57 protein-coding genes (2 of these 57 cut by a window edge) are annotated in these 55,761 nt (G+C 67.6%); 19 read left to right on the top strand and 38 right to left on the bottom strand.

Annotated elements, in window-relative coordinates; all coding sequences use genetic code 11:
- From AC5Y4C_RS05470 to mspA, 6 genes are all read left to right on the top strand, one after another.
- Positions 1 to 614 carry the 3' portion of an acyl-CoA dehydrogenase family protein gene (locus AC5Y4C_RS05470; protein WP_499963142.1) on the top strand. It extends 436 nt beyond the left edge of the window, so the window shows 614 of its 1,050 coding nt (coding positions 437–1,050); its start codon lies off the left edge, out of view; its stop codon occupies positions 612 to 614.
- Positions 590 to 1,318 (top strand): ABC transporter ATP-binding protein, encoded by a 729-nt coding sequence (locus AC5Y4C_RS05465; RefSeq protein WP_499963144.1) that lies wholly within the window; start codon positions 590 to 592, stop codon positions 1,316 to 1,318. Before AC5Y4C_RS05470 ends, AC5Y4C_RS05465 begins: the two co-directional genes overlap by 25 nt.
- Positions 1,318 to 2,487, top strand: a complete 1,170-nt coding sequence (locus AC5Y4C_RS05460) for an ABC transporter substrate-binding protein (protein WP_499963247.1) — start codon at positions 1,318 to 1,320, stop codon at positions 2,485 to 2,487. The genes AC5Y4C_RS05465 and AC5Y4C_RS05460 overlap by 1 nt, the downstream gene beginning before the upstream one ends.
- Positions 2,484 to 3,356, top strand: coding sequence for an ABC transporter permease (locus tag AC5Y4C_RS05455; protein ID WP_499963146.1), 873 nt, complete (start codon positions 2,484 to 2,486; stop codon positions 3,354 to 3,356). The genes AC5Y4C_RS05460 and AC5Y4C_RS05455 overlap by 4 nt, the downstream gene beginning before the upstream one ends.
- Before the next feature lie 18 nt (positions 3,357 to 3,374).
- A complete protein-coding gene (locus AC5Y4C_RS05450) occupies positions 3,375 to 3,794 on the top strand; it encodes an MmcQ/YjbR family DNA-binding protein (protein ID WP_499914294.1) in 420 nt (139 codons plus the stop codon).
- 367 nt (positions 3,795 to 4,161) lie between these two features.
- Positions 4,162 to 4,794, top strand: a complete 633-nt coding sequence (gene mspA, locus AC5Y4C_RS05445) for a porin MspA (RefSeq protein WP_499963148.1) — start codon at positions 4,162 to 4,164, stop codon at positions 4,792 to 4,794.
- A gap of 12 nt (positions 4,795 to 4,806) precedes the next feature.
- On the opposite strand, the gene AC5Y4C_RS05440 is transcribed toward mspA, so the two are convergent.
- From AC5Y4C_RS05440 to rplS, 4 genes are all read right to left on the bottom strand, one after another.
- Positions 4,807 to 5,112 (bottom strand): DUF2469 domain-containing protein, encoded by a 306-nt coding sequence (locus AC5Y4C_RS05440; RefSeq protein ID WP_499910185.1) that lies wholly within the window; start codon positions 5,110 to 5,112, stop codon positions 4,807 to 4,809.
- Positions 5,113 to 5,152: 40 nt separating this feature from the next.
- On the bottom strand, positions 5,153 to 5,842 hold the full coding sequence (locus tag AC5Y4C_RS05435) for a ribonuclease HII (protein WP_499910183.1): 690 nt from the start codon (positions 5,840 to 5,842) through the stop codon (positions 5,153 to 5,155).
- Positions 5,843 to 5,851: 9 nt separating this feature from the next.
- Positions 5,852 to 6,646 (bottom strand): signal peptidase I, encoded by a 795-nt coding sequence (gene lepB, locus AC5Y4C_RS05430; RefSeq protein ID WP_499948466.1) that lies wholly within the window; start codon positions 6,644 to 6,646, stop codon positions 5,852 to 5,854.
- 93 nt (positions 6,647 to 6,739) lie between these two features.
- Positions 6,740 to 7,081 (bottom strand): 50S ribosomal protein L19, encoded by a 342-nt coding sequence (gene rplS / locus AC5Y4C_RS05425; protein WP_499910181.1) that lies wholly within the window; start codon positions 7,079 to 7,081, stop codon positions 6,740 to 6,742.
- 278 nt (positions 7,082 to 7,359) lie between these two features.
- Between rplS and AC5Y4C_RS05420 the strand changes: the two genes are divergently transcribed.
- Positions 7,360 to 8,280: a serine hydrolase gene (locus tag AC5Y4C_RS05420; protein WP_499948284.1), complete on the top strand. Its 921-nt coding sequence runs from the start codon at positions 7,360 to 7,362 to the stop codon at positions 8,278 to 8,280.
- A 103-nt stretch (positions 8,281 to 8,383) separates the two neighbouring features.
- Here AC5Y4C_RS05420 and trmD read toward each other — a convergent pair whose 3' ends face one another.
- The 4 genes from trmD to rpsP are packed head-to-tail and all read right to left on the bottom strand — an operon-like array spanning position 8,384 to position 10,349.
- Complete coding sequence (gene trmD / locus AC5Y4C_RS05415; protein WP_499910177.1) at positions 8,384 to 9,061, bottom strand: tRNA (guanosine(37)-N1)-methyltransferase TrmD; 678 nt, start codon at positions 9,059 to 9,061, stop codon at positions 8,384 to 8,386.
- A gap of 2 nt (positions 9,062 to 9,063) precedes the next feature.
- Positions 9,064 to 9,585, bottom strand: a complete 522-nt coding sequence (gene rimM / locus AC5Y4C_RS05410; protein WP_499910175.1) for a ribosome maturation factor RimM — start codon at positions 9,583 to 9,585, stop codon at positions 9,064 to 9,066.
- 2 nt (positions 9,586 to 9,587) lie between these two features.
- On the bottom strand, positions 9,588 to 9,830 hold the full coding sequence (locus AC5Y4C_RS05405) for an RNA-binding protein (RefSeq protein WP_098004435.1): 243 nt from the start codon (positions 9,828 to 9,830) through the stop codon (positions 9,588 to 9,590).
- A 3-nt stretch (positions 9,831 to 9,833) separates the two neighbouring features.
- Positions 9,834 to 10,349, bottom strand: coding sequence for a 30S ribosomal protein S16 (gene rpsP, locus AC5Y4C_RS05400; RefSeq protein ID WP_499910171.1), 516 nt, complete (start codon positions 10,347 to 10,349; stop codon positions 9,834 to 9,836).
- Positions 10,350 to 10,616: 267 nt separating this feature from the next.
- On the opposite strand from rpsP, the gene AC5Y4C_RS05395 reads away from it, so the two are divergent.
- Entirely contained in the window at positions 10,617 to 11,024 is a 408-nt protein-coding gene (locus AC5Y4C_RS05395) for a hypothetical protein (RefSeq protein ID WP_499910168.1), read from the top strand.
- Between the two features lie 17 nt (positions 11,025 to 11,041).
- Here AC5Y4C_RS05395 and AC5Y4C_RS05390 read toward each other — a convergent pair whose 3' ends face one another.
- Positions 11,042 to 11,461 carry a nuclear transport factor 2 family protein gene (locus tag AC5Y4C_RS05390; RefSeq protein ID WP_499910166.1) on the bottom strand — a complete coding sequence of 140 codons (420 nt, stop codon included), beginning with the start codon at positions 11,459 to 11,461 and terminating at the stop codon, positions 11,042 to 11,044.
- 33 nt (positions 11,462 to 11,494) lie between these two features.
- Here AC5Y4C_RS05390 and AC5Y4C_RS05385 point away from each other — a divergent pair, with 33 nt between their 5' ends.
- Positions 11,495 to 12,391: a D-alanyl-D-alanine carboxypeptidase family protein gene (locus AC5Y4C_RS05385; RefSeq protein ID WP_499963150.1), complete on the top strand. Its 897-nt coding sequence runs from the start codon at positions 11,495 to 11,497 to the stop codon at positions 12,389 to 12,391.
- Here AC5Y4C_RS05385 and AC5Y4C_RS05380 read toward each other — a convergent pair.
- From AC5Y4C_RS05380 to ftsY, 6 genes are all read right to left on the bottom strand, one after another.
- Positions 12,388 to 13,467: an amidohydrolase family protein gene (locus AC5Y4C_RS05380; RefSeq protein WP_499963152.1), complete on the bottom strand. Its 1,080-nt coding sequence runs from the start codon at positions 13,465 to 13,467 to the stop codon at positions 12,388 to 12,390. The two genes, AC5Y4C_RS05385 and AC5Y4C_RS05380, sit on opposite strands and share 4 nt — an antisense overlap.
- Positions 13,464 to 15,011 (bottom strand): signal recognition particle protein, encoded by a 1,548-nt coding sequence (gene ffh / locus AC5Y4C_RS05375; protein ID WP_499910156.1) that lies wholly within the window; start codon positions 15,009 to 15,011, stop codon positions 13,464 to 13,466. The genes AC5Y4C_RS05380 and ffh overlap by 4 nt, the downstream gene beginning before the upstream one ends.
- Before the next feature lie 10 nt (positions 15,012 to 15,021).
- Complete coding sequence (locus tag AC5Y4C_RS05370; protein WP_499940488.1) at positions 15,022 to 17,505, bottom strand: [protein-PII] uridylyltransferase; 2,484 nt, start codon at positions 17,503 to 17,505, stop codon at positions 15,022 to 15,024.
- Positions 17,506 to 17,509: 4 nt separating this feature from the next.
- Positions 17,510 to 17,848, bottom strand: a complete 339-nt coding sequence (locus tag AC5Y4C_RS05365) for a P-II family nitrogen regulator (RefSeq protein ID WP_499908049.1) — start codon at positions 17,846 to 17,848, stop codon at positions 17,510 to 17,512.
- A 5-nt stretch (positions 17,849 to 17,853) separates the two neighbouring features.
- On the bottom strand, positions 17,854 to 19,272 hold the full coding sequence (locus AC5Y4C_RS05360; protein WP_499908048.1) for an ammonium transporter: 1,419 nt from the start codon (positions 19,270 to 19,272) through the stop codon (positions 17,854 to 17,856).
- Between the two features lie 252 nt (positions 19,273 to 19,524).
- Complete coding sequence (gene ftsY / locus AC5Y4C_RS05355) at positions 19,525 to 20,811, bottom strand: signal recognition particle-docking protein FtsY (RefSeq protein WP_499963154.1); 1,287 nt, start codon at positions 20,809 to 20,811, stop codon at positions 19,525 to 19,527.
- 28 nt (positions 20,812 to 20,839) lie between these two features.
- Between ftsY and fni the strand changes: the two genes are divergently transcribed.
- Positions 20,840 to 21,877, top strand: a complete 1,038-nt coding sequence (fni, locus tag AC5Y4C_RS05350; protein WP_499908046.1) for a type 2 isopentenyl-diphosphate Delta-isomerase — start codon at positions 20,840 to 20,842, stop codon at positions 21,875 to 21,877.
- A 45-nt stretch (positions 21,878 to 21,922) separates the two neighbouring features.
- Here the strand turns inward: fni and smc are convergent, their stop codons facing one another.
- The 6 genes from smc to AC5Y4C_RS05320 form a co-directional block, all read right to left on the bottom strand.
- Positions 21,923 to 25,549 carry a chromosome segregation protein SMC gene (gene smc / locus AC5Y4C_RS05345; protein WP_499963155.1) on the bottom strand — a complete coding sequence of 1,209 codons (3,627 nt, stop codon included), beginning with the start codon at positions 25,547 to 25,549 and terminating at the stop codon, positions 21,923 to 21,925.
- Positions 25,550 to 25,560: 11 nt separating this feature from the next.
- The gene (locus AC5Y4C_RS05340; RefSeq protein WP_499908044.1) at positions 25,561 to 25,836 is read right to left on the bottom strand and encodes an acylphosphatase; all 276 of its coding nucleotides are present in this window, start codon (positions 25,834 to 25,836) and stop codon (positions 25,561 to 25,563) included.
- The gene (locus AC5Y4C_RS05335) at positions 25,829 to 26,239 is read right to left on the bottom strand and encodes an OsmC family protein (RefSeq protein WP_499963157.1); all 411 of its coding nucleotides are present in this window, start codon (positions 26,237 to 26,239) and stop codon (positions 25,829 to 25,831) included. The genes AC5Y4C_RS05340 and AC5Y4C_RS05335 overlap by 8 nt, the downstream gene beginning before the upstream one ends.
- 75 nt (positions 26,240 to 26,314) lie before the next feature.
- Positions 26,315 to 27,154 (bottom strand): DNA-formamidopyrimidine glycosylase, encoded by an 840-nt coding sequence (gene mutM, locus AC5Y4C_RS05330; protein ID WP_499908042.1) that lies wholly within the window; start codon positions 27,152 to 27,154, stop codon positions 26,315 to 26,317.
- Entirely contained in the window at positions 27,147 to 27,899 is a 753-nt protein-coding gene (gene rnc / locus AC5Y4C_RS05325) for a ribonuclease III (protein ID WP_499908041.1), read from the bottom strand. Before rnc ends, mutM begins: the two co-directional genes overlap by 8 nt.
- Positions 27,848 to 28,429, bottom strand: coding sequence for a YceD family protein (locus AC5Y4C_RS05320; protein ID WP_499908040.1), 582 nt, complete (start codon positions 28,427 to 28,429; stop codon positions 27,848 to 27,850). The genes rnc and AC5Y4C_RS05320 overlap by 52 nt, the downstream gene beginning before the upstream one ends.
- 127 nt (positions 28,430 to 28,556) lie before the next feature.
- Here AC5Y4C_RS05320 and AC5Y4C_RS05315 point away from each other — a divergent pair, with 127 nt between their 5' ends.
- Positions 28,557 to 29,537, top strand: a complete 981-nt coding sequence (locus AC5Y4C_RS05315) for a YihY/virulence factor BrkB family protein (protein ID WP_499963159.1) — start codon at positions 28,557 to 28,559, stop codon at positions 29,535 to 29,537.
- Here AC5Y4C_RS05315 and AC5Y4C_RS05310 read toward each other — a convergent pair.
- The gene (locus tag AC5Y4C_RS05310; RefSeq protein WP_499963161.1) at positions 29,534 to 30,097 is read right to left on the bottom strand and encodes a hypothetical protein; all 564 of its coding nucleotides are present in this window, start codon (positions 30,095 to 30,097) and stop codon (positions 29,534 to 29,536) included. The two genes, AC5Y4C_RS05315 and AC5Y4C_RS05310, sit on opposite strands and share 4 nt — an antisense overlap.
- 211 nt (positions 30,098 to 30,308) lie before the next feature.
- On the opposite strand from AC5Y4C_RS05310, the gene AC5Y4C_RS05305 reads away from it, so the two are divergent.
- From AC5Y4C_RS05305 to AC5Y4C_RS05290, 4 genes are all read left to right on the top strand, one after another.
- A complete protein-coding gene (locus tag AC5Y4C_RS05305; protein ID WP_499908086.1) occupies positions 30,309 to 31,013 on the top strand; it encodes a response regulator transcription factor in 705 nt (234 codons plus the stop codon).
- The gene (locus AC5Y4C_RS05300) at positions 30,991 to 32,544 is read left to right on the top strand and encodes a sensor histidine kinase (RefSeq protein ID WP_499963163.1); all 1,554 of its coding nucleotides are present in this window, start codon (positions 30,991 to 30,993) and stop codon (positions 32,542 to 32,544) included. Before AC5Y4C_RS05305 ends, AC5Y4C_RS05300 begins: the two co-directional genes overlap by 23 nt.
- A 22-nt stretch (positions 32,545 to 32,566) precedes the next feature.
- A complete protein-coding gene (locus tag AC5Y4C_RS05295) occupies positions 32,567 to 34,390 on the top strand; it encodes a glycosyltransferase family 39 protein (protein ID WP_499963165.1) in 1,824 nt (607 codons plus the stop codon).
- Positions 34,391 to 34,491: 101 nt separating this feature from the next.
- Entirely contained in the window at positions 34,492 to 36,327 is a 1,836-nt protein-coding gene (locus AC5Y4C_RS05290) for a glycosyltransferase family 39 protein (RefSeq protein WP_499963167.1), read from the top strand.
- Between the two features lie 11 nt (positions 36,328 to 36,338).
- On the opposite strand, the gene sepIVA is transcribed toward AC5Y4C_RS05290, so the two are convergent.
- The 8 genes from sepIVA to AC5Y4C_RS05250 form a co-directional block, all read right to left on the bottom strand.
- Positions 36,339 to 37,079: a cell division protein SepIVA gene (gene sepIVA / locus AC5Y4C_RS05285; RefSeq protein WP_499908035.1), complete on the bottom strand. Its 741-nt coding sequence runs from the start codon at positions 37,077 to 37,079 to the stop codon at positions 36,339 to 36,341.
- Between the two features lie 109 nt (positions 37,080 to 37,188).
- Positions 37,189 to 37,755: a hemerythrin domain-containing protein gene (locus AC5Y4C_RS05280; protein ID WP_499908034.1), complete on the bottom strand. Its 567-nt coding sequence runs from the start codon at positions 37,753 to 37,755 to the stop codon at positions 37,189 to 37,191.
- Between the two features lie 92 nt (positions 37,756 to 37,847).
- Positions 37,848 to 38,327 carry a pantetheine-phosphate adenylyltransferase gene (gene coaD / locus AC5Y4C_RS05275; RefSeq protein WP_499948249.1) on the bottom strand — a complete coding sequence of 160 codons (480 nt, stop codon included), beginning with the start codon at positions 38,325 to 38,327 and terminating at the stop codon, positions 37,848 to 37,850.
- Positions 38,328 to 38,473: 146 nt separating this feature from the next.
- The gene (rsmD, locus tag AC5Y4C_RS05270) at positions 38,474 to 39,031 is read right to left on the bottom strand and encodes a 16S rRNA (guanine(966)-N(2))-methyltransferase RsmD (protein ID WP_499963249.1); all 558 of its coding nucleotides are present in this window, start codon (positions 39,029 to 39,031) and stop codon (positions 38,474 to 38,476) included.
- Positions 39,028 to 42,420, bottom strand: coding sequence for a pyruvate carboxylase (locus tag AC5Y4C_RS05265; protein WP_499963169.1), 3,393 nt, complete (start codon positions 42,418 to 42,420; stop codon positions 39,028 to 39,030). Before AC5Y4C_RS05265 ends, rsmD begins: the two co-directional genes overlap by 4 nt.
- The gene (locus AC5Y4C_RS05260) at positions 42,417 to 43,061 is read right to left on the bottom strand and encodes a vitamin K epoxide reductase family protein (RefSeq protein ID WP_499908031.1); all 645 of its coding nucleotides are present in this window, start codon (positions 43,059 to 43,061) and stop codon (positions 42,417 to 42,419) included. The genes AC5Y4C_RS05265 and AC5Y4C_RS05260 overlap by 4 nt, the downstream gene beginning before the upstream one ends.
- Complete coding sequence (locus AC5Y4C_RS05255) at positions 43,058 to 43,831, bottom strand: DsbA family protein (RefSeq protein ID WP_499914323.1); 774 nt, start codon at positions 43,829 to 43,831, stop codon at positions 43,058 to 43,060. The genes AC5Y4C_RS05260 and AC5Y4C_RS05255 overlap by 4 nt, the downstream gene beginning before the upstream one ends.
- Before the next feature lie 37 nt (positions 43,832 to 43,868).
- Entirely contained in the window at positions 43,869 to 44,996 is a 1,128-nt protein-coding gene (locus tag AC5Y4C_RS05250; protein ID WP_499963171.1) for an alpha/beta hydrolase, read from the bottom strand.
- 42 nt (positions 44,997 to 45,038) lie between these two features.
- Here AC5Y4C_RS05250 and AC5Y4C_RS05245 point away from each other — a divergent pair, with 42 nt between their 5' ends.
- The gene (locus AC5Y4C_RS05245) at positions 45,039 to 45,878 is read left to right on the top strand and encodes an aldo/keto reductase (protein WP_499908028.1); all 840 of its coding nucleotides are present in this window, start codon (positions 45,039 to 45,041) and stop codon (positions 45,876 to 45,878) included.
- A 1-nt stretch (position 45,879) separates the two neighbouring features.
- Positions 45,880 to 46,704 carry an aldo/keto reductase gene (locus tag AC5Y4C_RS05240; RefSeq protein WP_499908027.1) on the top strand — a complete coding sequence of 275 codons (825 nt, stop codon included), beginning with the start codon at positions 45,880 to 45,882 and terminating at the stop codon, positions 46,702 to 46,704.
- 9 nt (positions 46,705 to 46,713) lie between these two features.
- On the opposite strand, the gene AC5Y4C_RS05235 is transcribed toward AC5Y4C_RS05240, so the two are convergent.
- From AC5Y4C_RS05235 to AC5Y4C_RS05225, 3 genes are read right to left on the bottom strand one after another with little or no spacing between them, the layout of a single operon-like run.
- Positions 46,714 to 47,427, bottom strand: a complete 714-nt coding sequence (locus tag AC5Y4C_RS05235) for an HNH endonuclease family protein (protein WP_499948239.1) — start codon at positions 47,425 to 47,427, stop codon at positions 46,714 to 46,716.
- Positions 47,424 to 49,646, bottom strand: a complete 2,223-nt coding sequence (gene recG / locus AC5Y4C_RS05230) for an ATP-dependent DNA helicase RecG (protein WP_499963173.1) — start codon at positions 49,644 to 49,646, stop codon at positions 47,424 to 47,426. Before recG ends, AC5Y4C_RS05235 begins: the two co-directional genes overlap by 4 nt.
- Before the next feature lie 2 nt (positions 49,647 to 49,648).
- A complete protein-coding gene (locus tag AC5Y4C_RS05225; RefSeq protein WP_499963174.1) occupies positions 49,649 to 51,292 on the bottom strand; it encodes a DAK2 domain-containing protein in 1,644 nt (547 codons plus the stop codon).
- Between the two features lie 193 nt (positions 51,293 to 51,485).
- Here AC5Y4C_RS05225 and rpmB point away from each other — a divergent pair, with 193 nt between their 5' ends.
- Positions 51,486 to 51,680, top strand: coding sequence for a 50S ribosomal protein L28 (gene rpmB / locus AC5Y4C_RS05220; protein ID WP_499963175.1), 195 nt, complete (start codon positions 51,486 to 51,488; stop codon positions 51,678 to 51,680).
- A 29-nt stretch (positions 51,681 to 51,709) separates the two neighbouring features.
- On the opposite strand, the gene AC5Y4C_RS05215 is transcribed toward rpmB, so the two are convergent.
- Genes AC5Y4C_RS05215 through AC5Y4C_RS05205 form a run of 3 tightly spaced genes read right to left on the bottom strand, consistent with a single transcriptional unit; the run spans position 51,710 to position 53,687 of the window.
- Positions 51,710 to 52,399, bottom strand: coding sequence for a uracil-DNA glycosylase (locus tag AC5Y4C_RS05215; RefSeq protein ID WP_499963177.1), 690 nt, complete (start codon positions 52,397 to 52,399; stop codon positions 51,710 to 51,712).
- Positions 52,400 to 52,410: 11 nt separating this feature from the next.
- Positions 52,411 to 52,701, bottom strand: a complete 291-nt coding sequence (locus AC5Y4C_RS05210) for a DUF1330 domain-containing protein (protein WP_499908021.1) — start codon at positions 52,699 to 52,701, stop codon at positions 52,411 to 52,413.
- 35 nt (positions 52,702 to 52,736) lie between these two features.
- Positions 52,737 to 53,687, bottom strand: coding sequence for a thiamine-phosphate kinase (locus tag AC5Y4C_RS05205; protein ID WP_499963179.1), 951 nt, complete (start codon positions 53,685 to 53,687; stop codon positions 52,737 to 52,739).
- 140 nt (positions 53,688 to 53,827) lie between these two features.
- Here AC5Y4C_RS05205 and AC5Y4C_RS05200 point away from each other — a divergent pair, with 140 nt between their 5' ends.
- Complete coding sequence (locus AC5Y4C_RS05200) at positions 53,828 to 54,370, top strand: DUF3515 domain-containing protein (protein WP_499963181.1); 543 nt, start codon at positions 53,828 to 53,830, stop codon at positions 54,368 to 54,370.
- A gap of 17 nt (positions 54,371 to 54,387) precedes the next feature.
- Here AC5Y4C_RS05200 and AC5Y4C_RS05195 read toward each other — a convergent pair whose 3' ends face one another.
- Together AC5Y4C_RS05195 and AC5Y4C_RS05190 are read right to left on the bottom strand one after the other, a co-directional pair.
- Positions 54,388 to 55,452 carry a D-alanine--D-alanine ligase family protein gene (locus AC5Y4C_RS05195; protein WP_499963182.1) on the bottom strand — a complete coding sequence of 355 codons (1,065 nt, stop codon included), beginning with the start codon at positions 55,450 to 55,452 and terminating at the stop codon, positions 54,388 to 54,390.
- Positions 55,453 to 55,490: 38 nt separating this feature from the next.
- On the bottom strand, positions 55,491 to 55,761 hold the final stretch of the coding sequence (locus AC5Y4C_RS05190; RefSeq protein WP_499948229.1) for a cystathionine gamma-lyase. It continues 830 nt past the right edge of the window; 271 of the gene's 1,101 nt are visible here — the last part of the coding sequence; its start codon lies beyond the right edge, outside the window; it ends in the stop codon at positions 55,491 to 55,493.

Raw genomic sequence — 55,761 nt, 5'->3', positions numbered from 1 at the left:
CCTCCAACCTGTTTCACAACGCAGTGATCGTGCTTCCCGCTCGGGGTCTCGCCGACGAAACGTATGTGCTCGCCGTCGACGCCACCGCCTCCGGCGTCACCGTCAAGCCCGCCGAATCGCTGATGGCCCTGGGCGCCACCGCTTCCGGCTCTGTGCGGCTGCAGAACGTCGAGGTGTCAGCCGAACACGTCGTCAGCACCAACCTGCAGCAGTTCGTCACCACCGTCCGGCCGGCTTTCCTGCTGCTGCAGACCGCCTTCTGCGTCGGCGTGGGCCGAGCCGCTTTGGCCGGCGCGCGACAGGCCGGCGGCGTGCTGGCCGGTAGCTTCCGTGCCGACCTCGACGATCACATCCAGCAGTCCGGCGGCCTGCGCCAGCGGCTCTACGAATTCGCCGCCGACCCGTCGCGGCCGCCCCTGTCCGAGTTGATCCGGCTGCGGCTGCAGGCCGCCACGTCGGCGCTGTCGGCCACCCGGCTCGAGTCCACGTTGGCCGGAGGAGCCGGCTACGTCACCGGCAGTGCGGCCAACCGTCGTTTCCGCGAGGCGGCGTTTCTGCCGATCCAATCGCCGTCGGAAGGACAACTGCGGTGGGAACTGAGTCAGTACGAATAACTCACGGCGCTAAGCGCTTCGGAGCCACCACCGCCCTGCGCGACATCACGCTGGCCATTGAGGACGGGGAGTTCGTCGCCATCTTGGGACGCAGCGGAAGCGGCAAGTCCACCCTGCTGCGCATACTCGCCGGGCTCGACACCCTCAGCGCCGGAACGATCGAATGGGCCCAGGACGGCGGCCGGCCTCGCACCGGTGTGGTTTTTCAGCAGCCTCTGCTCATGCCGTGGCTCACCGTCGCCGACAACGTGGCGTTTGCGCGCCGATTCGCCGCGCACCGCAACGCGTTCGACGACGACCACGCCACCGCGCTGATGGCCCGCTTCGGTGTCGACGTCCTCGCCGACCGCTATCCCGAACAACTTTCCGGCGGTCAAGCGCAGCGGGTGGCAATCCTGCGGGCGGTCGCGACGTCGCCCCGGTTGTTGCTGCTCGACGAGCCGTTCAGTGCATTGGACCCTGCGACAAGAAGCGATTTACAACGCTGGCTGGCCGAGTTGGCCGACGAGTTGGACGTCACCGTCGTGCTGGTCACTCACGATGTGGACGAAGCGCTGGCCCTGGCGGATCGCGTCGTGCTGCTCGGCACGAGCGGTGAGCTCCGGGGGCAATGGCATCTCGCCGACACGCCAGGGGCGGACAAAACCGGTCTGCGGGCGCACATCCTGCGCCACTACCAGCACGCCGCGAAGGCGGCCCGATGATGTCGCTGCAGCCGAACCGTCGTCAATTCCTCACTGGCGCAGCAGCGTTGGCCGCTGCCGGCGGGTTGTTCGGTATCGGCGACCTGGCGCGCAGCGCAGCCACCAGTACGGTCAACGCCAGCGGGAGGCTGCGGATCGGATATCTACCGATCACCGACGCCGCTCCCCTTCTCATCGCGCACAGCGCCGCGCTGTTTCCGGCAGGCGTCGTGGCCACGGCCAAGCCGGTGATGTTCCGCAGTTGGTCGGCGCTGGCCGAGGCATTCATCACCCGCCAGGTCGACGTCGTCCACCTGTTGATGCCGATGGCGGTACAGATCCGTTACGCGCTGGGCGGCGCTGTGAAAGTGCTGGGCTGGAATCACACCAACGGCTCTGCGCTGACCGTCGCACCGCACATCACCGACCTCGCCGATTTGGCGGGCACTCAGGTGGCCATCCCGTTCTGGTGGTCGATCCACAACATCGTGCTGCAGCAGTTGCTGCGCGCCCACGGACTGCGACCAGTGTTGCGCCGCAACGCTTCTCGTGCGCAACGCACCGTCGAGCTGATCGTGATGAGCCCCTCCGACATGGTGCCGGCGCTGGCGAACCGCTCTATCGGCGGCTACGTCGTGGCCGATCCGTTCAATGCCGTCGCCCAGATCAAGAAAATCGGCCGGATCCATACGTTCCTGGGCGACGTGTGGCGCGACCACGCCTGCTGCGTGCTGATCACCCGCGACGACGTGATCGCCGACCGCGCGCAGGCGGTGCAGTCACTCGCCGATGCAGTGGTGGCAGCGCAGCTGCGTATCAACGACGACCGACGCGCAACCGCGGTCGCACTCGCCGGCGGACGCTATCTGCCCCAGCCCGTCCCGGCGGTTCAATTGGCGTTGACGTATCCCAAGCTGCCCTATCCGCTGGCGCATCCGGACTGGCAGCCTCAGCGCCTGGGCTTTCAGCCGTTTCCCTACCCCAGCTTCACCGAGCGGCTGATCGAGGCGATGGGGGAAACCATCGTCGACGGTGACCGACGCTTCCTCGACAAGCTGGACCCGGCGGCCGTGCACCTCGACCTGGTGGATGACCAATTCGTGCGCAAATCCCTTTTCGCTCAAGGGGGGCCAGCCGCCTTCGGCCTCAGCGACGACCTCATCCGACACGAACAGGTACAAGCGATATGACCACCGCGCCCACCGCCGCCGTCGATGCCGTATCACCCGAAAGCCACGATGCGGCAACGCATCCCGCAGACTCCTCGCCGCCACGCTGGCAGCGGGTGTGGCCTGCGCTCGCGGCGATCTCGGTGAGTGTCGGGCTCTGGTGGCTGGTGACATCGGTATTGTGCGCGCCGCAATCGCTGCTGCGGCAGACCGCACCGCAGAAAGCCGTACCCGCGATCGGCGAGTTGCTGGGACGCGGCGTGCTGCTTCCCGACACCGGTATCAGCCTCTACCGGCTGGTGATCGGGCTGCTGATGGCCGCGGTCCTCGGGATACCGGCCGGACTGCTCGTCGGGCTGAGCAGCACCACGGAACGCGCCCTGAGTCCCGTCGTGGCGTTCATTCGGATGATCTCGCCGCTCTCGTGGACGCCAATCGCATTGGCCGTCTTCGGTGTCGGCAACCAGCCGGTGATCTTCTTGATCGCCGTCGCAGCGATCTGGCCGATCCTGCTCAACACCGCCGCCGGCGTACACGCGATCGACCCGGGCTATCTTTCGGTGGCACGGTCGTTTCACGCCACCCGTGTCGAGCTGCTGACCGCGGTGGTGCTGCCGGCGATCCGTGCCCACGTTCAGACCGGTCTGCGACTGGCCCTGGGGATCGCCTGGGTGGTTCTGGTTCCTGCGGAGATGCTCGGTGTGCGTTCGGGTTTGGGCTATCAGATCCTCAATGCCCGCGATCAACTGGCGTACGACCAAGTGGTCGCCGTGATTGTCGTCATCGGCGTGATCGGTTATCTCCTCGACTCGTCGGCCCGCGTGCTGTTGGCCCTGCGCAGACCGCGCACTCGAGCATCACGCCCGACGCCGGACACTGCGGCCGGATAGGTCCCGTACCCTTCCGGCATGGCGAAACGCCCGGCCAATGTCGATGACGTGCATGAGATCGCTGCAGCGATGCCGCACACGACGCGCCTCGAGGGCCCGAAGGGCAATGCGATCTATCAGGTAGGCGGAAAGTCGTTCGTGTTTTTTCGTAATCCGCGGCCTGATGCCCGAGACCCCGCGACGGGCGAACCGTATTCCGACGTCATCGTCATCTGGGTGGGCTCCGACGCGGACAAACAGGCCCTGGTGCAGGATCCGCAAAGTCCGTTCTTCACCACCAGCCACTTCGACGGCCACCTGTCCGTCTTGGTGCGCGCGTCGCAATTAGATCGCATCTCCCGCGACGAACTCGCCGAACTGATCCAGGACGCGTGGCTTTCGCGCGCGTCGAAACGCCGTGGCGCCAAGTGGCTGACCGAGCATGGCTTGAAGCGGTGAGCGTCATTTCCGCCGATTCAGCGCAAGCAAATTTCGCCGGTGCGTACAACCACTCGTCTGAGGCTCTCACCGGCGTGACGCGCACCGCACGCTAAAGTGCTTTCGGATATATTGCGCCACAGCTGATTTCGCTCATAGCACACAGGTCTTCAGGTCAGCCGTTGAATGCTGTCACGACACGGGCGCCGAATGGCAACAACTTCGCGACAGTTCGGACAGCAAATGTCACGAGCTATTGCCCAAGCTTGTTTGCCGCAGTTATCTTTCGAAACGAGGGAAACCAACGCAGTACCAATGTCTCCGCGCCGCAGGCATTAATCCGACCGGTCGGCTCGTTGCGACGGCCTGTTTTCAAGCCGAGGAGAAGATGAAGGGCGTCACCCGGTTATTGGTCTCGGTGGTGGCCGCGGTCACCACCGCTATGACCGTCGGTGCAGCCACGACGCAAGCCGCGATGGACAACGAGCTCAGTGTGGTCGACGGTCATGGCCGGACGTTGAACATCCAGCAGTGGGACGTGTTGATCAACAGTGTGTCGCCGTTGGACAGCAATCCGCTGACCCGCGAGTGGTTCGAAACCGGCCGTGCCGTCTACCACGTGACCGGCGAGGACGCCGAAAACTTCCAGGGCACACTGGAATTGGGCTATCAAGTCGCCTTTCCGTGGGAACTGGGCAGCGGCATCAACTTCAGCTACACCACACCCAATCTGAACTTCGACCAGACGCAAGTGGCGCCCGTTCCGCAGCTGCTGATCACCACGCCACCCTTCATTCCCGGCCTCGGCATCAGCATCGACCTCGGAAACGGCCCCGGGCTGCGCGAAATCTCCACCTTCAGTGTCGACGTCTCGGGAGCCGACGGCGCCGTGGCGGTTGCCGGTGCACACGGCTCGGTGACCGGGGCGGCAGGCGGCGTAACGCTGCGCCCTTATGCGCGGCTGACGTCGAAAGACGGCGACAGTGTCACGACTTACGGACAGCCGCTCGAAATGCACTGACGAGCCGCCGGCTCAATCCGGCAGCCGCAGCTCGGGCTTTTCCACCTCTTCGATGTTGACGTCCTTGAACGTGATCACCCGCACCTGTTTGACGAAGCGAGCCGGCCTGTACATGTCCCACACCCAGGCGTCGGCGAGGCGCAGTTCGAAATAGACCTCCCCGTCGGCATTGCGGGGAATCAATTCGACGCTGTTGGCCAGGTAGAACCGTCGCTCGGTTTCCACCACGTAGCTGAACTGGCCGACGATGTCCTTGTATTCGCGGTAGAGCGAGAGCTCCATCTCGGTTTCGTATTTTTCGAGATCTTCGGCACTCATCTACCCGACTGTCCTTTGCTCACTATTTCCGTATTTTCTCTCACGCCTGCTCCATGCGCTCCTCGGGCATCACGAACTCGACGACCGACCTGCGCACGTTGATGAACGAATAGCGGTGTATCTCGCACGGCCCGAGCCGTGACAAGGCCGCGGCGTGGGCCGACGTGCAGTAGCCCTTGTGCTCGGCGAAGCCGTAGCCCGGGTACTCGGCGTCCTTGGCGACCATCCAGCGGTCCCTGCTGACCTTCGCCAGGACGCTGGCCGCGGCAATGCACGCGGCGGCCGCATCACCCCCGATCACCGGCAGCGAGGGCATGGGCAACCCCGGCACCCGGAAGCCGTCGGACAGCACGTAGCCGGGGCGCACCGGGAGCCCGGCCACCGCGCGGCGCATGCCCTCGATGTTGGCGACGTGCACGCCGCGGCGATCCACCTCGTGCGAATGCACGAACACCACGTGGTAGGCCAGCGCGTAGCGGCGGATCAGCGGATACAGCGCCTCACGGGCCTTCTCGGTCAGCTTCTTCGAGTCGTCGAGGGCGGCCAGGCTCTTCAAGCGGTTCGGCCCGAGCACGCACGCGGCGATCACCAGCGGCCCGGCGCACGCCCCTCGGCCGACTTCGTCGACGCCCGCCACCGGACCCAGGCCGCTGTTGTGCAGCGCCGACTCGAGCGTGCGAAGACCCGACGACTTGCGAACGACCGCGCGCGGCGGCCAGCGAGTGCCCATCGCTGCTACCTACTGCTGTTGCTGAACGTCCACCGAACTAACCCCACCCCATCGCGACGGCGGCCAGGCGATGAACCTTGCCTTGCCGATGACATTGTCGATCGGAATCGTGCCCGCAGTCGGGTCTCCCGTGCACAGGATCCGGCGTTGAAGGTCCGCTGGCGTGCTTGTGCAGTGCGCACGGGAGTCCGCCGAATGGGTGCGGTTGTCGCCCATCACCCACAGCCGCCCCTGCGGCACGCTCACGGGCCCGAACTCAGGTCCCAAACAGCGGTACAAGGCCGGATCGAGACCCTCGACACCCATGGTCTTCGCATCCAAGAAGGGCTGGTTCAGAGGCTTGCCGTTGACGGTCAGGCCCGTGTCGTTGCGGCATTCGACGGTCTGGCCGCCCACCGCGATCACGCGCTTGACCAAGTCGTTCTCGTCGGGCGGCACGAACCCGACGAACGACAGAGCGTTCTGCACCCATCGCACGGGTGGATTCGTCGACCGGATCGACTTGTAGCCGACGTTCCAGTTCGGTGGGCCCTTGAAAACGATCACATCGCCGGGCTGGGGGGTGCTGAACCGGTAGGTCAGCTTGTCGACCATCACCCGGTCACCGGTGCATCCGGAGCAGCCATGCAGCGTCGGCTCCATCGATTCCGACGGGATCAGATACGGCCGCGCGATGAACGTCAGCATCAGGTAGTAGAGGCCGACCGCGATCACGAGCAGGATCGCGCCCTCTTTCAGTGCGGACTTCTTGCCTTTCGACTTCTTCGCGTCGGCTTTGGCGTCAGACTCGGCTTCCGCGGTCAGCGGTCGCTCTTGCGGCGCGTCTGTCGATTCGGTTTTGTCCGTCACGGGATCAGCGTAGCCACGCAGGCATCAGGGGCGAGAGAGCCCCGGCGGTCAGCGCCGCTCCTTGATCTTGGCCTTCTTGCCGCGACGTTCCCGCAGGTAGTACAGCTTCGCCCGGCGCACATCGCCACGCGTGAGGACCTCGATGTGGTCGATGTTGGGCGAGTGCACCGGGAAGGTGCGCTCCACGCCCACGCCGTAGCTTTCCTTGCGGACCGTGAACGTTTCCCGGATGCCGCCGCCCTGCCGACGAATCACCACGCCCTTGAACACCTGGATCCGCTCCTTGGATCCCTCGATGACCTTGACGTGCACGTTGACCGTGTCGCCGGGGTTGAAAGCCGGGATGTCGTCGCGCAGCGATGCCTGGTCGACGAAGTCCAGCGTGTTCATATCGAAATCTTCCTCGCGGTCGCGGCAGGGGCGCGTGAAAACGCAGCCCCGTCAGGTTTGACGTCGTGATCCCTGCGGCGCGGGAACGATCTCCCAGCGCGCAGACAACTGGTCAATTGTGCCAGATCGCCCGCATGGGCGGAAATCGCGTCCGACACACCGCGACCGGCGCCGCGGCGTAACGGCCCGAGCGACCGAAAAACTCGATAGGCTGGCGCATCAACGGACGGCGGTGCGGTCGGACCGTTCTACACCACACCAATTGATTGAGGAGAGACATGCGGCGGCCGCGGTCGGTTCTGAGGACGACGACTGCGGTACTGGTGTCTGCCGTGCTGATCGCAGCGTGCGTCGCCAAGGAGCGCGGCGTCACCGGAATTCACCGGAACCACAACGGGTTCACCGCTCTTGCCACGCACATCCCGGCTCCCGGCGCTCCCGCCGAAGTGGTGGCCGCCGCCGCCTTCGACGGGCTGGAAGCGCGCGTGGCGCAGGCCACGCTGCAGGCCACCGAGAGCGGTGCGGAGATCTCGGTCGCGGTGGTCGATCGCACCACCGGAAAGACCGTGTCCAACGGCGACGATTCGCCGATGCCCATCGCCTCGGTGGCCAAGGTGTTCATCGCCGACGACCTGTTGGCACAAGTAGCCAAGGGGCAGACGCAACTCACGCCCGGTGACCGCGCGGCGCTCGAGGTCATGCTGCGTTCGTCTGACGACAACGCCGCCGAAGAATTCTGGAACCGCAGCGGCGGCAGCGCGGTGATCTCTCGCGTCGTTCAGCGCTACGGCCTGACCGCGACGACGACCCCGTATGACGGGCGCTGGTTCAACACGTTGAGCACCGCAAACGACATCGTCCGCTACTACGACATGCTTCTGGACGGCAGCGGCGGCCTGCCTGTCGAGCTGGCCGACATCATCGTGTCCAACCTCGCGCAGTCCACGCCGACGGGCGTCGACGGCTATTCGCAGCGGTTCGGCATCCCCGACGGCCTGTATGCCACGCCGGTCGCGGTGAAGCAGGGCTGGATGTGCTGTTGGGACGGTCCTAATTGGATGCACTTGTCCACAGGCGTGGTCGGGGCCGACCGCCGATACGCGATGGCGATCGGATCGCTGCAGCCCAGCGACGACCTGACGGCACGCAACACGATTACCCAAGCCGTCAAGACGATGTTCCCGAACGGACGGATCTGAGCGCTGGCGTCCGCCCCGCGTCAGACGCCGAAACGGTATTCCGCGTGGCGCGCTTCCGCACTTCCCCGCGGTAGTTCCCGTCTCGGCGCCGACGGGCTGCCCGTCAGTCCAACAGGTCGGGGCGGCGTTCGGCGGTGCGGCGCAACGACATCTCCCGCCGCCACGCCGCGATGCGGGCATGGTCGCCGGACAGCAAGACCTCCGGCACGTCGAGTCCGCGCCAACTGGCCGGACGGGTGTAGGCCGGCCCTTCGAGCAGGCCGTCGGAATACGAATCCTGTTGGTGCGATTCGGGATTGCCGATGACCTGCGGCAGCAGGCGCACCACTGCCTCGATCATCACCAGCGCTGCCGACTCACCGCCGGGAAGCACGTAGTCGCCGATCGACACTTCCTCCACGCGCATCCGCCGGGCGGCATCGTCGATCACGCGCTGATCGATACCCTCGTAGCGGCCACAGGCGAACACCAGATGCGGCTCAGCGCTGTAGCGCTGGGCGTCGGCCTGGCGGAACGGCACACCCGCCGGCGTCGGCACCACCAGAAGCGTTTCCGCCGAGCAGATTTCGTCAAGCGCCTCCCCCCACACCGGCGCTTTCATCACCATTCCCGGGCCTCCGCCATAGGGCGCGTCGTCGACCGAGTGGTGCACGTCGTGAGTCCACTTCCGCAGATCGTGCACCCGCAGGTCCACGATGCCGGCCTCAATTGCCTTGCCGGGCAACGACTGTCGCAGTGGGTCAAGGTACTGCGGGAAGATGGTGACGACGTCGATGCGCACGGCTACGTCAACTCCAGCAGACCGTCGGGCGGGTCGATCTGGATCAGCTTGTCGGCCAACGAAACCGACGTGACGATCGCCGTGACGAACGGCACTAGCAGTTCGCTGCCGTCGTCGCGGCGGATCGCCAGCAGCTCGCCGGCCGCGGTGTGCAGCACCTCGGTGACAGCACCGACTGGAAGCCCGTCGACAGTGTGGACCCTTAGGCCCTCGAGTTGGTGGTCGTAGAACTCGTCGGGGTCGTCGATCGGCGGCAGATCAGCGGAGTCGATGACGAACACGGTGCCGCGCATCGCGTCGGCGGCGTCGCGGTCGGCGATCCCGGCCAGCCGGACCAGCAACCGGGCGCCGTGCGGGCGGACCGACTCGACCGTGTAAGTGGCTTGTGTCGCGCTCTTCGGAGCCCGACCCCGCAGGGTGGCGCCTACCGCGAAGCGGCTGTCCGGATCATCGGTGCGCACGTCGACGACGAGCTCACCGGTGACACCGTGCGCTTTGACCACCCGCCCGACGACGAGCTCCACGACTATCGGTCGGTGTCCACCACGTCGACGCGGATCCCCCGGCCGCCGATGCCGGCGACGAGGGTGCGCAGCGCGGTTGCTGTGCGCCCGCCGCGTCCGATGACCTTGCCGAGGTCGTCGGGGTGCACATGCACTTCGACGGTGCGACCGCGGCGGTTGGTCACCATGTCGACGCGGACGTCGTCGGGGTTGTCCACGATGCCGCGGACGAGATGCTCGACGGCATCGACGACCACAGAGCTCATCGCTTAGCTTTCTGTGCCGGCGGACTCGGCGGCAGGTTCAGAAGCCTCCCCCGCCGGCTGGTCTTCCGCCTTGTCCGCCGCTTTCTTGGCGGCCTTGCTTGATGTCGCCGCCTTCGCGGCTCCGACCTTCGCGGGGGCCTTCTTCTTCGGCGTGGTGGCCTCGGTGGTCGGGCCGCCCTCCGCCTCGGCGAGCGCAGCGTTGAACAGCTCGAGCTTGCTCGGCTTGGGTGGGGCCACCTTCAGCGTGCCCTCGGCGCCGGGCAGACCCTTGAATTTCTGCCAATCGCCGGTGATCTTCAGCAGCTTGAGCACCGGCTCGGTGGGCTGCGCACCCACGGACAGCCAGTACTGGGCGCGCTCTGAGTCGATCTCGATGAGGCTCGGGTCTTCCTTGGGGTGATACCGGCCGATGATCTCGATGGCGCGGCCGTCGCGGCGGGTGCGCGCGTCGGCGACGGCGATGCGGTACTGGGGATTGCGGATCTTGCCAAGCCGGGTGAGCTTGATCTTCACAGCCATGCGGATACTCCTGTAGGTGTCACGCGGCAATTCAGCGATGCCAGGCGGTTGCCGGATCCGGTTTTGCCTCGCGTGGGTCTGACCAGCCGACTATTGTGCCAGACCGCCGCTCAGCGGGCGAAATCGGCGAGTGTGCGGTTTCGTAGGCGACACGCCGTCGCCGCGTACAAATCCGCACACTCACCGACACACGACCTCATGAACCGCGACGTTGGATCATCGAATCGCTGCCATGACTACCGACTCTGCGGACGAGAAAGGCACGGGATGAGCACATCGTCGTGGGAAGCCGAAGATGAGTTGCGCCGCTTCGCCTTTCATATGGAACCGCAACTGAAGGCGGACGACGACGGGTGGAGGGCGTCGTACCCAGGCGCTGACTGGTCGGTGTGCGGGCGCAGCAGAGGCGAAGCGTTACAAAGGCTCGGCCAAGAATTCATCCGGCGGCAGAATGCGGGCGAGGATCCCCTGGCCCACGCCGACCAGGTCTACCGCCGCCACCTACGTGAGCCCGTTCCGGGCGTGTACGCCGTCGACAACGAGCTCTACCGTCACCTGGTGCACGCGCCTGCGGACGAACGCCAGCGCGCCATCGAAGAGGCCGAGCGCAGACGCAGAGCGGGCCAGACCTACACCTTGGACGATTATCGACGAGGCCGGATCTCCGAGGCGTGAATAAGACCCCGCCGCCTCTAGACCACGCGGTCGAAACACTTCACCTCGACCCGGCGGGTGATCCTCCAGCCGTCGGACGTGCGGACGAACTCGTCGACGTACCAGAGCCCGCAGAACATCACCTGCTTCTGTTCGCCTCCGAGCACCATCGGGTTGAAGCAGATCGTCCTCGACGACGCCCTGTCGCCGTCTATCCGGATGTCGACGTTGCCCAGCATGTGCGCGTACGACGGGAAGTTCGGCAGCACCTCCGCAAGCCATGACTTCACCTCGGGATAGCTGCCCACGATGCCGCCGAAGGCGCTGTAGTCGATGTGCGCATCCGGGGTGAACACCCGATCGAGGTCGTCGAACCGCCGCTGGTCGATCGCGGTCGAGTAGTCGATCAGAAGCTGCTGAATTTCCAGCCGGTCAGATATCTCCTGCAAGCTCAACATGGCAGTTGATTGAACACGATAGGCTCACGCGCCATGACTGTTTGCTCTTCGCGCAAGCGCTCATCGGCTCGATGGTTCGCAGCCCTCGTGGTCGCCTTCTTCGCCCTCGCGGCACCGGTCGCCCAGGCCGACTCCGACGTGCAACCGCCCGGCACAGCCGTCGTGCCCACCGGCCCGGCGCCGGCCTGGATTGTCGCGGACATGGACTCCGGTCAGGTGCTCGCCGGCCGCGACATCGACGTGCCCCATCCACCGGCCAGCACCATCAAGACGCTGCTGGCACTGACCGCCCTCGACGAAGTGGGCCTGGGCAATACGGTCACCGCGACCGTCGCCGACACCGACGTGGAATGCAACTGTGTGGGCATCAAGCCAGGCCGCGCCTACACCGCCCGCCAGCTGCTCGACGCGATTCTGCTGGTATCGGGCAACGACGCCGCCAACACGCTGGCCGACATGCTGGGCGGCTTCGACACCGCAGTGGCCAAGATGAACGCCAAAGCCGCCGCGATCGGCGCCACCGCCACTCATGCCGCCACCCCGTCGGGACTCGACGGGCCGGGCGGTTCCGGCTGGACCACCCCACGCGACCTCGCCATCATCTTCCGTGCGGCCATGGCCAATCCGGTGTTCGCGATGATCACCGCCCAACCGTCGGCGATGTTCCCCGGTGACAACGGCCCCGTGCAGATCGTCAACGAAAACCAGCTGCTGCAGCGCTACCCCGGCACGCTCGGCGGCAAGACGGGATTTACCAACGCGGCCCGCAAGACTTACGTCGCCGCCGCCGAGCGCAACGGCCGACGTCTGGTGATCTCGCTGATGTACGGACTGGTCAAAGATGGCGGCCCCACCTATTGGGACCAGGCGATGAGCCTGTTCGACTGGGGTTTCGCGCAGAGCCCGCAGAGCGGGATCGGCCCGCTCTAAGCGGCGAAGGCCCGGCCGCGCAGGATCACCACGTCAGGTGCACTCAGCACGGCCGCGCCGGTGCGGGGATCCTCGGCGAAGCAGATCAAGTCTGCTGACGCGCCGTGCTCTAGTCCCGGCCGGCCCAACCATCGCCGCGCACTCCAGCAGCCCGCGCCGAGCGCGTCCGTGGGACTCATCCCGATGCCCTTGAGCGCGTCGATCTCGTCCGCGATCCGCCCGTGGGCCACCATCGATCCTGCATCGGTGCCCGCGTAGATCGGCACACCGGCCTCCCGGGCGGCCGCCACCCGTTGGCGGCTTGTCGCGTAGAGGTCACGCATGTGCTTGGCGTAGACCGGGTATTTACTTGCGCCGTCGGCGATTCCGGGAAAGTTGTCGATGTTGATCAGCGTCGGTACCAGCGCCGTGCCGTTCGAGACCATTGCATCGATCACGTCGTCGGTGATCCCGGTGCCGTGTTCAATGCAGTCGATTCCCGCATTGACCAGCCCTGGCAGCGCATCCTCGCCGAACACATGCGCAGTGACCCGGGCGCCCACCGCATGCGCGGCATCGATTGCCTTTTTCAGCACGTCGTCGGACCACAGCGGCGCCAGATCGCCAATCGACCGGTCGATCCAATCACCGACCAGCTTCACCCAGCCATCGCCCCGATGGGCCTGTGCCACAACGGCTTCCGGCAGCTGCGTCTCGTCCTCGAGATCGAGCGCCAGTCCGCGGCTATACCGCTTGGGCCTAGCGAGGTGACGCCCGGCGCGGATGATGCGCGGCAAGTCGGCGTGGTCATCGAGGCTGCGGGTGTCGAGAGGCGAGCCGCAATCACGCAGCAGCAGCGCGCCGACGCCACGTTCGATCTCCGCCTGAATGATCGCCTCGTCGAGATCGGCGGGCCCGTCGGCGCCGATCCCCACGTGGCAGTGCGCGTCGACGAGTCCGGGCAGAATCCAGCCGCCGTCGAACACGGTGTCCGCTTCCGCTACCGGCTCAGCGCTCAACTGGCCGTTGACGATCCACCACTCGACCGGCTCGCCGTCGGGCAGGCCACGCCCCCGCACATGCAGGCGTGACGTCACTTCTTGCCGGGGAAGTTCAGCTTCGACAGGTCCAAATCCGCCAAGGCGGGCGGTAATTCGTCAAGACCGGGCGGCATCTGCGACAGGTCGGGAAAGCCCGCCGGCATGCCCAACGGACTGCGGACCTTCGGCGGAGTGGGACCCCGTCCCTTCTTGCCCTTCTTTCCCTTGCCGCCCTTGGCCTTTCGGGAACTCTTGCGCCCGAAGCCCGGCATGCCCATCTGGCCGGCCATCTGCGACATCATCTTGCGCGCCTCGAAGAACCGATCGACCAGCTGGTTGACCTCCGCCACGGTGACACCCGAGCCGTTGGCGATCCGCAGCCGCCGTGACGCGTTGATGATCTTCGGGTCGGCCCGTTCCTCGGGTGTCATGCCGCGAATGATCGCCTGCACGCGATCCAGCTGCTTGTCGTCGACCGCGGCCAGCGCCTCTTTCATCTGGCCGGCTCCGGGCAGCATCCCGAGAAGGTTGCCAATCGGTCCCATCTTGCGGATCGCGAGCATCTGTTCGAGGAAGTCTTCGAGCGTCAGCTCGCCCGCGCCGATCTTGGCGGCTGCGGCCTCGGCCTGCTGGGCGTCGAAGACCTGCTCGGCCTGCTCGATCAGGCTGAGCACATCGCCCATGCCCAGGATCCGGCTGGCCATCCGATCGGGGTGGAAGACGTCGAAGTCCTCGAGCTTCTCACCGGTGGACGCGAAAAGAATCGGCACGCCGGTGACCTCGCGTACCGACAGCGCCGCACCGCCGCGGGCGTCGCCGTCGAGTTTGGTCAGCACCACCCCGGTGAAGCCGACGCCTTCGCGGAACGCCTCGGCCGTCGCGACGGCGTCCTGGCCCACCATCGCGTCGAGCACGAACAACACTTCGTCGGGGTCGACGGCATCGCGGATGGCAGCGGCCTGCGCCATCAGCTCCTCGTCGATGCCGAGGCGGCCCGCGGTGTCGACGATCACCACGTCGAAGAGCTTGGCCTTTGCCTCGGCCAGCCCCGCCGCCGCGACCGCCACCGGGTCGCCCGGACCGGCCTGCGCCGCGCCTTCCACCGATGTGCCGGGGTGCGGTGCGAACACCTGCACTCCGGCCCGCTCGCCGACGATCTTGAGCTGATTGACCGCGCCTGGCCGCTGCAGGTCGCATGCCACCAGCAAAGGTGTGTGGCCTTGTCCCTTAAGCCATTTCGCAAGTTTGCCGGCCAGCGTGGTCTTACCGGAGCCTTGCAAGCCGGCCAGCATGATCACCGTGGGCGGTGTCTTGGCGAAGGCCAGCCGGCGGGTTTCGCCGCCAAGGATCGCGATCAATTCCTCGTTGACGATCTTGACGACCTGCTGGGCCGGGTTCAGTGCGGCGGAGACCTCCGCACCCTTGGCGCGCTCTTTGATGCGTGCGACGAAGGCGCGCACGACCGGCAGCGAGACGTCCGCCTCCAGCAGTGCCAGCCTGATCTCGCGGGTGGTGGCGTCGATGTCGGCGTCGGACAACCGGCCTTTGCCGCGCAGGTTCTGCAGAGCACCGGTCAACCGGTCTGACAGGGTTTCGAACACGTGGGCCAGCCTAGCTGGCGTGCTCCGCCGGCTTCTGCGGCGGCGGATGCGGCAGCACGGCCAGCAGCTCGCGTTCCAGCGCCTGCCGCAGACCGTCGACATCCCCGCCGACCAGGGGCGGCGCCACCACGCCGAATACGTCGTCCACCGACGAGCCCAATGTCGTCACCTTGGCCCACGCGATGTCGACGCCTGCTTTTTCGAACACGCGGGTGAGCACAGCCAGCAGGCCGGCCCGGTCGGTGGAGCGGATCTCCACCAGCAGCTGACCGGGTGTGCTGCCGTCGTGCCACAGGATCCGCGGGGGTGCCGGCACCTGGTTGGCGGGCACCGCAGCCAGCGCCTCGCCGGCCCGGCCCGTCCCGTACCGCGTGGCCTCGTGGTGGCGCTGTTCCAGCGCGCCGATCACGTCCAAATCGTCGTCGAGCGCCTGGATGAGTTGCTGACGCAGCAGTTCCGCCGCCGGGGGTGCGCCGAAGTGCGGAGAGACGACGAACGTGTTGATCGCCGAGCCCTCGTGGCTGTTGACCGACGCAGAATGCACGCTCAGCGAGTTCAGCGCCAGCACACCGGCTTCCTTGGACAGCAGACCCCGGCGGTCGGGCGCCACCATGGTCACCTTGAAGATGTGATCGCCGTCGCCGGGTCTCAGCTCGACGTGCACCTTGCCGTCGGCTGCAAGCGAAACGTATTGCTGTTCAATCGGATCCGCGTGCGGCAGTGGCTCGCCTGCCATCACCGTGCGGCATCGGCGCACCAGGTCACCGATCAGCAGCGCCTTCCAGTCGCCCCAGACGCCGGGTCCGGTGGCCAGCGAGTCCGCTTCGGCGAGAACGTGTAACAGCTCGAGCAGCAGCGGGTCGCCGTCGAGCCGGTCTACCACGAAGGTGATGGTGTCCGGGTCTTGCAGGTCACGGCGGGTGGCCGTGGTGGGCAGCAGCAGGTGGAAGCGCACGATTTTCGACAAGACCTCCACGTCCGACGGCCACAGTCCCAGCCGGGTGCCGATCTGGGTGGCCAACTCGGCGCCGATCACACTGTGGTCTCCGCCGCGGCCTTTGCCGATGTCGTGGAGCAGCGCACCGAGCAACAGAAGATCCGGGCGCGATACCCGGGTGGTGAAAGCGCTTGCCTTCGAGACGGTTTCGACGAGGTGCCGGTCGACCGTCCAGGTGTGCACGATGTCGCGAGGCGGCAAGTCGCGCACAGCTCCCCACTCTGGAAAAAGCCTGCCCCACAAGCCCGTCCGGTCCAGTGCCTCGATGGTTGCCACTGCCGTGGGCCCGGCGGCGAGCAGGACCAAAAGGTCGTTGAGCGCCTCGCGTGGCCACGGAGTTCGCAACTCGGGGGCCGCGTCGGCCAGCCGGCTCAGCGTCGAACCGGCCAGCGGCAGTCCGGTGATGGCCGAGGCGGCCGCGACCCGCAGGATCAGCCCCGGGTCGCGTTCGGGGCGGGCGTCGCGGGCCAGCACCACTTCGCCGGCGAACTCGACGACCCCTTCGTCGAGAGGTCGGCGTACCGGACGACGTAACACCGAAAGTCCCCGGCGTGGCAACGCATTCGCCGCTGTGCGCAATCCGGCGTCGACGTAGTAGCTGACGGTGCGGGCCGCGTCGCTCAGCATGCGAGCCAGGTCGAAGCGGTCACCGATGCACAGCGCCGCACCGATTTCGTCGGCGTACTGAGCCAGCAGCAGGTCGCGGCCTCGCCCCGACACCCGGTGCAGCTCGGTGCGGACATTGAGCAGCGCCAGATGCGCCCCGGCCAGTGAACCGCTGGGGCCGTCCGAGTTTCGGCTCGAATAGTGGTCGGCCAGCTGTGCGATTGCCAGCGCATTGAGCAACTGCACGTCGCGCAGTCCCCCGCGGCCGCTTTTGAGGTCGGGCTCGGCGCGGTGTGCGATCTGACCGAAGCGTTGCCAGCGCGCATGCGTGTGCTCGACGAGTTCATCGAAACGAGAACGGATTCCGGTGCGCCACTGTCGTCGTGCGCCGCCGACGAGCAGATTCGACAACTCGGCGTCGCCGGCGATGTGGCGCGCCTCGAGCATCGCCAACCCGGCCGAGATGTCGTCGCCGGCCACGTGCAGCGCCTCGGCTACCGTGCGCACGCTGTGGTCGATGCGAATGTTGGCGTCCCACAACGGATACCACAGTTGATCGGCGACCCTGCTGACGTCATCGGCAGGCATGTTGTCGTGCAGCAACATCAGATCGAGGTCCGAATACGGCAGCAGTTCACGACGGCCGAGGCCGCCGGTAGCCACGATCGCGAAGCCGCTCGTGTCGGTGATACCGATTTCGGTTGCCTTGGTGGTCAGCCAGAACTCGTGTAAGTCCGAGAGAGCGTCGCGCAGTGCGGCGGAGTCGAGATGGCGCGGTCCGCCGGCCAAGAGCTGCTGCGTGGCAGCGACCAAATCCTTTGCGGGGCGGGGTGATCCCGCTGCCGAAGGCTGGGGTGTTTCGGCAGCGGGATCAGGCGTGTGCGGTGTCATCCACTCACAGCGCGTCGGCGCCCCGCTCCCCTGTGCGCACCCGGACCACCGTTTCGACGGGGCTCACCCACACCTTGCCGTCGCCGATCTTGCCGGTGCGTGCAGCCTGCACGATGATGTCCACCACCTTGTCGACGGCCGAGTCGTCGACAAGCACTTCGACGCGCACCTTGGGAACGAAGTCGACGGAGTATTCAGCGCCGCGGTAGACCTCGGTGTGGCCCTTTTGTCTGCCGTAGCCCTGCACCTCGCTCACCGTCATTCCGAGAATTCCGGTTTGTTCCAAACCGGTTTTGACGTCCTCGAGAGTGAACGGCTTGACGATCGCGGTGATCAGCTTCATGTGTCCTAAACCTCCGCCCCGTGACGCCCGATGATCGAACTGCCGCCCACGCCAGCGGCACTCAACGCAGAGCCTGTGCCGAGGCTGGCGAAATCGTATGCGGTTTCGGCATGTTCGGCCTCATCGATACCGTTCACTTCATCCTCTTCGTTGATGCGCAGACCGATCGTGTACTTCACGATCAACGCCAAGATAGCCGCCCCGATCGCGGAGAACGCCATAACCGAGAAAGCACCCACCGCCTGGCGCCACAGCTGGTCCCATCCACCACCGTAGAACAAGCCGGTACGGCCGACCGCCGCCGCGGCTCCTGATTCCGGCGCCAGCAGGAAGCCGACGAGAAGGGTGCCGACCAGGCCGCCGACCAGGTGCACACCGACGACGTCGAGCGAATCGTCGAACCCGAGCCGGAACTTCAGGCCAACGGCCAACGCGCAGAACACACCTGCGCACAGGCCGACCACGATGGCGCCCAAGACGTTGACCGACGAACAGGACGGAGTGATCGCGACCAGGCCGGCCACGATGCCCGACGCGGCGCCCAGCGAGGTCGCCTTGCCGTCGCGGATGCGCTCGGTGAGCAACCACGCGAGCATCGCGGCGGCCGTGGCGATGGTGGTGGTGACGAACGTGGACCCGGCAAGGCCTCCTGAGGACAATGCTGAACCGGCGTTAAACCCGTACCAGCCGAACCACAGCAGCCCGGCCCCGAGCATCACGAACGGCAGGTTGTGCGGCCGCATCGGCGTGCCGGGCCAGCCGCGGCGCCTGCCCAGGACGATCGCCAGCATCAGGCCGGCCGCACCGGCGTTGATGTGCACCGCGGTACCACCGGCGAAGTCGATGGCCTGCAGCTTGTTCGCGATCCACCCGCCGTGGTGGACGATGTCGCCGGCCGTGTTCTTGACGTCGAAGTCGAACACCCAGTGCGCCACGGGGAAATACACGACCGTCGACCACAGAGCCGCGAAGAGCAGCCAGCCGCTGAATTTCAAGCGATCCGCTACGGCACCAGACACCAGCGCCACGGTGATGATCGCGAACATCAGCTGGAACGCCACGAACACGGTCTGCGGAATGGTGCCCGCAACCGGGATGGGCACCCCGCCGGCGCCGGCGGCATCGGGCGCGGTGGCATTCGCACCGATGAGCCCGTGCAGACCCCAGAACGTCGACGGGCTGCCGAACATATTGCCGACGTCGTTGCCGAACGCCAGCGAGTAGCCGTAGAGAACCCACAGCACGGTGACGACGCCCATCGCGCTGATGCTCATCATGATCATGTTGAGCACACCCCTGGCGCGCACCATGCCGCCGTAGAAGAAGGCCAGCCCGGGCGTCATCAGCAAGACAAGCGCCGAACTGGCCAGCATCCAAGCGGTGTCACCGGCGTCCGGCACACCCATTAGCGGGAAATCAGCCACTCGCAGCTTCCTCCTTCGCCGAAGCCCTGCGACCCCGCTGGCCGCCGAGGCATCCGACCGTCGGCTTCAGACAATGCGCAGTGGTTGTTTCGTCGAGGACGCTGCGGTGTTTCGCTCGTGTGAACGGATAGGCGGTCGCGGTTTCCGCGGTGTTACGCGGCCTTTGCTTGCCTTGCCGACCAGACGCGGAATCGCATTACCGGCACCGGATCCATGCGACTTGGTGTCTGCTCGGCGGGAAACGAGGGCACCTCAGCCCAACAGCGCGTCGACGAAAGCGGCCGGCTCGAACGGCGCCAGATCGTCGGGCCCTTCGCCGAGCCCCACCAGCTTCACCGGCACACCGAGTTCCTGCTGCACGCGAAACACGATGCCGCCCTTGGCTGTGCCGTCGAGTTTGGTCAGCACGACGCCGGTGATGTCGACGACGTCGGCGAACACCCGGGCCTGAGCCAACCCGTTCTGACCGATGGTCGCGTCGAGCACCAGGAGCACCTCGTCGACATGAGCTCGGCGGCTGACCACCCGCTTGACCTTGCCGAGCTCGTCCATGAGCCCGGTCTTCGTGTGCAGCCGCCCTGCGGTGTCGATGACGACGACGTCCGCGCCGTCCTTGATGCCGGCGTCCACCGCGTCGAACGCCACCGATGCCGGGTCGGCACCCTCGGCGCCGCGGACCACATGCGCGCCGACCCGTGACGCCCACGTCTGCAACTGGTCGGCCGCCGCGGCGCGGAACGTATCGGCGGCGCCGAGCACCACACGTCTGCCGTCGGCTACCAGCACTCGCGCCAACTTGCCGACGGTGGTGGTCTTCCCGGTGCCGTTGACGCCGACCACCAGCAGCACCGACGGGGCGTCGGCGTGCGGCAGCGCCTTTATCGAGCGGTCCAGTTCTGGGCGCAGCTCGGTGATCAGCACTTCGCGCAGCACCGCCCTGGCGTCGGCCTCGGTGCGCACAGTGCTGCTGGCCAACCGGGACCGCAGCGACGACACCACCGATTCGGTGACGGTCGGTCCCAGATCGGCAACCAGAAGGGTGTCCTCGACTTCCTGCCACGAGTCCTCGTCGAGGTCGCCGCCTCCCAGCAGACCAAGCATGCTGCGGCCAATTGCGTTCTGCGACTTGGAAAGTCGTCCGCGCAACCGTTCGAGCCGGCCCTCGGTGGGGGCGATGGTCTCCAGCTCGGGCGGCGCTACCGTCTCTTCGCCGACAGGCGGTGCAGGGGGCGTTTCGACCGGTTCCACGACCGGAGCCGGCGCGGGTCTTTCGACCGTGGGCTCGACGGGCGGCTGCGGCGGTATGACCTCCTCGACCGTGGGCCTGGGGCTCGCGCGCTCCTTGAGGTCAGTCGCTGACGATTCGGTGAACGTGATGCCCGATGCTGCGGTATAGCCGCCGGAGCGGTCGATCTGTGTGGCAGTGTCTGAACGTGACAATGTGATCCGTCGGCGCCGGTACAGCAGCAGCCCCACCACCAGCGCGGCGACCAGCAGAACGGCAACGACAGCGAGTGCTATCCACAGACCTTCTCCCACCCGGCCATTCAACCAAGGGCGCGCGGTGATGACTTCCGCTGGGATGGCCGGGCGCAAGCGCAGACACATCGACGTCTGCCTGACCGAGGACGTCGACAACGGCAGCCTGACCACCGGACTCGAGCGCTACCGGCTGCCCTACAACGCGTTGACGCAGACCAGCCTGAGCCAAATCGACCTGTCGGCCGGCTTCCTCGGGGCCTCGTTGCGTGCGCCCGTGCTGGTCGGCGCCATGACCGGCGGCGCCGAGCTGTCCGGGACCATCAACCGCAACCTGGCCGCGGCCGCTGCGGAACTCGGCATCGGGATGATGCTCGGCTCGCAACGGATCATGCTGGACAGCGCCCTGGGCGAGCGGGCCGCCGCGAGCTTCGACGTCCGTGACGTCGCGCCCGACGTCCTGCTGATCGGCAACATCGGGCTTTCCCAACTGACCAAGTCGACGCTGCCGGATCTGGTCAAAGCCCTGGACCGGGTGGGCGCCGACGCGTTGGCCGTCCACACCAATCCGCTGCAGGAGGCGATGCAAACCGGCGGCGACACCGACTTCTCCGGTTCGGTCAACAGGCTGCGCGACGTGTCGGCAGCGCTCGGATATCCGATTCTGCTCAAAGAAGTCGGCCACGGCCTCGGAGCGGCGGCGGTCGCCGAATTGCTGCGGGCACCCGGCGAGCTGCCTGTCGCGGCCATCGACGTCGCCGGCGCGGGCGGGACATCGTGGTCGCGGGTGGAGCAGTACGTCCGGTACGGCGAGCTGCGTCACCCGGAGCTCGCCGACTGGGGCGTGCCAACAGCGGACGCAATCGTGCAGGTGCGGCGGGCACTGCCCGACATTGCACTGGTGGCGTCGGGCGGCATCCGCTCCGGCATGGATGCCGCCAAGGCGCTGGCATTGGGAGCTGACGTGGTTGCGGTGGCGCGCCCGCTGCTGGCGCCGGCGATCGCATCGGCGTCGGCGGCGCTGGAGTGGTTGACACGCTTCGTCGACGAGTTGCGAATCTGCCTACATGGTTGCGGGGCAAGCGATTTGGCGGATCTGCGGCAGATCGGCGTGTCGCGAGATTGACGTGTTGCAGAGGAGGTGCGAGTGCCGACCTGCACTACGTGAGGACTAGCCCGCGGTCACCACGGATTCCCCCCGGTCGCTGCGCTCCTGCCCCGCCGGGATCTCCTGCCCCCGCAGCCGCTGCGAGATGACCTGGGTGATGCCGTCGTCGCGCATCGTCACGCCATAGAGCGCGTCGGCGACTTCCATCGTCGGCTTCTGGTGTGTGATCACAATCAGCTGCGACTGCGACCGCAGCTGCTCGAACAGCGCAATCAGCCGGCGCAGGTTCGCGTCGTCCAGCGCGGCCTCGACCTCGTCCATGACGTAGAACGGCGAGGGACGCGCGCGGAAGATGGCCACCAGCATGGCGATCGCCGCCAGCGACTTCTCACCGCCGGACAGCAGCGACAGCCGCTTGATCTTCTTGCCGGGCGGACGCGCCTCGACGTCGATGCCGGTGGTCAGCATGTCGTCGGGGTTGGTCAGCAACAGCCGTCCTTCGCCGCCAGGGAACAGCGCGTCGAACACCACCCGGAACTCGCGCTCGACGTCGTAGTAGGCCTCGGCGAACACCGACTCGATACGCGCGTCGACGTCGGCGACGACGTCGAGCAGATCTTTGCGCGCGGCCTTGACGTCCTCGAGCTGGGTGGACAGGAAGTTGTAACGCTCTTCGAGCGCGGCGAACTCCTCGAGTGCCAGCGGGTTCACGCGGCCCAGCTCGGCCAGTTCTCGTTCGGCCCTCTTGGCGCGCCGCTCTTGGGTGGGCCGGTCGAACGGCATCTGTGCCGGCGGGCTCACCTGCTCGCCGCGCTCGCGGGCTTGCTCGTACTCCGCAAGCTCCAGCTCTGAGGGCGGCAGCGGCACATCGGGTCCGTACTCGGCGATGAGGTCCTCGGCGGCCATGCCGAACTGTTCGAGGATGTGCTCCTCGAGTTGCTCGATCCGCAATGCGGCTTGGGCCTTGGCCACCTCGTCGCGATGCAGCGCCTCGGTCAACGTGCCGATCTTGGCGGTCAGCGCGGTCACCGTCGTACGGGTCTGCGACAGCGCGGTCGCGCGTTGTGTCCGCTCGGCGGCCAGTGCGTCGCGGATCTGTGAGGCAGCAGCGACCACCTGTGCCAGGCGCAACGCCACCTGCCGGCCGGATTCTGCGACCGCCGCCGCCACCGCCGCTGCATTCCGGCGCGCTTCCCGCGCACGCTCTGCCCGGATCCGCGCTTCGCGTTCGGCGGCCGCGGCCCGGCGCAGCGAATCCGCCCGCCCCCGAACGGCATTCACGCGTTCCTCGGCGGTGCGCACCGCCAGCCGCGCCTCGATCTCGACCGATCTGGCCGCTTCAGCGGCGGCCACGCTGGCCTGCCGCTCTGCGGAGTCGTCGGCGACAGGCTCTTGCATTTGCTCCGCGTTGGCGAGCCGCTGCTCGAGGTCGGTCAGCTCCTCGACCGTGCGGGCCCGGGTGGCTTCCAATTCGGCGCGCTGCTGCGTGAGCCGGCGCCACTCCTCCTCGGCGCTGCGTGCGTCTTGCCCCAGCCGGCCCAGCTGCTCGTAGGCCGACGAGATCGTCGCGTCGGACTCGTTGAGCGCGGCCAGCGCCTGCTCGGCGGCGTCCTGTCGGGCGGACTGCTCGGCCAGTGCGCCGGCAAGTGCAGCGCCCAGCTCGTGCACCTGCTTCTCGGCCCGCGCGAGTTCGACGCGCGCGTTCTCGATCTCCGAGGTGATTTCCAGCGTGCTCGGACGCCGGTCGGAGCCGCCGCTCACCCAGCCGGCGCCCACGAGGTCGCCGTCGCGAGTCACTGCGCGCAGCCGCGGATGCGACGCCACCAGATCAAGGGCCGCATCCAGGGAATCCACGACGGCGACGTCGGAGAGCATCGCCGCCACGGCGCCGCGGAAGCGCTCCGGCGCCTCCACCAGGTCGATGGCCCATCGCGCACCCGGCGGCAGGTCGATCGGCCGCGCCTCGGCGGGGGACGGCCAGTCACCGACGACGATCGTGGCCCGTCCGCCGTCGGATTCCTTGAGCGCCGCCACCGCGCCGGCGGCCGTCTTGCCGTCCTGAGCCGCCACCGCATCAGCCGCCGCGCCCAGGACCGTCGCCACCGCCGCCTCGTAGCCGTGGTGCACCTTGACCAGGTTGGCCAGCGAGCCGAAAAGCCCTGGGCCGCTTAGGTTTTCGAGGATCCAGCTGGCGCCGTCCTTGCGGTCCAGCCCCACCGCCAGCGCCTCGATGCGAGCGCGCAGCGAGGCGACCTGGCGTTCTGCGGCGCGCTCGGCGGCTTGAAGTTCGGCGACGCGTTCGTCGGCGAGCCGCAATGCCGCCACCGAGCGGTCGTGATGCTCGTCGAGGCCGACTTCGCCTTGGTCGAGCTCTCCGACCCGGGCCTGGACGGTCTCGAATTCGGCCTGTGCCTGTTGGGCCCGGGCGGCGGCTTCGTCGATGGCCCCGGTCAGCCGGGCCACGGCCTCGTCGATCGACTCCACCCGAGTGCGCATCGTGTCGACCTGGCCGGCGAGGCGGGCCAGCCCCTCACGCCGGTCGGCCTCGGCGCGCACTGCAGCCAGGTGGGCTTGCTCGGCCGCAGCGGCCGCTCGCTCGGCCTCGGCCATCCGCGTGCGCGCCTCTTGCAGTCGCGCGCGGGCCTCGTCGAGCTCGGCGACCAGCCGCGACTCGGTGGCGGCCACCTCGTCGGCCTCGGCGTCGAGCATGTCGGGGTCCACGCCTGAGCCCCGCGGCGGCTCCTCGTCGAGGTACTGGGCGCGCTCGGTCGCGATACGCACGGTCGCCGAGACGCGTTCGGCCAACGCAGACAGCCGAAACCACGTCTGCTGCGCGGCTTCCGCGCGTTCGCTCAGCGTGGCCACCGCTTGTTCGTGGGCGGCGAGTTCGACGGTGGCCGACTCGAGTAGTGCGGCCGCCTCGTCGTGCTCGCGGCGCAGGGTGGCCTCGGCATCACCGACGCCGGCGAACTCGTTGCGGCGTGTCACCAGGTCGTCGGCCGCCAGTCGCAGCCGGGCGTCGCGCAGGTCGGCCTGGATGGTCTGGGCGCGACGGGCCACCTCGGCCTGGCGGCCGAGCGGCTTGAGCTGGCGGCGCAGCTCGGTGGTGAGGTCGGTGAGCCGGGCGAGATTCGCCGACATCGCGTCGAGCTTGCGCACCGCCTTCTCCTTGCGCTTGCGGTGCTTGAGCACGCCGGCGGCCTCCTCGATGAAGGCTCGCCGTTCCTCCGGTCGGGCCTCGAGGATCTCCGACAGCTTGCCCTGGCCGACGATCACGTGCATTTCGCGGCCGATACCGGAGTCACTCAGCAGCTCTTGGATGTCCATCAAACGGCAAGAGCTGCCGTTGATTTCGTACTCGCTGGCGCCGTCGCGGAACATCCGCCGGGTGATCGACACCTCGGAGTACTCGATCGGCAGCGCGTTGTCGGAGTTGTCGATGGTGACGGTCACCTCGGCGCGGCCCAGCGGCGCGCGCGACGAGGTGCCGGCGAAGATGACGTCCTCCATCTTGCCGCCGCGCAGGGTCTTGGCGCCTTGCTCGCCCATCACCCAACTCAGCGCGTCGACGACGTTGCTCTTGCCCGATCCGTTCGGGCCGACGACGCAGGTGATGCCGGGTTCGAAGCGCAGAGTCGTCGGCGAGGCGAAGGACTTGAAGCCCTTCAGCGTCAGACTCTTGAGGTGCACGGGCTCTGAGACTAGCGCTCGACGAAGCCGTGCATCGGCTCTGTCGCGTCGGTCCAGTCCGCGACCACGTTGTCGACGGTGCCCGGCGTGTCGCCGCTTTGCAGCAGCTGCAGTAGACGTTCGCATGAGTCCCGCGGACCCTGCGCCACCACGAGCACGCGGCCGTCGGGCTTGTTCGAGGCGTAGCCCGTCAGGCCGAGTTCGAGCGCGCGTTTGCGGGTCCACCACCGAAAGCCGACGCCCTGCACGCGGCCGTGCACCCAGGCTGTCAACCGTGCGTCAGCCAATGTTCTGGACCTCGAAGGTGACCGTGGTGCCTTGCTTGAGCGTGCGCCCGACTGTGCAGACCTGCTCGACGGCCCGATTCACCACCGTCAGCAGCCGGGCTGTTTCGTCGTCGGAGAGGCCGGAGAGGTCGACTTCGAGGCGCTCCTCCAGCAGCGGGTAGATCTCCTTATCGCGGTCCGGCGGTCCGGCGACGCGGATGGTGGCGCGGTAGTCGTCGCCGAGTCTGCGCCGCAGCGGCTGATCGGAAGCCATCCCGCTGCATGCCGCCAGCGCGATCTTGAGCAGCTCACCGGGCGTGAAGACGCCGTCGACGTCCTCGCTGCCCACCAGCACTTCCGCGCCGCGCGAGCTGCGGCCGGTGTAGCGGCGTACCCCGGTGCGCTCGACCCACAGTTGCGTCATCTACTTCCTCCTTCCCGAGACGGTAACTGCCGCGTAGAACTGCGAGTGCGGGCCACGCGGAATACCGTTTCGGCGTCAGCTGCGGCGCGGCCGCGGTTGGCAGCGCGGGCAGTAGAACGACGAGCGGTTCATGAACTTCTCGCGGCGGATCACCGCACCGCAGCGCCGACACGGTGTGCCTTCGCGGCCGTAGGCATCCAGCGACCGGTCGAAGTAGCCGGATTCGCCGTTGACGTTGACATACAGCGCGTCGAACGATGTGCCGCCGGCTTTCAGTGCGTCGCGCATCACGTCGGCGGCGCAGTCGAGGATCAGCCGAAGCTTGGGCCGGCTCAACGACGACGCCACCCGCGCCCCGTGCACCTTGGCCCGCCACAGCGCCTCGTCGGCGTAGATGTTGCCGATGCCCGACACGACGGTCTGATCAAGCAGCTGGCGTTTGACCTCAGAGTCTTTGTGCCGCAACACCCTGACGACCGCGTCGGGGTCGAAGAGCGGGTCGAGGGGATCGCGGGCCAGATGGGCGACGGGCGCCGGGACGTCGTCGGCCATCTCGGCCAGCATCCAGCCGCCGAACGTGCGCTGGTCGACGAAGCTCAGCGCGGTGCCGTCGTCAAGCAGTGCGGCGATCCGTACGTGATCTGTCTTGGGCACCGGCCCGAGCAGCATCTGGCCGCTCATTCCCAGATGAACGACGAGCGCTGTTTCGTCAAAGAGGTTGAGCCACAGATACTTTCCGCGCCTGCCCGTGCCGACGATGCGTTGCCCGATCAGGCGCGCAGTCAGGTCGGCGGGACCGGCCTCGTGGCGGCGGACCGCACGAGGATGGTGGACGCGAACGGCGGTGATCGTGCGGCCGGTGACGTGGGAAGCCAAGCCGCGCCGGACGGTTTCGACTTCGGGCAGTTCAGGCATCCAGTGACGCCGCGTCCAACGCGTTCCACGCCGCCGCGGCGGCTTTCTGCTCGGCTTCCTTCTTGGTCCGGCCGACGCCGACGCCGTACTCAGTGCCCGCAACCACCACCTTCGCGGTGAACTTCTTCTGATGCTCGGGCCCGGCCGACGTCAACGCGTAGGTGGGCGCGCCCAGGCCGCGCGCGGCGGTGAGTTCTTGCAGACTGCTCTTCCAATCCAGTCCGGCGCCCAATGTGGGTGCGGTGTCGATCAGCTCGCCGAACAACCGCAGCACGGTCTTGCGGGCGACGTCGAATCCGTGGGCGACGTAGACCGCGCCCAGGAGGGATTCGACGGCGTCGGCCAGGATGCTCGACTTGTCGGCGCCTCCGGAGTTGATTTCGCCGCGGCCGAGCCGCAGGTATGCACCCAACCCGTGGTCGGTGAGGCCGCGGCCGACGTCCGCCAACGCCCGGGTGTTGACGATACTGGCGCGGAACTTGGCCAGGTCGGCCTCCGAGCAGTCCGGGTGGCGGTGGAACAGCTCGTCGGTGATCGTCAGCCCCAGCACCGCGTCGCCGAGGAACTCCAGCCTTTCATTGGTGGGCAGGCCGCCGTTCTCGTAGGCATAGCTGCGGTGCGTCAACGCCAGCGTCAGCAGGTCGTCGGGCAGGTCGACACCCAGGGCAGCGATCAGTTCCTCGCGTGCGGGGCTCACGGGCGATCCGGCGTCTTTTCCGACATCATCCCGGAGAGTTTGGCCCATCGCGGATCGATCTGGTCGTGGTGGTGGCCCGGTTCGGCCTCGGCGAGCGCCACCCCGCACTCCGCGCACAGCCCGGGGCAGTCGTCCCGGCACACCGGGGACAGCGGCAGCTCCAGCCCGACGGCGTCGATCAGCGGCTGCTCGAGGTCGATGGTGCCGTCGATGACGTGGCCGACCTCGTCTTCTGCGGTGGTCGCCTCGGTGGTGCTGTCGGGATAGGCGAAAAGTTCGGTGAAGTGGATTTCGATGTCGCCGCTGGTCGCGGTCAGGCAGCGCGCGCACTCCCCCGACGTCGGCGCGTTGACGGTGCCCGTCACCAGCACGCCTTCGGATACCGACTCGAATTTCAGGTCGAGTTCCAGGGGCGCACCCTCGACGATGGCGATGAGGTCCAGCCCGATGCGCAACGGGCTGAAGACGGTCTGTTGAAGCGGCTGCATCGACCCGGGGCGCCGAGGAAGCCGTGAAACGTCGAAGGTGAGCGGCGACCCGGGAGTGTGGTGGATTGCCGCGCGCGACTGCGTGGCCATGGCTTCCATGGTAGGCGGAGCTGCCCAGCCGCTCACCGGTCGCTGGCTGATCTGGGTTTTCGCCGCCAAAAGCGGGTATGACGTGCGTCGAACGGGTGCATCCGCGCCCTCGTCATCCGGAGTGCGCATGGTCAGCTGGCTGGATCGGCTACAGCGGCGCAGTCGCGCCGCCGGATTCGTCATCGCGGTCATCTACAAGTACGTCGACGACCAGGGCGGCTACCTCGCCGCGCTCATCACCTACTACGCCTTCGTGTCCCTGTTTCCGCTGCTGCTGCTGCTGACGACCGTGCTCGGCGTCGTCTTGGCCGGCCACCCCGAGCTCCAGGACCAGGTGGTGCATTCGGCGCTGAGCCAGTTTCCCGTCATCGGCAATCAGCTCGGCGAGCCACATCACCTCAGCGGCGGAGCGACCGCGGTGGTGGTCGGGGTCGCCGGTGCCCTCTACGGCGGCCTGGGCGTCGGCCAAGCTCTGCAGAACGCGATGGACACCGTCTGGGCCGTGCCGCGCCATGCGCGTCCGGACCCCATCCGCTCGCGTGTCCGCAGCCTCGTGCTGCTCTTTCTGCTCGGCTCGGCGCTGGTGGGCGCGACGCTGCTGTCCGCGCTCGGCCGGGAGTCCGCCGTGCTGGGCATCGCCGGAAAGGTTGCCGTGATCGTCGCGGCGGTCGCGCTCAACGCGGCGGTGTGCCTGGTCGCTTTCAAGGTGACCACCGCTCGAGAGCTGACCTTCCGCCAGGTCGCACCCGGTGCGATCACCGCGGCCATCGTCTGGCAGCTCTTACAGTCCTTCGGCGCTCTCTACGTCACCCACGTGGTGAAGTCGGCCAGCATGACCAACAGCGTGTTCGCTTTGGTCCTGGGATTGCTTGCGTTTCTGTACCTGACGTCCGTCGCGCTGATCATCTGCGCCGAAATCAACGCCGTGCGCGTCGACCATCTTTATCCACGCGCGCTGCTGACACCGTTCACCGACGACGTGTCATTGACGCACGGTGACCGCAAGACCTATGCGGGGCAGGCAAAAGCCCAGCAGGCCAAGGGATTCGAGCAGATCGAGGTATCCTTCCACCCCGAAGCCAAGCCCCAAGCCGAAAAGCAGAATTAACGTTGCCGTCGCGGTCCGCCCGGTCCCGGCTGGTTCGGCTCGGCCACCGAGGTGGCGGTGGCGGTGTCACCCGCCTTTGTCGCGTGGATCACGACCGTATCGTTCACTGCCACTTGACCATTCGCGGCTTGGCTGCCCAGCGTATAGGTCTGCGTGAACCCGTCGGCGCTCTTGGCGGTGATCGACGTGTCGGACACCGCTGTGACAACGCCGGTCTGGACGAGTTCGGTTGTGTAGCTTCCGTTTTGAGCGGCGACGACGAACTCCCCGTGCAGGGGCGCACCACCCGGGCCGGTCCCGCCGGGGCCCATGCCGCCCGGACCGAAGCCCCCCGGGCCGCCCGGACCGACGCCGGGGCCACCAGGACCCGGCCCGTGCATCCCCGGACCAGCGGCATCGGCACCGTCACTTGTCGCCGCGTAGATCGCCGCGCCACCGAAACCCGCAATCACCGCCGCGATGCCGACGGCTGCCAGCGTGTGCTTTCTGGACCAGCCGCCCTGCTGCGGAGCACCCCAGACCGGCTCCTGCGCCGCGGTGGAGGTGATGTCCGAACTCATACCAAGCCTTCCCGTCGAACCGTCGGTCCCGCTGAGTCCCAATGTGCGCCGCAAACTTAGGCGCTGACTGTGCGACGGTTCAGCATCGGATGTGCACCGCAGCGTTTTCACAGCTGGCGCATAGGGTCGGCACAGGGGTCGCCAATACGCGACAAAGATAATCGTGGTCGTGTCCGACACCTCACCCTCGGCGGTCAACGACCGAGTGGTCATGCGCCGCGCCGACGGCCGACCCATCCACGTGCTGGTCGTCGACGACGAGCCCGTGCTCGCCGAACTCGTGACAATGGCGCTGCGCTACGAGGGCTGGACGGTCTCCACGGCAGGTGACGGCGCCAGCGCGCTCGCCGCCGCCCGCAAGCAGCCACCAGACGTGGTGGTGCTCGACGTGATGCTGCCCGACATGAGCGGGCTAGACGTGCTGCGCAAACTCCGCGACCAGATTCCCGGGCTGCCACTGCTGCTGCTCACCGCGAAAGATTCGGTCGAAGACCGCATCGCCGGACTGACCGCTGGCGGCGACGACTACGTCACCAAGCCGTTCAGCCTCGAGGAGGTGGTCCTGCGACTGCGCGCGCTGCTTCGCCGCACCGGGGTCGCCACCGAAAGCAGCGGCGCGAAAATCGTCGTCGGCGACCTCGTTCTCGACGAAGACAGCCACGAAGTCACCCGTGGCGGCGACGTCATCCCGCTCACCACAACCGAATTCGAGCTGTTGCGATTCATGATGCGCAATGCCCGCAAGGTGTTGAGCAAGGCGCAAATCCTCGATCGAGTGTGGAGTTACGACTTCGGCGGCCGCTCCAACATCGTCGAGTTGTATGTGTCCTACTTGCGCAAGAAGATCGACAACGGTCGTGCACCGATGATCCACACGCTGCGCGGTGCGGGATATGTCCTCAAACCCGCCGACTGACAAGCGTTGGCTTCGCCCGCGCGCATGGTCGTTGCGGACGCGGCTTCTCGTCACCGTCGTGGCCCTGCTGGGGTTCGTCTGCGTGGGCATCGGCGCGGGCACCGAGCTTGCGCTGCACCGGTTTCTGATGGGCCAGCTCGACGAGCAGGTGATCGATGCCGGCCGACGCTCCTCGGCGCTGTTCGATCTCGGGCCGCCACCTCCCCCGCCGCCCGGATTCCCCAGGCGCTCACCACGATTCCAGCCGCACGCCGGTCCCGGCCCGGTGTTTCTCGATGCGCCTGGCCAGGCCACTCGCACGGTCGGTGCCGTGGTTCTCGACGGGCATGTGCAAGACGCCGGCATCATCACCCCCAGTGGCGCCCGGGAAGGCATCAGTCAGGCGGCGGCCCAGCAGCTCGCCGGGATCACACCCAGCTCCCGTCCGGTCACCGTCGACCTCGACGGGCTCGGCCGCTACCGCGTGGTCGCGCGGCACTCCCACAGCGGCCCGGTGATCGTCTCCGGCTTGCCGATGACCGGCGTCGACGACACGCTGCTCACCGTCGGTGCGATCTTCGGAGTCGTCGCCGGCATTGCGCTGATCGCCGCGACGGTGGCCGGCATTGTGATCATCCGCCACCAGCTGGCCCCGGTGTCACGGGTCGCGGCCACCGCACGCGACGTCGCGGACCTCGAACTCGATCGCGGCGAAGTAACGCTGCCGACCCGTGTGCTCGCGGTCGACCCGGCGGCCGCCAACACCGAAGTCGGACAGCTGGCCACCGCGCTCAACCGCATGCTCGGACGGATCTCCGACGCGCTCGCCGCTCGGCATGCCAGCGAGATGCGTGTGCGCCAGTTCGTCGCCGACGCCAGCCACGAACTACGGACCCCACTGGCCGCCATCCGCGGCTACACCGAACTCGCCCAGCGCCGCCGCGACGTGCTGCCCTCAGACGTCGCGCATGCGATGGGCCGTGTCGAGTCCGAAGCCGAGCGCATGACGCACCTCGTCGAGGACATGCTGCTGCTGGCCCGCCTGGACACCGGACGCCCGCTGCGGCGCGATCCCGTCGATCTGTCTCAGCTGGTGGTCGACGCTGTCGCCGACGCGCACGTCGCCGGGCCGGATCACGAGTGGTCGCTGGAATTGCCTGAAGAACCCGTGGTGGTCACGGGCGACGAGGCGCGGCTTCAGCAGGTTCTCGTCAACCTGCTCGCCAACGCCCGAACGCACACTCCCGCTAGAACCACGGTGACGACGTCGCTGTCGAGCGACGATTCGGGCGGCGCGGTGCTGACCGTCGCCGACAACGGGCCGGGCATTCCAGAGCCGTTGCAGCCGGAGATCTTCGAGCGTTTCGCGCGCGGCGACACGTCGCGGTCGCGGCGCGAGGGAAGCACGGGGCTGGGCCTGGCCATCGTGTCGGCGGTCGTCAAGGCTCATCACGGCACCATCGAGGTGTGCAGCGTTCCCTGCGATACCGCGTTCACGGTGCGCCTGCCGGGATCACAGCCACCCCACAGCGGCGACAAATCCAGTGCATAGCGGCCGACGCCACGATGGACGGATGACGCTCACCGCGGCGCGGCCTGCCCTCGACGCGGCGCCCGCCAAGCCTTTGCCCCGCTTTGGTTGGCAGCGTGCGGCATTCGTCGTACTGCTTGCCGCCACCGCGGTGCTGTACCTGTGGCATTTGTCGGCCAGCGGCTGGGCTAACAGCTTCTATTCCGCTGCAGCACAAGCCGGTTCACAAAGCTGGACCGCGTTCCTGTTCGGTTCCAGCGACGCGGCGAACGCGATCACGGTCGACAAGACACCGGGCGCGTTGTGGGTGACCACCGCATCGGTGCGAATCTTCGGGCTGAGCTCGTGGAGCATCCTTGCGCCGCAAGCCATTCTGGGCGTCGCTGCGGTGGCACTGATGTATGCAGCGGTGCGGCGCGTCAACGGCGCAACCGCGGGCCTGCTGGCCGGGGCGGTGCTCGCGGTGACGCCTGCGGCCACACTGATGTTCCGCTACAACAACCCCGATGCGCTGCTGGTGCTGCTGCTGGTGGCGGCTGCCTACTGTGTGCAACGTGCCTGCGAAAAACACAGCAGCCGTTGGTGGTTACCGCTTGCCGGCGTCGCCGTCGGTTGCGCGTTCCTGGCGAAAATGGCTCAGGCGTTTTTGGTCCTGCCGGCATTCGTTGCTGCTTATCTGTTGACCGCGCCCGCACCATGGCGGACGAGGCTGGCGCGCACCGCGGCCGCAGGTGCTGCACTGCTGGTCTCGGGGGGGTGGTACCTGCTTTTGGTCACGCTCTGGCCCGCGGATCGGCGGCCCTATATCGGCGGCTCGCAGCACAACAGCATCGTGGAGCTCGCCTTGGGCTACAACGGTTTCGGCAGACTCACGGGCAACGAGCCCGGCGGCTTGGGCAATCTCGATTACGACGTCGGTTGGGCGCGGCTGTTCGACCGCGGTATGGGCACCGAGATCGCGTGGCTGATTCCAGCTGCGGTGATCTGCCTCGTCGCCGCGCTGGTGATCACCCGGCGCGCACCCCGCACGGACGCAATCCGGGGCACCAGCATTCTCTGGGGCGGCTGGCTGGCGGTCACCGGCGCGGTGCTGTCCTTCAGCAACGGCATCATCCACCCGTACTACACGGTCGCGTTGGCGCCGTCGGTCGCCGCGGGCGTCGGCATCGGCGCGCCGTTGCTTTGGCGGCGGCGTGATGACATCCGCGCTGCCACAACACTTTCCGCTTCTTTGCTGGTCACCACCGTGCTGGCATGCGTGCTGCTTGCTCGCACCGACTGGTGGCTGCCGTGGCTGCGCGGCGGGATCGCGGTTGCCGGGGTGGGCGCAGCGGCGCTGGTCCTGGTGGCCGGTCGGTTACCGGTCACAGTGGCGCGCTGTGTCGGCGCGCTGGCCGTCATCGCCTGCCTGGCCGCACCGGCCGCATATTCGGTCGCGACCGCCGCGACGCCACACCACGGCGCGATCCCGAGTGCGGGCCCGTCCGGCGGATCGCCGAGATTCGCGCTTTTCGACTCACCGGATCCCTCGCCGGCGCTGGTGGCTGCGCTCACCGCGGACGCGGACCGATACACCTGGGCCGCCGCGACAGTCGGCTCGTCGAACGCCGCCGGATATCAACTCGCCAGCGCAACGCCGGTGATGGCGGTCGGCGGGTTCAACGGCACCGATCCTTCGCCGACTCTGCGCGAGTTCCAGAACATGGTCGCTGTTAAGCAGATTCACTACTTCATCGACGGCGGAATGCGTCGCCCGATGCGCGGATCATCCACCGGCAGCCATGAGGCGACAGACATCGCGGCATGGGTGGCGGCTCATTTCCCGGCGCGGACCATCGACGGCGCCACGCTGTACGACCTGACGTAGCGTCAACGTCACAGTCTGCGCATAGCTTCATCCCACGGACCGCCCACACCGCCCCGGGACCATAGAAGTCATAATGCCCAACCACTTCAGGGAGCCACCGCATGACCCTGCTCGACGACCGCATGACGATTGGTGCCGCAGAGACCGCGCCCGCGCGACGCCATCTGCGCTGGGAGCGCCCCGCGCTGTTCGTGTTGGTGGCTGCCACCGCTGCGCTGTACCTGTGGGGCCTCGGTTCAGCGGGATGGGCCAACGACTACTACGCAGCCGCGGTGCAAGCCGGCACCGAGGACTGGAAGGCGTGGCTGTTCGGATCACTGGATCCCGGCAACTCGATCACCGTCGACAAGCCACCCGCCGCGCTGTGGGTGATGGTGGCATCGGCGCGGCTGCTGGGCTTCAGTTCGTTTTCGATGCTGCTGCCGCAGGCACTGATGGGAGTGGGGGCTGTGGCGCTGGTGTACGCGGCGGTGCGCCGATGCAACGGTGCGGCGGCCGGACTGATCGCCGGCACGGTGTTGGCTGTCACGCCCGTCGCCGCAGCGATGTTCCGCTACAACAATCCCGACGCGCTGCTGCTGTTGTTGCTGACGGCCGCGGCGTACTTCATGGTGCGGGCGATCGAGTCGGGCGCGACCCGCTGGATGGCGTTGGTCGGAGCGGTGATCGGGTTGGCGTTTCTGACAAAGATGCTGCAGGCCGCCCTGGTGTTGCCCGGCTTTGCACTGGTGTTCTTGTTCGCCGCGCCGGGCCGGGTGCAGAAACGGTTGTGGCAGTTGCTGATTGGCGCCGTGACGATGGCTGTATCGGCTGGCTGGTTCATCGCGTTGGTGAGCTTGTGGCCGGCCGGCTCGCGGCCCTACATCGGCGGCTCGACCGACAACAGCCTGCTTCAGTTGGCGTTGGGCTACAACGGGGTCGAACGTGTGGCGGGCGGCGAGGGCATGCCGGCCGGCAACAGTCCGATGTTCGGCGGACCCAGTGGAATCACCCGGTTGTTCGGCCAGTCGATGGGCACCGAAATTTCGTGGCTGCTGCCCGCGGCCCTGATCGGTCTGGTCGCAGGCGTCTGGTTCACCGCCACCACGCCCCGCACTGCCCGGGTGCGGGCAAGCCTGCTGCTGTGGGGCGGGTGGCTGCTGGTCACCGGTGCGGTCTTCAGCTTCATGGCGGGCATCATCCACCCGTACTACACCGTGGCACTCGCGCCGGCGGTCTCAGCACTGATCGGCATCTCGGTGCGCGAGCTGTGGCGAGGACGTGAATTTGCCTGGGCCAGAGCTATTTTGGCGGCCATGATCGCCGTCACCGGGGTGTGGGCGTTCATCCTGTTGCACCGCACACCGGACTGGCTGCCGCCGCTGCGCTGGGTAGTGCTGGCCGCATCGGTCACACTCGCCGCGGTGCTCGCGGTCGGCGCGCACCGGCTCGGAAAAGCGACCGTGATGGTCGCCGCCGCGACGCTGGTGGTCGGGCTTGCCGCGCCCGCGGCATACGCGATCGCGACGGTCAGCCGGTCGCACGGCGGCCCGATGCCCACCGCGGGCCCGGTCAGCGGTGACTTCGGTCCCAGCGGTCGCGGCCCCGGAGACTCGGGAACCAATGACGCGCTCAACCAACTCCTCGTGAACAGCCAAACACGTTGGGCCGCAGCATCCGTCGGCTCGATGACCGCCAGCAGCCTCGAGTTGCAGACCGGGGCGTCGATCATGGCAATCGGCGGCTTCACCGGCGGCGACAACTCCCCGACGCTGCAGCAGTTCCAGCGGTACGTGGCAGAGCGCCAGATCCACTATTTCATCGCCGGCCGAATGGGCGGTCCGGCTGGCCGCTCGGGCAGCGCTACGCAAATCACCACCTGGGTGCAGCAGCACTTCGCCGCCACGGACATCGGTGGGACGACGGTGTACGACCTGCTCTCGCCGGCGACTCCGTAACCGGGCAGCGGTCAGGCGTGCTGCATGTAGTCGTGAGTCCCGGCGGCCGTGCGCAGTTGATGACGGCCCCGGCCCACGGAGCGCAGTGTGCCGTTGAGGTACTCCTCGAACTGCGCCAGCTTGCTGTCGACGTAGATGTCGCACTCGCCGCGCAGCCGATCGGCCTCGGCATGTGCCGCGTCGATCATCCTGGTGGCCTCGGCCCGCGCCGACTGCACCACCTCGGTCTGCGACACCAGACGCTGCTGCTCTTTGATGCCTTCCTGGACGGCCTTCTCGTAGGAGAGGTTGCCGTTCTCGATCAGGCGGTCGGCCTCGCTCTTGGCACGGGTGGTCATCACCTCGTACTCGCGCTTGGCGGTGGCGGTGATGCGGCTGGCCTCGTCCCGCGCTTCGGCGAGCATCTGGTCACAATGCGCGCGGGCCTCGGCAACCATGCGATCGGCCTGCGACTTCGCGTCTGACAGCAGCCGATCGGCTTCGGTGCGGGCGTGGTTGAGCACCGAGTCGGCCTCGGCGGTGGCCGTCGCCACCATCGACTCCGAGTGCTCCTTGGCCTCGCGCAGCATCGTGTCGCGCGCATCGAGAACGTCCTGCGCGTCGTCGAGCTCGCCGGGGATCGCATCTTTGATGTCGTCGATCAATTCGAGGACGTCGCCGCGCGGCACTACGCAGCCCGCCGTCATCGGCACACCGCGAGCCTCTTCGACGATCGCGCTCAGCTCGTCGAGCGCTTCAAAAACTCGGTACACGGCCACCCTCCAGCCCTAGTCACCGGCGACCGGGATCGCCGCAGCATCTGTTGAGACCAGTGTGCCTGGTGTTACGCCTGTGACTAGGAAGGCTGGAGGGGCGTGTCGGCTACCGCAGCGCGGCTGCGATCGCGTCGCGGGCGCGGTCGAGCATCGACGCGAACGGCCCGGCAGCGAAGTTCAGCTTGGCCGACTCGACGCCGGGGTGTGGCCGGGTGGGTGCGATCGCTTCGGCGGCCCGCACCGCCGTGGCCATCCGCTTGAGGTCGTCACCGTCGAGCTTGCGCTGCAGCTTGTCGAACTCCTCGAGTTCCTCGAGCTCAGCGTGCTCGACGACCGCCTGCTGGAACTTCTTGAGCTCGTCGATGAACTCCTTGGAACCGATGTCCATCTTTTCGAGCTTGGACAGCTGCTCCTTGGCGTCGTGCTCTTCCTTCAACCGAGCGTCGACGATCTCGTCGCCGTTCCCGAGCTCGCCGCGGGCCCGCGGATGCACCACCATCTCTTCTGCGGTCTCGTGTACCGCGAGCAGCTGACGCAGTTCGACGAACGCCTTCTCTCGGGCCTCGTCGCTGGACGCCGAGAAGACTTCCTCGAACAGGTCCTTGATCAGATTGTGTTGTCCCTTAAGGAACTTCACCACGTCATCGGTCGACTGGACGAACGTTTCAACCACGGCAACAAACCTCCGGAGATACGACTTTGGATTGGGCGCGAATGGGCTGTGCGCCAACTCCGGGCTACCCGTCGTGGCAGTGGGCTAATCCTTCAGCTGGCCTGCAGCTTGGCTTGCAACCGCTTGTTGACCGCCTCGGGCAACAGGTCGGAGACGTCCCCACCCATCGATGCCACCTCTTTGGCCAGCGATGACGACACGAAAGAGTACTGCGGGGTGGTGGCGACGAAGAACGTGTCGACGCCTGCGATGTGCTTGTTCATCTGAGCCATCTGCAGCTCGTATTCGAAGTCGGTGCCGGTGCGCAGTCCCTTGACGATCGCGGTGAACCCGCGCGCCTTGACGAAGTCGACGACGAGACCCTGCCCGGATTCCACGCGCAGGTTGCGCAAATGGGCGCAAGCCTCCTCGATCATCGCGATGCGTTCGTCGACGTTGAACATTCCGCTCTTCTTCGGATTCGTCAGCACCGCGACGATCACCTCGTCGAATTGCGCGGCCGCGCGCTCGAAGACGTCGATATGTCCGAGTGTCACCGGGTCGAAAGACCCGGGGCAGACCGCGCCACTCATGGGTGACGACGCTAGCAGCCGCGCGATGTGCATGCTCGCACCGTGACGAGGGTGCGCTCCGGTACAGCAGAGCCCGGCGTGTCGGCGTGCAGACGCGCGCGCTTGCGCCCGTGTCGGCGTGCAGACGCGCGCGCTCGCGCCGCGGACTAGGGGGAAGCGGCGGCGAACTCCAGCCGGGTGTCGCCGTAGCGGCGCTGTAGCCACACCGTCCAGCCGTCCGGCCACACCAGCGGCGGCGACGACGCCCGACGCTCCACCACGACGACGGTCCCGTCGGCGGTCCACCCGCCCAGGCTCAGCGCGGTCAGCATTGCCGTGACGTCGCCGGACCCCATGTCATAGGGCGGGTCGGCGAAGACCAGATCCGCAGGTTGCGATGCGCCGGCGCCGAGCACCGCCGCCACCGGCCGCGCGACCACCGTCGCCCCCGGCAATTCGAGCGTGCTGGCGTTGCGTTCGATCACGGCCGCGGTGCGCGCGTTGGCCTCCACGAACGTCGCGCGCGCCGCGCCGCGTGACAGCGCCTCCAGCCCCAGCGCGCCCGAACCGGCGTACAGATCGAGCACCGCGATGTCCTCGAAGTCCAGTCTGGCGGCCAGCACGTTGAACAGCGCCTCGCGGACCCGGTCACTGGTGGGCCGGGTGCCTCTCGGCGGGACCGCGATCCGGCGTCCGCCGGCGCGCCCGGCGATGATGCGGGTCAGCTGATCACCATCAGCAGATCGCCGCCCTCCACCTGTGCGGTCTGGGACACGGCAATCCGGCTCACCGATCCCGCCTTGGACGCGGTGATGGCCGCTTCCATTTTCATGGCCTCGATGGTGGCGACGGTCTGGCCCGCCGTCACCTCGTCGCCTTCGCTGACCGCCACCGTCACGACGCCCGCGAACGGCGCGGCGATGTGGTCGGGGTTGGTCCGGTCGGCTTTCTCGGCGGCCGGCACGGCCGTGGCGACGCTGCGGTCGCGCACCAGCACCGGCCGCAGCTGGCCGTTGAGGATGCACATCACGGTGCGCATGCCGCGCTCGTCGGGGTCGGAGATCGCCTCCAGCCCGATCAGCAGCTCGACGCCGCGTTCCAGCTGCACGCGGTGTTCCTCGCCGTGGCGGAGGCCGTAGAAGAACTGGTTGGCCGACAGCCGCGACGTGTCGCCGTACAGTTCGCGGTGCTCCTCGAAATCCTTCGTCGGACCGGGGAACAGCAATCGGTTGAGTGTTGCTTGACGTTGCGGCCCAGGGCTTTTCAACGCGTTCTCGTCGTCGGCGGTCAGGTCCTGCTGCGGCTTGGCGGGCGCGCGGTCGGCGAGCGCCTTGGTCCGCAGCGGCTCGGGCCAGCCGCCGGGCGGATCGCCGAGCTCGCCGCGGAAGAACCCGACCACCGAGTCGGGGATGTCCAGGCGCGAAGGGTTGGCAGCGAACTCGTCGGCGGTGATGCCCGCCCCCAGCAGCGCCAGCGCCAGGTCGCCGACCACTTTCGACGACGGGGTCACCTTGACCAGCCGACCCAGAATCCGATCTGCCGCAGCGTAATTGGCCTCGATCTCTTCGAAGCGGTCGCCGAAGCCCAGCGCGATGGCCTGCTGACGAAGGTTGGACAGCTGACCGCCGGGAATTTCGTGGCGGTACACCCGGCCCGTGGGGAATACGGGTCCGGACGCTGCGACATCGAACGGCGCGTAGACCTTTCGCAGCGCCTCCCAGTAGGGCTCCAGGTCGCACACCGCCGACAGCGACAGCCCGCTGTCGTACTCGGTGTGTGCGGTGGCGGCGACGATCGCCGACAGCGCAGGCTGGCTGGTGGTGCCGGCCAGCGGCGCGGCGGCGCCGTCAACCGCGCTTGCCCCGGCGTGGATGGCCGCCAGGTAGGTGGCGAGTTGGCCGCCCGGTGTGTCGTGGGTGTGGACGTGCACCGGCAGGTCGAAGCGGCTGCGCAGCGCGCTCACCAACGCCGTCGCCGCTTGGGGCCGCAGCAGCCCCGCCATGTCTTTGATCGCGAGGATGTGTGCACCGGCGTCCACGATCTGCTCCGCCAGCTTCAGGTAGTAGTCCAGGGTGTAGAGCGTTTCGCCGGGGTCGGACAGGTCACCGGTGTAGCTCATCGCGACTTCGGCGACGGCCGTACCGGTTTCGCGGACCGCATCGATCGCGGGCCGCATCGACTCGACGTTGTTGAGCGCGTCGAAGATGCGGTAGATGTCGATGCCGGTGGCGGTCGCCTCCTCGACGAAGGCGTGGGTGACGGATTCGGGATACGGCGTGTAGCCGACGGTGTTGCGACCGCGCAGCAACATCTGCAGGCAGATGTTGGGAACCGCTTCGCGCAGCGCCGCCAGCCGTTCCCACGGGTCTTCCTTCAGAAAACGAAGCGCCACATCGTATGTCGCACCGCCCCAGCATTCGATGGACAGCAGCTGCGGGGTCATCCGGGCGACGTACGGCGCCACCATCAGCAAGCCGTTCGTGCGCAACCGGGTGGCCAACAGCGATTGGTGCGCGTCGCGAAACGTCGTCTCGGTAAGCCCCACGGGCACAGACTCTTTCAGCCACCGGGCGAACCCTTCCGGGCCCAGTGCCGTCAACCGTTGCTTGGACCCCTGCGGTGGCGGCACCGACAGATCGACCGACGGCAACTTGTCATGCGGATACACCGTCGACGGCCGCGGACCGTGTGGCTGGTTGACAGTGACGTCGGCGAGGTAGTTGAGGATCTTGGTGCCGCGGTCGGCCGGAGTCCGCGCGGTCAGCAGCCATGGCCGCTCTTCGATGAACGAGGTGGTGACTCGTCCGGCGCGGAAATCGGAATCCGCCACCACCGCAAGCAGAAACGGGATGTTCGTCGCCACCCCGCGGATGCGGAATTCGGCGAGCGCGCGGCGCGCACGGGCGACCGCCGTGGAGAAGTCGCGTCCGCGGCAGGTGAGTTTGACCAGCATGGAGTCGAAGTGCGCGTTGACCTCGGCGCCCAGATTGGTGGCGCCGTCGAGCCGGACGCCGGCACCGCCGGTGGAGCGATAGCCGGTGATGCGGCCGGTGTCGGGACGAAAGCCGTTGGCCGGATCCTCGGTGGTGATGCGGCACTGCATCGCAGCGCCGCGGATGCGAATCGAATCCTGGTGCAGCCCAAGGTCTTCGAGTGACTCCCCGTCGGCGATGCGCATCTGGCTGCCCACCAGGTCGACGTCGGTGATCTCCTCGGTGACCGTGTGCTCCACCTGGATGCGGGGATTCATTTCGATGAACACGTAATGTCCGCGCTCGTCGAGCAGGAACTCGACCGTGCCCGCATAGGCGTAATCGATGTGACGCGCGAACGCCACCGCGTCGGCGCAGATCCGCGCACGCAGCTCGTCGGGCAGGTTCGGCGCCGGAGCGAGCTCGATGACCTTTTGGTGGCGACGCTGCACGCTGCAGTCCCGCTCGAACAGGTGGATGACGTTGCCCTGCGTGTCGGCGAGGATCTGCACCTCGATGTGACGCGGGTTGATCACCGCCTGTTCCAGGTACACGGCCGGGTCGCCGAAGGCCGACTCGGCTTCCCGGCTGGCGGCTTCGATCGCCTCGGGTAGCGCTTCTGGATCGGTCACCCGCCGCATGCCGCGGCCACCGCCACCGGAGACCGCCTTGACGAACAGCGGAAACTCCATGTTCCGTGCGGCGGCCACCAGCTCGTCCACCGACGTCGACGGCGCCGAGGACGTCAGCACCGGAAGACCTGCGGCGCGCGCGGCCTCGATCGCGCGGGACTTGTTGCCGGTCAGCTCGAGGATGTCCGCGTTGGGTCCGATGAAGGTGATGCCGGCGTCGACGCAGGCTGCGGCCAGCTCTGGGTTCTCCGACAAGAAGCCGTAACCGGGGTAGACGGCGTCGGCTCCGGCACGCAGCGCGGTGCCGACGATCTCGTCGACCGAGAGATACGCCCGCACCGGATGGCCCACCTCACCGATCTGATACGACTCGTCGGCCTTGAGCCGGTGCACAGAGTTGCGGTCCTCGTATGGATACACCGCGACGGTGGCGATGCCGAGTTCATAGGCGGCGCGGAACGCGCGGATCGCGATTTCGCCTCGATTGGCGACAAGAACCTTCTGGATCACGAGATCAGCGTCGACCAGTAATCCCAGAACTGCACGACGATCAGCAGAATCACCGCGGTAACCCACAGGGCGACCAGCGGCCAGCGCCATGTGTAGAGCAGGCGGCCGGCGGCGTGCCGGCCCAGCGGCGCCAGCGCCACCGACGAGACGACGACCAGCAGCGGGATGGTCACCGCCCACACCACCATGCAGTACGGGCACAGGGCGTTGATCCGGTACAGGCTCTGGAAGATCAGCCAGTGCACGAACACCGCCCCCAGCAGCGTGCCAGCCGCGAGCCCGAGCCAATACCAGCGCGGCAGGCCCACCCGACCGACCGCGAGCACGCCGGTGACCACCACGACGGTGAACGCGACGATGCCCAGAAGCGGATTGGGGAAACCGAAGAGCGCGGCCTGCGGCGTCACCATCACCGACCCGCAGGACAACACCGGGTTGATGCTGCACGACGGGCGGTACGACGGGTTCTTCAGTAGCTCGATCCGCTCGACCGTCAGCGTGAACGACGCCGCCAGCCCGATCACTCCGGCGATCAGCACGTACCAGGCGCTGGCGCGAGCGATGCCCACTCCAGCACGACTGGGCGCCTGGTCCACCGCGTTGTCGGCCGACGGGGACTGGTCGGGCGCGGCGACGGTCATTGCGCCGGGGCGGGGCTCGCCGGTGGCGGCGCCGGCGGCAGGGTCCCGAGAATGCCTTTGACCTGATCGGTCAGCGTCTGCGGCGTGGTGGTGCGGGTGATCGGGAATTCCTTGCCGTTCAGCAGGATCGTGGGGGTGCCGGTGATCTTGGCGTCTTTGGCCATGCCCTTCACCACGTCGAGGTACTTGCCGCTGTTGATGCAGTCAGCAACCTTGGGGCTGGCGCCGGCTTGCTGGGCCTGCTCGATCAACCAGGCGTTGTCGTGGAACGGACCGGCGACCTCGTCGGGCTGGACGCCGCGTTGATACAGCATCGAGTGGAACTTGCGGAACGCGGGGATCGACTCGTCGGCCACGCAGTAAGCCGCCGCGCCGGCGCGTGACGAATAGTTGTTGCTGCCCGGCCTGTTGTCGAGGATCGCCACCATCCGGTAGTCGACCTGGATGGCACCGCTGTCGATCAGCTGGCTGACCGTGGGGCCGAACTGCTCTTCGAAACCGCCGCAGGCGGGGCACAGGAAGTCCTCGTAGATGGACAGCACGGCCTTGGCCTGGCCGGCGTCGTTTTTCACGAGCCTGTCTTGTGCGGCAACCGTGATCGCCCGTCCGCTTTGCGCGGCGGCCGGGCCGTTGTCCTTCTTGTGCAGCATGATCCAGCCGACCAGAGCGACCGCGAAAATGATGACCAGCGCGGTGAGCCCGCCGCGCACCAACAGTTCACGCTTGCGGTCGGCCGCCTTCAGGTCATAGCGCTTGGATTTGTTCGCCACAGCGCTCAGACTACCGGCGGCCCTCAGCGCGTCCTGCTCAAACGTGGGTCAGGTGCGCTCGCAACGCCGAGGTGATCTCGGCCATCGCCAGCTGACTCCCGCCGCCCAGCGGCCAGAAGTTGCAGAACGCGTGGATCAGCGAGGACATCCGCCGGCAGTCGACCGTCACCCCGGCTTCTCGCAGGCGCTCGGCGTAGGCCTCGCCTTCGTCGCGCAGCGGGTCGAAGCCCGCGGTGATCACGATCGCCGGCGGCAGGCCGGCGAGGTCGTCGGCAAGCAGCGGCGACACCCGCGGGTCGGTGACGTCCAGTCCCGATCCGTCGAGGTACTGCTGCCCACACCACTTCATGTCGTGTGCCGTCAGAAAGAACCCGTTGGCGAACAACGCCCGCGAGCGGGTGCCGCCCCGCAAATCGGTCACCGGATACAGCAGCAGCTGCAGCGCCGGCGGCACGCCGTCGTTACGCCCCCACCGCGCGATCACGGCCGCGAGGTTGCCGCCGGCACTGTCGCCGCCGACGGCCACGACTCCGCGCCGGGTGCCGAGCTCGTGGCCGTGCTGCACCGCCCACCGGTAGGCGGCATAGGCGTCCTCGAGTCCGGCGGGCGCCGGATGCTCGGGTGCGAGGCGGTACGCCACCGACAGCACGTCGATGCCGGCGTCCCGGCAGATCAAGCGGCACACGTTGTCGTGGGTGTCCAGATCGCCGAGCACCCAGCCGCCGCCGTGGAAATAGAGCAGCAGCGGATTGGCGCCGCCGCTGTCAGGGCGGTAGTGCCGGGCCGGGATCGGGCCGGCGGGTCCGGGAACAGACAGCTCAGTGACCGAGGCGAGCGGAACCGGGTTGCGGTCGATGGCGTGGGTGGTGCGGCGCACCCGCTCGCGGGAGTAAGCCACGTCGTCGCGCGCGGTCAGGCCTTCTTCCCCGGAGAGCTTCAGCGACACCAGGGCCAACTGCAGGGTCGGGTCGAGGGTGTTGCCGTCGATCGTGACGGCCCGCGCCATCAACCGTTTCGCGGCGTCGGGAATCGCGGGCAGCACACCTGCGCCGACCTTGTTGGCGAGCAGCGCCGCCGCGACGCGGGCCTGGGTGAGGCGGTGGTGGTTTCTTGCCGATGGCGAACCGTGCGATGTGGAACGCGTTGGGGTGTCGGTCACATCCATGGACGGTAATCGCTTCGAGGTTGCGCTGGCAGACTGGTCGGAATGACTGCTCCGCTGATCACGCTCAATGACGGCAACGCCATTCCCAGCGTGGGTCTCGGCGTGTTCAAGACACCACCGAAGGAGACGGAAAAGGCGGTCCGTGCTGCGCTCGAGGCCGGCTACCGGCACATCGACACGGCGTCGATGTACGGCAACGAGCGCGAAGTCGGCCGCGCGGTCGCCAAGTCCGGCATCCCGCGCGAGGAGATCTTCGTCGTCACGAAGCTGTGGAATTCCGACCAGGGATACGACCGGACGATGAAAGCCTTCGAGAAGAGCATGAAGCTGCTCGGCTTGGAGGGCGGCTATCTGGACCTGTACCTGATCCACTGGCCGGTGCCGGCGATCGGCCGGTTCGTCGACACCTGGCGGGCGTTCGCCGCGCTGCGCGACCTCGGCCGGATCCGCTCGATCGGCGTCTCCAATTTCGCGCCGGAACATCTGAGCACGTTGATCGACGCCACCGGCATCGTGCCGGTCGTCAACCAGATCGAGCTGCATCCGCTGTTGACGCAGGTGGAGCTGCGTGAAGTGCACGCGCAGCTGGGAATCGCGACGGAGGCGTGGAGCCCGCTCGGCCGGGGCCGGCTGCTCGAGCATCCCACCGTCACCGAGATCGCCGAGCGGTACGGCAAGACTCCCGCGCAGGCGATCATCCGCTGGCATTTGCAGATCGGTAACATCGTGATCCCCAAGTCGGTGAACCCTGAGCGGATTGCGAGCAACTTCGACGTGTTCGACTTCGAATTGAGTGAGGAAGACGTCACCTCGATCTCCTCGCTCGACAACGGCACCCGGCTAGGTCCCGATCCACGCACCTTCAACTCCACGGGCAGGTGAGATGACGCCGACCATCACCCTCAACGACGACAACGTCATTCCGGTTGTCGGCCTCGGCGTGGCAGAGCTGTCGGAAGACGACACCGAGCGGGCGGTCAACGCGGCCTTGGAGGCCGGCTACCGGCTGATCGACACCGCGTCGGCGTACGGCAACGAGGCCGCCGTCGGCCGCGCGATCGCGGCGTCCGGCATCCCGCGCGAAGAGGTGATCGTCACCACCAAGGTCGCCACGCAGGACCAGGGCTACGGCAGCACCAAAGAGGCCTGCGCCGCAAGTCTCGAGCGACTGGGCCTGGACTACATCGACCTCTACCTGATCCATTGGCCCGCAGCGCAATTGGGCACGTACCTGGACACCTACGGCGCTATGCAGATTCTGCAGCAGGAAGGCAAGGTGCGCTCGATCGGCGTCTGCAACTTCCTCGAGGAGCAGCTGACCTCGATCGCCGACATCACCTACACCCACCCGGCGGTCAACCAGATCGAGCTGCACCCGCTGCTCAACCAGGCGGAGCTGCGCGCGCTGCACGCCGATCGCGGCATCGTCACCGAGGCTTACAGCCCGCTGGGGGTGGGCAAGCTGCTGGACAACCCGACGCTGGTGTCGATCGCGCAGGCGCACGGGAAGACGCCCGCGCAAGTGGCGATCCGCTGGAGCATTCAGCTCGGCAACGTGGTGATCCCGCGGTCGGGCAACCCGGAGCGGATCAAAGAGAACATCGACGTCTTCGACTTCGAGCTGACCGACGAGCAGATGGACTCCATCAACGCGCTCCACGACGGCACCCGGTTCCGCCCCGACCCCGCCACCTACACCGGCACCTGAGCAACCAGGTCAACCCGTCGGGCAGGTGCTCGCGCCCTCTCGCAAAACGCCGGCCGACGACTCGTCGATCGGCAGCCCGTAGCCGCGCAGCACGTTCACGAACTGCACCGAATACTGGCACCAGAACGCCTTGTTGGGCGGCATCCAGGTGGACGGTGCCTGGTCCCCCTTGTCCTGGTTCGCCTGCCCGGCGACCGCGATCAGGTTCGCGGGGTCGTTGGCGAACCGCACCCGCATGTCGTCGGACCATGCCCGAGCACCCAGATCCCATGCCAGCGCCAAGGGCACGATGTGGTCGATCTGCACCGCCGCGCCGGTCTGCTCGCCGCGCACGAACGCAACTGTGGCATTGGTGTACGGGTCGTGAAGCATGCCGGTGGCCACCGCGTGCGGGCAGCGCTTGATCGAAACGTAGGTCTTGTCGACGAGGTCGCGGTCCAGGATGTCGTTGCGGGTGTCGCAGCCGTTGTGACCCAGCGGCGCGTCGTTGTCGTCGGTCCAATTCTCGCCGAACGCCGCACGGCGATAGTCGTTGCTGCGCACCCGAATTGGGATGATCGCGATGCCGGCGAGCACGTCGGTGCCGGGGGCGACGGTGGGCACGTCCGCCTGGGCGGTGAACGCCTCGGAGCGATGCCGCCATGCGGTGGTGCCGGCCTGGAAGGCGACGAAAAGGGCGACCATCACGGCGGCGGCCAACAGCGCCCAGGTGCGTCGGCTCATGCCTTGTCCAGGAATTCGACGCGGTCGGATTCGATGAATTGCGCTGCGAGCATTGCCATTCCACGATGGTGCGGGTGCTCTGGGTAAAGCGACTCACACATTGCCCGGGCGGCTTCGATGATCTCCCGGTGTTTCGACAGCGACAGAAACCTCAGCGTGATGGGACGCCCGGATTGGCTGTGGCCCAGCACATCTCCTTCGCGGCGCTCCTCCAGGTCGAGGTCGGCGAGCTCGAAGCCGTCCAGCGTGCCGGCGACGGCCTTTAGTCGGCGCCCGGCCGAGGATCCCTCCGGGAGCCGGGTGGCGAGCAGACACAGGCTCGGATGCCGGCCGCGGCCGATGCGGCCGCGCAGTTGATGCAGTTGGCTGATCCCGAACCGGTCGGCGTCCATCACCAACATCACCGTCGCGTTGGGGACGTCGACGCCCACCTCGATCACCGTGGTGCACACCAGTACGTCGATCTGTCCGTTGCGGAAACCGGCCATCACGGCGTCCTTCTCGTCAGCCGACAGCCGGCCGTGCATCAGGCCCAGCCGCAGACCCGACAGAGCCCCGCGCCGCAAAGACGTGTACAGCTCGAGGACCGTGGTCGCCGGCGGTCCCCCGGTGCTGGGGTTGTCGCTCTCGTCGATGCGCGACGCCACCACGTAGGCCTGCCGCCCGGCCCTGACTTCTTCGGTGATGCGCTGCCACGCGCGGTCGAGCCACTTCGGCTTGTCGTTGACGAAGATCGTGGTGGTGGTGATGGGTTGGCGTCCGCGCGGCAACTCGCGCAGTGTCGACATCTCGAGGTCGCCGTAGACGGTCAGCGCGACCGTGCGCGGAATGGGCGTGGCGGTCATCACCAACAGATGCGGGGTCAGGCCCTCGGGAGCCTTGGCGCGCAGGCGATCCCGTTGCTCGACCCCGAACCGGTGTTGCTCGTCGACGACGACCATGCCGAGGCTTTTGAACTCGACAGCGTCCTGCAGCAGCGCGTGGGTTCCGATCACGATGCCGGCCTGACCGGACGCGACCTCCTCACGCACCTGCCGCTTCTGCTGCGGCGACATGGATCCGGTCAGCAGCGCCACCCGGGTGCCGTCGTCCGCGCCGCCGAGTTGACCCGCCATCGCCAACGGGCCGAGGATGTCGCGGATCGAGCGGGCGTGCTGAGCCGCAAGCACTTCCGTGGGTGCCAGCATCGCGCATTGATATCCGGCGTCGACCATCTGCAGCATGGCCAGCACCGAGACGACGGTCTTGCCGGAGCCGACTTCCCCTTGCAGCATCCTGTTCATCGGTCGGCTGCCGGCCAATTCGGCGGACAGCACGTCGAGCACGTCGCGCTGGCCCTGAGTCAATTCGAACGGCAACTGCCCCAGCATCGCCGCGACCAGTCCGTCGTCCCTTCGTGGTGCCGGTGGCCCGCTGTCGCTGCGTTCGCCGTGTCGCCGGGCCACCAGAGCCCACTGCAGCCCGACCGCCTCGTCGAAGGTGAGCCGCTCGGCGGCACGGTCCCGTTCCACCGAGTTGGTGGCCAGGTGGATGGCCCGCAACGCCTGGTCTTCTGACATCAGAAGGCGTTGGCGCACAACGTCTTCGGGCAACGGTTCCTCGATCGGGTCCAGCACGTCGAGCACTTGGCGCACGCAGGCGTAGATATCCCAGCTCTGCACTTTGGCGTTGGCCGGGTAGATGGGGAAGAATTCCCGCTCGAACGCCGCGAGCAGCTGCTCCTCACCGGTGGCCCTCGCCGCATCGGCGATGGTTTTCAGTGACTTGGTTCCGGCGGTCTTTCCCGTAGGCGAGCTGAGCACCAAGAACGCCGGATGGCTCAATTTCATTGTGCCCCGGTAGTGTTCGACCTCACCGGACAGCATGACCCGGGTGCCTTTGACCAGCTTGTCGAGCATCCAGTCCGCGTTGAAGAACGTGGCGGTGACCCTCGGCCGATGTGTCCCCAGCGTCACTTGCAACCACTTGCGCCTGCGCTTGCCCGGCTTCGGTTTCATCCAGTCCGACTTCGTTTCGGTGATCTCGTCGACGAACGTGACGTGTTCGCCTTCTTCCAGGTCGAATTCGTCGTCCTCGCCGCGCACCGACATTCCCTCGCTGTACTTGCGGGGGTAGTGCCGGAGCAAGTCGTTGACCGTTCGCATTCCGAAGTGTTCTTCGAGCTTTCTGGCGGTGTTGCGGCCGAGGACGTAGTCGAGCCGGTCGTCGAGCGTGGCCATCGCTACTCGACCCCGATCAGCAGCGCATCCCCGCGGTGACCGGTGTGATAGGTCACCAACTCCGTGCCGGGGTGATGACGATGCACGTGCGCTTGGAGGTCGGCGCCCACGCAGTCGTCGACATCCGCCCCGATCAGCACCGTCACCAGCTCACCGCCCGTGCCAAGCAGAAGGTCGAGCAGCCGGCGGGCCGTCGACGCGATGTCGTGGCGCACCACCAGCACCTCGTCGCCGGCGATGCCGAGCCCGTCACCGGGTTCGCACGGCCCGGCGAACGTGAGCGCCTCTTCGGTGGCGACGCGCACCGATGCGTAGCGAGTGGCCGCAGCGGCCTGCGCCATCGCATACCCGTCGTCGACGGCGGCGCGGCCCGGTTCGTGCACGGCGAGCGCGGCCAGTCCCTGCACCATCGACGCCGTGGGCAACGGGACCACGTCGAGACCCCAGCCGGTGGCCGCGGTGCAGCCGGCGACAAGTTCCTCGGCGGCGACGAAACCGTTGGGCAGCACCATGATCTGGCCGGCGCCGGTGTCGACGACCGCGCGCAGCAGCTCGGTGGCGCTGATCGACGCCGACGGGTCCTTCTTGTCGTCGGCGCACCGAAGCACGTGGGCGCCTTCGTCGGCGAACAGCTGCGCGGCACCGTCACCGTCGACGACCGCGAGCACCGCCCGACGCCGCACCCACCGGCTGGGCGCGGCGCCCCCGCGCAGCGTGGAGATCTGGATCTCACGCGGCATGCCGACCGCAAGCCCGGCCTCGACCGCCGCCCCAGCGTCGTCGGCGTGGACGTGCACCGAGTAGCGGTCGCCCCCGTCGCCCGCGATGGCCACCGAATCACCCAGCTGTTCCAGCCGTTTGCGCAGCCCGTCGATTCGCTCGGCGCTGGCGTCGATGTGATACATCACCTCGTAGTGAGGCGGGCGCGCGTCGGCATTCGGTTCCACGGTGGCGCGCTCTGCCGGCGGCGACGGAACGTACTCGCCGCGAGACGGCGTGTGCCCGGTGAGCACCGCGGCCAACGCATCGAGCAGCACCAGCAGCCCGCGCCCGCCGGCGTCCACGACTCCGCACTCGGCGAGCACGCCGAGCTGTTCAGGGGTCTTCTCGAGCGCGACGACGGCCGCATCCGCCGCGGCGAGCACGGTGCCGGGCAGGTCGTCGCCGTCGGCGGCGCAGTGTTCGGCCCGGACAGCAGCCGCCTGCAGCACCGAAACGATGGTGCCCTGCACCTCCTCGCCCATCGATCCGACGACCAGCGCGACGGCGTGGCGCAGGACCGCGCCGAAGAGCGCCGGGCTGACGTCCGCGAGCTGATTTTCCGTGTCGGCCGCCGCAGACGCCGTGACGTCGGCCAGTGCCCGCAGGATCTGGGACAGGATGACCCCCGAGTTGCCGCGGGCGCCATGCAGTGCGCCGCGGGCCAAGGCCGCCGCAACCTGGCTCACGTCGCCGGACCTCTTCGCGTGCCGCTCGGCTTCGGCCAGCGCGGCACGCATGGTGAACAGCATGTTCGTCCCGGTGTCGGCATCCGCGACCGGGAAGACGTTGAGCCGGTTGATCTCCTCGGCGTGCACCACCAGACCGCCGACCGCCGCGTGTGCCCAGTCGAGCAGGCCGGATGCATCCAACCGCCGACCCGACATCACACCTCCTCGCGCGGCGCACTCGTTGCGAGCCTAGCCAGTCGGGCCGACAGGCCCGCGACGGTTGCGCCTGCCGCGTTTTTGGTGATCATCGGGGTGGCCGGTATCCTGGTGCGGTTGTCGACGTCACCTGCTCTGCAGTTGCTGGCCAGCGCGACGACACAGACGTAACGATCCGAATGGAGTTTCTGCTATGGCTGCCGTCTGCGATATTTGCGGGAAGCGTCCGGGCTTCGGCAAGTCGGTGTCGCACTCGCACCGCCGGACCAGCCGTCGCTGGAATCCCAACATCCAGACCGTGCGCGCCGTTGCCCGCCCCGGCGGCAACAAGCAGCGGCTGAACGTGTGCACGTCTTGTCTGAAGGCGGGCAAGGTCGTCCGCGGCTGACGCTTACAACAGTCGTCTGCGCCTGACGCTCACGGCAGTCGCCAGTCCACGGGTTCGCCGCCTAGTTCGGCCAACAGGGCGTTCGCTCGGCTGAACGGTCGCGAGCCCAGAAATCCTCGATGCGCCGACAGCGGCGACGGATGGGCCGAGTCGATGGTCGCCACCCGGGATCCACCTTCGGCCAGCATCGGCTTCAGTGTCGCCGCGTCTCGACCCCACAAGATCGCCACCAGCGGCTGCGGGCGCGCCGCCAGCGCCCGGATCGCGCATTCGGTGACCACTTCCCAACCCTTGCCGCGATGCGATGCCGGGTTTCCCGGCCGCACCGTCAGCACCCTGTTCAGCAGCAACACTCCGCGCTGGGCCCACGGCGTCAAATCGCCGTTCGACGGCGCCGGATAGCCCAGATCGGCGCTGTACTCGGCGAAGATGTTCTCCAGACTGCGCGGTAGCGGTCGGACCTCCGCAGCCACGGAGAAGCTCAAGCCGACAGCATGCCCAGGCGTCGGATACGGATCCTGCCCGACGATCAGTACACGGACCTTTTCGAAGGGAAAAGTAAAGGCCCGCAACACATTTCGCCCAGCGGGCAGGTAACGTCGACCGGCCGCCAGCTCGGCGCGCAGGAACTCGCCCATCGCCGCCACTTGATCCGCCACCGGCTCGAGCGCCTGCGCCCAGCCCTCGTCGACGAGTTCCTTCAGCGGGCGCGCCGTCACGGCCGTCAAAGTTACGCCAGCCCTTTCACCAGAAGGACCACCGTGTCGGCGCCAGCGTGGCGGTCCTGCGAGATCTCGACGTATTCCGGCGATTCGGCCCATGCCCGGAAGTCCGTCTCGTCGGGGAACGACATCAGCACCACCTTGTCGCAGTCCGCGGTGCCCTCGACCAGACGCGGCGACTCGTCGGCAGCCAGCAGGGTTCCAGGATGACGGCGGAAGACCTCCATGAACCTTGCTTGATACCGGTCGTAGGCGGTGCGGTCGGTGATCTTCAGCGCAGCAATGGCGAACACGGTCACGGCGTCACGGTAGACGGCCCGATGGCCCCCGATGGCTATTGGAACGATTGCCAGCCCGCGTGTCCGCGCCAATCGGCACCGTCGACCAGAACCCGGGGCGGCCCGTCGACCACGGTGCCGATCACCCGCCATCCGTCAGGGACACGGCCGTCGAACACCGCGACCAATGCGTGGTCCTCCCCGCCGCCGAGCACCCACGACCACACATCGGCGCCGACCACCTGCGCGGCCTCCAGTAGCGCGTCGTGGTCGGATGCCAGCGCAGTCGTCGACAACTCGATGCCGACTCCGGACGCATGGGCGACGTGACGCAGATCGGCGACGAGCCCGTCTGATACGTCGGTCATCGCCGAGGCGCCGGCTTTTGCCGCAACCAGGCCTTGACCGTAGGGTGGCTGGGGCACCAGATGCCGGCGCCGCAACTCGTGAAAGCCGGGAAAGTTCAACTCGCACAACGCAAATCCGGCGGCCGAACGGCCCAGCTCGCCGCACACCCCGACCACCGAACCGGCCGCCGCGCCACTGCGGGTCACCGGCGGGCGGCCGCGAAGATCGCCGAGCACGGTCACGGACACCACCCACTGCGGGGCGCTCACGAGATCGCCGCCCACAATGCCGGCTCCGACGCGGCGGGCTTCCTCCCTCATGCCGTCGGCGAGCTCAGCGACCGCAGCTGCCGACGTGTGGGCCGGCGCGCCGAACGCCACCACGAACCCGGTCACGGCGGCACCCATGGCCTCGATGTCAGAAGCGTTCTGGGCGATCGCTTTTCGGCCGATGTCACGCGGACTCGACCAGTCGCGACGAAAGTGCCTCGACTCGACGAGCATGTCGGTGGAGACCACCACCCGGCCGTCTGGGGCGGCCAGCACTGCCGCGTCGTCGCCGGGCCCCAGCAGCGTGTGTGGAAGCTGTCCGCGACCGACGAGCAGGCGGTCGATCACCGCGAACTCCCCCAGGTCGGCCAGCGTCGGATCGTTGCTCACGTCGCACTCTCCATCCGCTGAACGCCGGCCTTGCCTGCGGTAGCTTTGACCTCTGCCGGGCCCGGGGCACCGGCCAGTGTATTGCGCAGATGCGGCCGACGAAGAGGAGAGTCGCGGGTGGTCGAAGCGTTCACGCTAGGTTGGCCCACCTGAGGGACGGGCCGCCGCGGGCATGGCTGCTGGCAGCGGTCGGTGTGGCCGTGGCAGCCGCGGTCGCGGTGCTGGTGATCGCGGTCTGGCAGGCGCGCACAGCGCAGCCGCGACCGCTGGTGATTCCCGCCGTCCCGGTTCCCCAGGCGAACAGTCCCGAATGCGCGACATTGATGAACGCGCTACCGCAGCGACTCGGCGACTACCAGCGGACCACCCCGGCCAACCCCGTGCCACCGGCCACCGCGGCGTGGCGTTCGGAATCCGACGCCGAGCCGATCCTGTTGCGCTGCGGGGTCGGCCAGCCCGCAGACTTCGTCGTCGGTGCGACCATCAACGCCGTCAACACCGTGCAATGGTTCCGGGTGGCCGAACCGGGCACCGGCCGAAGCACGTGGTTCGTGGTCGATCGCCCCGTCTATGTCGCCCTCACCGTCCCACAGGGCACCGGCGCCACACCGATCCAAGAGATGTCCGACGTGATCGCCGCCAAACTGCCCGCCGTGCCGATCCGTCCAGGGCCACCGCGGTAGACGGGGCGCAGCGACAGTCAACGCAAGCCGACACCGCGGGCCAGCGCGGTGTCGACCATCGCGGACAACAGCGTCGGATAGTCGACCCCGGCGGCCGCCCACATCAGCGGATACATCGAGATCGTCGTGAAACCCGGCATCGTGTTGAGCTCGTTGACCAGCGGCCCCGTCTCGGTCAGGAAGAAGTCGACACGAGCCAGACCCTGGCAGTCGATTGCGTCGAATGCCCGACGGGCGAGCACCCGAACCTGATCGGCGACGTGGTCGTCGATCTTCGCGGGGACGTCGAGTTCTGCGACGTCGTCGAGGTATTTGGTGACGAAATCGTAGAAGCCGTCCTCGCGGTCGCGTACCCCCTGAACGCGGATCTCCCCCACCGCGCTGGCACCGACCGTGCCGTCCGGCCACTCGAGCACGCCGCATTCCAACTCGCGACCCACAATTGCCTTCTCCACCAACACTTTTGGGTCGTGCCGACGGGCCTCGGCAATGGCTGCGGGCAGTTGGTCCCAGCTCGTCACCCGGCTCACGCCGAGCGAAGAGCCGGCGCGGGCCGGTTTGACGAACACAGGCAGACCCAGCCGCTCCTTTTCCTGCTCGGTCAACGAGCTGTGCCGTGCCCGCAGCACCGCGTAGTCGCCGATGGGCAATCCGTCGGCGGCCAACAGTTTCTTGGTGAATTCCTTGTCCATGCCGGCCGCGCTGGCGAACACGCCCGCCCCGACGTAGGGCACACCGGCCAGCTCGAGCAGCCCTTGGATGGTGCCGTCCTCCCCGTACGGGCCGTGCAGGACCGGAAAGACGACGTCGACGGACGTCAGCGCCTCGCCGAACGCGACCTTGACTCCCGACGACGCCGTGACCTCGGGAAGCTGGCGGTCCTTGATCACCAGGCGGTCGGGATCCGCGCCGGTCAGCAGCCACGTGCCGTCACGGCTGATACCGACCGGCACGATGTCGAACCTGCCCGGGTCGAGGTGGCGCAGGATGCTGCCGGCCGACACGCACGAGATTTGATGCTCGTTGCTGCGTCCGCCGTAGATCACGGCGACGCGCACGCGGCGGCCCTTGCTGGCAGTCACAAGCTAGAGAGGCTACCGGTCGCATGGCCGGCAGCCGCTCACAGCGCGCCTTCCACGTCGGCCACCAGGTCGTCGGTGTCCTCGATGCCCGCCGACAGCCGCACGAATCCGTCGGGCACCGGGTCGCCCCAGCGCGCGCGTCGGTCGACCGATGTGTGGATGCCGCCGAAGCTCGTCGCGGCAACCAGCAGATCACTGCGCGACACCAGCCGGTGCACCGCGGCGGCGTCGGCCAGTTCGAACGCAAGGACCCCGCCGAAGCGGCGCATCTGCCGGGAGGCAGTCGGATAGGCGGGATCGTCGGAAAGG

This window comes from Mycobacterium sp. NGS35 (assembly GCF_059812855.1).
Note: the sequence above shows the minus strand (reverse complement) of the source record. Positions and strands in the feature narration are given on the sequence as shown.

Bases quoted from the DNA above. Each gene is read 5' to 3' on its own strand.
- rpsP (WP_499910171.1), bottom strand. From the start codon at position 10,349: ATGGCTGTGAAGATCAAGCTCACCCGGCTTGGCAAGATCCGCAATCCC.
- mspA (WP_499963148.1), top strand. From the start codon at position 4,162: ATGAAGGGCGTCACCCGGTTATTGGTCTCGGTGGTGGCCGCGGTCACC.
- AC5Y4C_RS05385 (WP_499963150.1), top strand. From the start codon at position 11,495: ATGACTGTTTGCTCTTCGCGCAAGCGCTCATCGGCTCGATGGTTCGCA.
- AC5Y4C_RS05365 (WP_499908049.1), bottom strand. From the start codon at position 17,848: ATGAAGCTGATCACCGCGATCGTCAAGCCGTTCACTCTCGAGGACGTC.
- AC5Y4C_RS05305 (WP_499908086.1), top strand. From the start codon at position 30,309: ATGCGCCGCGCCGACGGCCGACCCATCCACGTGCTGGTCGTCGACGAC.
- AC5Y4C_RS05300 (WP_499963163.1), top strand. From the start codon at position 30,991: ATGTCCTCAAACCCGCCGACTGACAAGCGTTGGCTTCGCCCGCGCGCA.
- AC5Y4C_RS05370 (WP_499940488.1), bottom strand. From the start codon at position 17,505: ATGACACCGCACACGCCTGATCCCGCTGCCGAAACACCCCAGCCTTCG.
- AC5Y4C_RS05390 (WP_499910166.1), bottom strand. From the start codon at position 11,461: ATGTTGAGCTTGCAGGAGATATCTGACCGGCTGGAAATTCAGCAGCTT.
- AC5Y4C_RS05440 (WP_499910185.1), bottom strand. From the start codon at position 5,112: ATGAGTGCCGAAGATCTCGAAAAATACGAAACCGAGATGGAGCTCTCG.
- AC5Y4C_RS05455 (WP_499963146.1), top strand. From the start codon at position 2,484: ATGACCACCGCGCCCACCGCCGCCGTCGATGCCGTATCACCCGAAAGC.
- rpmB (WP_499963175.1), top strand. From the start codon at position 51,486: ATGGCTGCCGTCTGCGATATTTGCGGGAAGCGTCCGGGCTTCGGCAAG.
- AC5Y4C_RS05335 (WP_499963157.1), bottom strand. From the start codon at position 26,239: ATGACGCAACTGTGGGTCGAGCGCACCGGGGTACGCCGCTACACCGGC.
- AC5Y4C_RS05420 (WP_499948284.1), top strand. From the start codon at position 7,360: ATGCGGCGGCCGCGGTCGGTTCTGAGGACGACGACTGCGGTACTGGTG.
- AC5Y4C_RS05260 (WP_499908031.1), bottom strand. From the start codon at position 43,061: ATGACCGTCGCCGCGCCCGACCAGTCCCCGTCGGCCGACAACGCGGTG.
- AC5Y4C_RS05235 (WP_499948239.1), bottom strand. From the start codon at position 47,427: ATGAGCCGACGCACCTGGGCGCTGTTGGCCGCCGCCGTGATGGTCGCC.
- AC5Y4C_RS05435 (WP_499910183.1), bottom strand. From the start codon at position 5,842: ATGGGCACTCGCTGGCCGCCGCGCGCGGTCGTTCGCAAGTCGTCGGGT.
- AC5Y4C_RS05240 (WP_499908027.1), top strand. From the start codon at position 45,880: ATGACGCCGACCATCACCCTCAACGACGACAACGTCATTCCGGTTGTC.
- AC5Y4C_RS05320 (WP_499908040.1), bottom strand. From the start codon at position 28,429: ATGGCCACGCAGTCGCGCGCGGCAATCCACCACACTCCCGGGTCGCCG.
- coaD (WP_499948249.1), bottom strand. From the start codon at position 38,327: ATGAGTGGCGCGGTCTGCCCCGGGTCTTTCGACCCGGTGACACTCGGA.
- AC5Y4C_RS05395 (WP_499910168.1), top strand. From the start codon at position 10,617: ATGAGCACATCGTCGTGGGAAGCCGAAGATGAGTTGCGCCGCTTCGCC.
- recG (WP_499963173.1), bottom strand. From the start codon at position 49,646: ATGGCCACGCTCGACGACCGGCTCGACTACGTCCTCGGCCGCAACACC.
- rnc (WP_499908041.1), bottom strand. From the start codon at position 27,899: ATGGGCCAAACTCTCCGGGATGATGTCGGAAAAGACGCCGGATCGCCC.
- rplS (WP_499910181.1), bottom strand. From the start codon at position 7,081: ATGAACACGCTGGACTTCGTCGACCAGGCATCGCTGCGCGACGACATC.
- AC5Y4C_RS05245 (WP_499908028.1), top strand. From the start codon at position 45,039: ATGACTGCTCCGCTGATCACGCTCAATGACGGCAACGCCATTCCCAGC.
- AC5Y4C_RS05315 (WP_499963159.1), top strand. From the start codon at position 28,557: ATGGTCAGCTGGCTGGATCGGCTACAGCGGCGCAGTCGCGCCGCCGGA.
- mutM (WP_499908042.1), bottom strand. From the start codon at position 27,154: ATGCCTGAACTGCCCGAAGTCGAAACCGTCCGGCGCGGCTTGGCTTCC.
- AC5Y4C_RS05310 (WP_499963161.1), bottom strand. From the start codon at position 30,097: ATGAGTTCGGACATCACCTCCACCGCGGCGCAGGAGCCGGTCTGGGGT.
- AC5Y4C_RS05290 (WP_499963167.1), top strand. From the start codon at position 34,492: ATGACCCTGCTCGACGACCGCATGACGATTGGTGCCGCAGAGACCGCG.
- AC5Y4C_RS05250 (WP_499963171.1), bottom strand. From the start codon at position 44,996: ATGGATGTGACCGACACCCCAACGCGTTCCACATCGCACGGTTCGCCA.
- AC5Y4C_RS05225 (WP_499963174.1), bottom strand. From the start codon at position 51,292: ATGTCGGGTCGGCGGTTGGATGCATCCGGCCTGCTCGACTGGGCACAC.
- AC5Y4C_RS05405 (WP_098004435.1), bottom strand. From the start codon at position 9,830: ATGAGCTCTGTGGTCGTCGATGCCGTCGAGCATCTCGTCCGCGGCATC.
- fni (WP_499908046.1), top strand. From the start codon at position 20,840: ATGACTTCCGCTGGGATGGCCGGGCGCAAGCGCAGACACATCGACGTC.
- AC5Y4C_RS05450 (WP_499914294.1), top strand. From the start codon at position 3,375: ATGGCGAAACGCCCGGCCAATGTCGATGACGTGCATGAGATCGCTGCA.
- AC5Y4C_RS05460 (WP_499963247.1), top strand. From the start codon at position 1,318: ATGTCGCTGCAGCCGAACCGTCGTCAATTCCTCACTGGCGCAGCAGCG.
- AC5Y4C_RS05295 (WP_499963165.1), top strand. From the start codon at position 32,567: ATGACGCTCACCGCGGCGCGGCCTGCCCTCGACGCGGCGCCCGCCAAG.